Source organism: Curtobacterium sp. ODYSSEY 48 V2 (genome assembly GCF_023712625.1).
Lineage (GTDB): Bacteria > Actinomycetota > Actinomycetes > Actinomycetales > Microbacteriaceae > Curtobacterium.
In genome coordinates this window covers 454,592-511,386 of record NZ_JAMAXX010000002.1, presented here as the reverse complement: position 1 = coordinate 511,386, position 56,795 = coordinate 454,592, and the positions used below count along the sequence as shown (strand labels likewise).

At 72.6% G+C, this 56,795-nt stretch carries 37 protein-coding genes, 3 tRNA genes, 1 other RNA gene and 2 pseudogenes (1 of these 43 cut by a window edge); 12 read left to right on the top strand and 31 right to left on the bottom strand.

Going from position 1 to position 56,795, the window contains the following annotated elements; translation table 11 throughout:
* Positions 1–244: 244 nt before the first annotated feature.
* Positions 245–2,119 (top strand): ABC transporter ATP-binding protein, encoded by a 1,875-nt coding sequence (locus M3666_RS05095; protein WP_251154652.1) that lies wholly within the window; start codon positions 245–247, stop codon positions 2,117–2,119.
* Between the two features lie 88 nt (positions 2,120–2,207).
* Here M3666_RS05095 and M3666_RS05090 read toward each other — a convergent pair whose 3' ends face one another.
* The 4 genes from M3666_RS05090 to M3666_RS05075 all read right to left on the bottom strand — a co-directional run bounded on the left by M3666_RS05090 (position 2,208) and on the right by M3666_RS05075 (position 6,969).
* Positions 2,208–3,629, bottom strand: a complete 1,422-nt coding sequence (locus M3666_RS05090) for an NAD-dependent succinate-semialdehyde dehydrogenase (RefSeq protein WP_066658430.1) — start codon at positions 3,627–3,629, stop codon at positions 2,208–2,210.
* 101 nt (positions 3,630–3,730) lie between these two features.
* The gene (locus M3666_RS05085) at positions 3,731–4,351 is read right to left on the bottom strand and encodes an isochorismatase family protein (RefSeq protein WP_066655131.1); all 621 of its coding nucleotides are present in this window, start codon (positions 4,349–4,351) and stop codon (positions 3,731–3,733) included.
* A 40-nt stretch (positions 4,352–4,391) separates the two neighbouring features.
* Positions 4,392–5,888, bottom strand: a complete 1,497-nt coding sequence (gene dacB, locus M3666_RS05080; RefSeq protein ID WP_251154651.1) for a D-alanyl-D-alanine carboxypeptidase/D-alanyl-D-alanine-endopeptidase — start codon at positions 5,886–5,888, stop codon at positions 4,392–4,394.
* A 73-nt stretch (positions 5,889–5,961) separates the two neighbouring features.
* Positions 5,962–6,969 (bottom strand): Gfo/Idh/MocA family protein, encoded by a 1,008-nt coding sequence (locus M3666_RS05075; RefSeq protein WP_251154650.1) that lies wholly within the window; start codon positions 6,967–6,969, stop codon positions 5,962–5,964.
* 144 nt (positions 6,970–7,113) lie between these two features.
* Between M3666_RS05075 and M3666_RS05070 the strand changes: the two genes are divergently transcribed.
* Positions 7,114–8,772: an HAD family acid phosphatase gene (locus M3666_RS05070; protein ID WP_251154649.1), complete on the top strand. Its 1,659-nt coding sequence runs from the start codon at positions 7,114–7,116 to the stop codon at positions 8,770–8,772.
* 64 nt (positions 8,773–8,836) lie between these two features.
* On the opposite strand, the gene M3666_RS05065 is transcribed toward M3666_RS05070, so the two are convergent.
* From M3666_RS05065 to M3666_RS05025, 9 genes and pseudogenes are all read right to left on the bottom strand, one after another.
* Positions 8,837–8,909, bottom strand: a tRNA-Thr gene (locus M3666_RS05065).
* Between the two features lie 44 nt (positions 8,910–8,953).
* Positions 8,954–9,589, bottom strand: a complete 636-nt coding sequence (locus tag M3666_RS05060; protein ID WP_066655137.1) for a TetR/AcrR family transcriptional regulator — start codon at positions 9,587–9,589, stop codon at positions 8,954–8,956.
* A gap of 178 nt (positions 9,590–9,767) precedes the next feature.
* Complete coding sequence (locus M3666_RS05055) at positions 9,768–10,910, bottom strand: DNA polymerase III subunit delta' (protein ID WP_251154648.1); 1,143 nt, start codon at positions 10,908–10,910, stop codon at positions 9,768–9,770.
* Between the two features lie 25 nt (positions 10,911–10,935).
* On the bottom strand, positions 10,936–11,583 hold the full coding sequence (tmk, locus tag M3666_RS05050) for a dTMP kinase (RefSeq protein ID WP_251154647.1): 648 nt from the start codon (positions 11,581–11,583) through the stop codon (positions 10,936–10,938).
* Between the two features lie 2 nt (positions 11,584–11,585).
* Positions 11,586–14,357 (bottom strand): annotated as a pseudogene (gene topA / locus M3666_RS05045) (type I DNA topoisomerase); the annotation flags it as partial.
* A 503-nt stretch (positions 14,358–14,860) separates the two neighbouring features.
* A complete protein-coding gene (locus tag M3666_RS05040) occupies positions 14,861–15,202 on the bottom strand; it encodes a hypothetical protein (protein ID WP_066655141.1) in 342 nt (113 codons plus the stop codon).
* The gene (locus tag M3666_RS05035; protein WP_251154663.1) at positions 15,199–15,393 is read right to left on the bottom strand and encodes a DUF4244 domain-containing protein; all 195 of its coding nucleotides are present in this window, start codon (positions 15,391–15,393) and stop codon (positions 15,199–15,201) included. Before M3666_RS05035 ends, M3666_RS05040 begins: the two co-directional genes overlap by 4 nt.
* Positions 15,394–15,567: 174 nt before the next feature.
* Positions 15,568–16,359: a hypothetical protein gene (locus M3666_RS05030; RefSeq protein ID WP_251154646.1), complete on the bottom strand. Its 792-nt coding sequence runs from the start codon at positions 16,357–16,359 to the stop codon at positions 15,568–15,570.
* A 47-nt stretch (positions 16,360–16,406) separates the two neighbouring features.
* Positions 16,407–17,465, bottom strand: a complete 1,059-nt coding sequence (locus M3666_RS05025) for a CpaF family protein (protein ID WP_251154645.1) — start codon at positions 17,463–17,465, stop codon at positions 16,407–16,409.
* 543 nt (positions 17,466–18,008) lie between these two features.
* Here M3666_RS05025 and acs point away from each other — a divergent pair.
* The gene (gene acs, locus M3666_RS05020) at positions 18,009–19,961 is read left to right on the top strand and encodes an acetate--CoA ligase (protein WP_251154644.1); all 1,953 of its coding nucleotides are present in this window, start codon (positions 18,009–18,011) and stop codon (positions 19,959–19,961) included.
* A 74-nt stretch (positions 19,962–20,035) separates the two neighbouring features.
* On the opposite strand, the gene M3666_RS05015 is transcribed toward acs, so the two are convergent.
* Positions 20,036–20,497 (bottom strand): RidA family protein, encoded by a 462-nt coding sequence (locus tag M3666_RS05015; protein ID WP_251154643.1) that lies wholly within the window; start codon positions 20,495–20,497, stop codon positions 20,036–20,038.
* On the bottom strand, positions 20,494–20,652 hold the full coding sequence (locus M3666_RS05010) for a hypothetical protein (RefSeq protein ID WP_182046010.1): 159 nt from the start codon (positions 20,650–20,652) through the stop codon (positions 20,494–20,496). The genes M3666_RS05015 and M3666_RS05010 overlap by 4 nt, the downstream gene beginning before the upstream one ends.
* Positions 20,653–20,702: 50 nt before the next feature.
* Here M3666_RS05010 and M3666_RS05005 point away from each other — a divergent pair, with 50 nt between their 5' ends.
* The 5 genes from M3666_RS05005 to M3666_RS17015 all read left to right on the top strand — a co-directional run bounded on the left by M3666_RS05005 (position 20,703) and on the right by M3666_RS17015 (position 26,195).
* The gene (locus tag M3666_RS05005; protein WP_209685099.1) at positions 20,703–23,264 is read left to right on the top strand and encodes a transglycosylase domain-containing protein; all 2,562 of its coding nucleotides are present in this window, start codon (positions 20,703–20,705) and stop codon (positions 23,262–23,264) included.
* The gene (locus tag M3666_RS05000; protein ID WP_209685098.1) at positions 23,261–24,217 is read left to right on the top strand and encodes a metallophosphoesterase; all 957 of its coding nucleotides are present in this window, start codon (positions 23,261–23,263) and stop codon (positions 24,215–24,217) included. Before M3666_RS05005 ends, M3666_RS05000 begins: the two co-directional genes overlap by 4 nt.
* Before the next feature lie 103 nt (positions 24,218–24,320).
* Positions 24,321–24,394 (top strand) — tRNA-Pro (locus tag M3666_RS04995).
* Between the two features lie 155 nt (positions 24,395–24,549).
* Positions 24,550–25,578 carry a sensor histidine kinase gene (locus M3666_RS04990; RefSeq protein WP_251154642.1) on the top strand — a complete coding sequence of 343 codons (1,029 nt, stop codon included), beginning with the start codon at positions 24,550–24,552 and terminating at the stop codon, positions 25,576–25,578.
* Entirely contained in the window at positions 25,575–26,195 is a 621-nt protein-coding gene (locus M3666_RS17015) for a response regulator transcription factor (RefSeq protein WP_251154641.1), read from the top strand. The genes M3666_RS04990 and M3666_RS17015 overlap by 4 nt, the downstream gene beginning before the upstream one ends.
* A gap of 40 nt (positions 26,196–26,235) precedes the next feature.
* On the opposite strand, the gene M3666_RS04980 is transcribed toward M3666_RS17015, so the two are convergent.
* The 7 genes and pseudogenes from M3666_RS04980 to M3666_RS04950 form a co-directional block, all read right to left on the bottom strand.
* Entirely contained in the window at positions 26,236–27,273 is a 1,038-nt protein-coding gene (locus M3666_RS04980) for an LLM class flavin-dependent oxidoreductase (RefSeq protein ID WP_251154640.1), read from the bottom strand.
* A 121-nt stretch (positions 27,274–27,394) separates the two neighbouring features.
* The gene (locus M3666_RS04975) at positions 27,395–28,030 is read right to left on the bottom strand and encodes a thymidine kinase (RefSeq protein ID WP_066655166.1); all 636 of its coding nucleotides are present in this window, start codon (positions 28,028–28,030) and stop codon (positions 27,395–27,397) included.
* Positions 28,030–28,731, bottom strand: coding sequence for a response regulator transcription factor (locus M3666_RS04970; protein WP_235426346.1), 702 nt, complete (start codon positions 28,729–28,731; stop codon positions 28,030–28,032). Before M3666_RS04970 ends, M3666_RS04975 begins: the two co-directional genes overlap by 1 nt.
* Positions 28,718–29,896 carry a hypothetical protein gene (locus M3666_RS04965; protein WP_251154639.1) on the bottom strand — a complete coding sequence of 393 codons (1,179 nt, stop codon included), beginning with the start codon at positions 29,894–29,896 and terminating at the stop codon, positions 28,718–28,720. Before M3666_RS04965 ends, M3666_RS04970 begins: the two co-directional genes overlap by 14 nt.
* Positions 29,893–31,230: a sensor histidine kinase gene (locus M3666_RS04960; RefSeq protein WP_251154638.1), complete on the bottom strand. Its 1,338-nt coding sequence runs from the start codon at positions 31,228–31,230 to the stop codon at positions 29,893–29,895. The genes M3666_RS04965 and M3666_RS04960 overlap by 4 nt, the downstream gene beginning before the upstream one ends.
* A 349-nt stretch (positions 31,231–31,579) precedes the next feature.
* Positions 31,580–32,651 (bottom strand): annotated as a pseudogene (locus tag M3666_RS04955) (Rv2578c family radical SAM protein); the annotation flags it as partial.
* 54 nt (positions 32,652–32,705) lie between these two features.
* Positions 32,706–34,193: a malate:quinone oxidoreductase gene (locus M3666_RS04950; RefSeq protein ID WP_308301827.1), complete on the bottom strand. Its 1,488-nt coding sequence runs from the start codon at positions 34,191–34,193 to the stop codon at positions 32,706–32,708.
* Positions 34,194–34,348: 155 nt separating this feature from the next.
* On the opposite strand from M3666_RS04950, the gene M3666_RS04945 reads away from it, so the two are divergent.
* Complete coding sequence (locus M3666_RS04945; protein WP_251154636.1) at positions 34,349–35,473, top strand: hypothetical protein; 1,125 nt, start codon at positions 34,349–34,351, stop codon at positions 35,471–35,473.
* An 84-nt stretch (positions 35,474–35,557) separates the two neighbouring features.
* On the opposite strand, the gene M3666_RS04940 is transcribed toward M3666_RS04945, so the two are convergent.
* From M3666_RS04940 to ffs, 6 genes are all read right to left on the bottom strand, one after another.
* Positions 35,558–36,607, bottom strand: coding sequence for an aspartate-semialdehyde dehydrogenase (locus tag M3666_RS04940; protein ID WP_251154635.1), 1,050 nt, complete (start codon positions 36,605–36,607; stop codon positions 35,558–35,560).
* 37 nt (positions 36,608–36,644) lie between these two features.
* Positions 36,645–37,910, bottom strand: coding sequence for an aspartate kinase (locus M3666_RS04935; RefSeq protein WP_066655175.1), 1,266 nt, complete (start codon positions 37,908–37,910; stop codon positions 36,645–36,647).
* 121 nt (positions 37,911–38,031) lie between these two features.
* Positions 38,032–38,631 (bottom strand): recombination mediator RecR, encoded by a 600-nt coding sequence (gene recR / locus M3666_RS04930; RefSeq protein ID WP_066655176.1) that lies wholly within the window; start codon positions 38,629–38,631, stop codon positions 38,032–38,034.
* Positions 38,631–41,633: a DNA polymerase III subunit gamma and tau gene (locus tag M3666_RS04925; RefSeq protein ID WP_251154634.1), complete on the bottom strand. Its 3,003-nt coding sequence runs from the start codon at positions 41,631–41,633 to the stop codon at positions 38,631–38,633. Before M3666_RS04925 ends, recR begins: the two co-directional genes overlap by 1 nt.
* 145 nt (positions 41,634–41,778) lie before the next feature.
* Positions 41,779–49,782 (bottom strand): choice-of-anchor G family protein, encoded by an 8,004-nt coding sequence (locus tag M3666_RS04920; protein ID WP_251154633.1) that lies wholly within the window; start codon positions 49,780–49,782, stop codon positions 41,779–41,781.
* Between the two features lie 533 nt (positions 49,783–50,315).
* Positions 50,316–50,412, bottom strand: an RNA gene (ffs, locus tag M3666_RS04915) — signal recognition particle sRNA small type.
* A 36-nt stretch (positions 50,413–50,448) separates the two neighbouring features.
* Between ffs and M3666_RS04910 the strand changes: the two genes are divergently transcribed.
* On the top strand, positions 50,449–51,123 hold the full coding sequence (locus M3666_RS04910; RefSeq protein ID WP_251154632.1) for an SDR family oxidoreductase: 675 nt from the start codon (positions 50,449–50,451) through the stop codon (positions 51,121–51,123).
* 237 nt (positions 51,124–51,360) lie between these two features.
* On the opposite strand, the gene M3666_RS04905 is transcribed toward M3666_RS04910, so the two are convergent.
* Entirely contained in the window at positions 51,361–52,557 is a 1,197-nt protein-coding gene (locus M3666_RS04905; protein WP_251154631.1) for an acetate kinase, read from the bottom strand.
* A 75-nt stretch (positions 52,558–52,632) separates the two neighbouring features.
* Complete coding sequence (pta, locus tag M3666_RS04900; protein WP_251154630.1) at positions 52,633–54,741, bottom strand: phosphate acetyltransferase; 2,109 nt, start codon at positions 54,739–54,741, stop codon at positions 52,633–52,635.
* A gap of 122 nt (positions 54,742–54,863) precedes the next feature.
* On the opposite strand from pta, the gene M3666_RS04895 reads away from it, so the two are divergent.
* Together M3666_RS04895 and M3666_RS04890 are read left to right on the top strand one after the other, a co-directional pair.
* Positions 54,864–54,951, top strand: a tRNA-Ser gene (locus M3666_RS04895).
* 330 nt (positions 54,952–55,281) lie between these two features.
* Positions 55,282–55,926, top strand: a complete 645-nt coding sequence (locus M3666_RS04890) for a hypothetical protein (protein ID WP_251154629.1) — start codon at positions 55,282–55,284, stop codon at positions 55,924–55,926.
* Between the two features lie 40 nt (positions 55,927–55,966).
* On the opposite strand, the gene M3666_RS04885 is transcribed toward M3666_RS04890, so the two are convergent.
* Positions 55,967–56,795, bottom strand: the 3' end of a protein-coding gene (locus tag M3666_RS04885) for a helicase HerA-like domain-containing protein (protein WP_251154628.1). It continues 1,163 nt past the right edge of the window; only the last 829 of its 1,992 coding nucleotides appear in the window; its start codon lies beyond the right edge, outside the window — the gene reads right to left on this strand; it ends in the stop codon at positions 55,967–55,969.

The following is a 56,795-nucleotide window of genomic DNA, read 5'->3' as shown; positions in this document are numbered from 1 at the left end:
GTAGGGGTGGGGGGGGGCGGGCCGGCCCCCGCGCCTCCCGTCCGTCGCGTCCAGGGTCGCGCGCGCGATGTCGCCTGCGCGTGCTGCCGCTGTGGGACGACACCCCCGACGTCGTCCGACAGCGGGGATGTCGTTCAACGGCGAGACGACCAACACGACGCCGCGCACCACGCTCCCACGGGACGGTGCGAAGATGGACGACGGCCGCCAGCACACCCCGCACGGGCGGCAGGAACCAGGAACGATGAGCCTCTTCTCCGCACGCCGCAAGCCGTCCGAGGGCCCACGGGCGAGCTTCGGCCGCCTGCTGACCTACCTGTTCGAGAACAAGCCCGCGATGGCCCTGATCATCGTGCTGAGCGTCCTCGGAGCCGGCGCCTCGCTCGCGCAGCCGTTGCTCGTCAACCAGGTCGTCACCGCCGTGCAGCACGGCGAGACGCTCTCGATCCTGGTCTGGGCGCTCGTCGCCCTCGTGCTCGTCTCGGGCGTGCTGAACGGCGTGCAGCACTTCCTGCTCCAGCGCGCCGGCGAGGGCGTGGTGCTCTCCACCCGCCGCAAGCTCATCGCGCGGATCCTCAACCTGCCGATCTCGGAGTTCGACACCCGCCGCACCGGCGACCTCGTGTCCCGCGTCGGCAGCGACACGACGCTCCTGCGCGCCGTGCTCACGCAGGGACTCATCGAGTCGATCGGTGGCGCCCTGACGTTCGTCGGCGCGATCATCGCGATGGCGGTCATCGACCCCCTGCTCCTCGGCATCACCGTCGTCATCGTCCTCGTCGCGATCGTCGTCGTCGGCGGGCTCAGCCGACGCATCCGCGTCGCGTCGAAGCGTGCCCAGGAGAAGGTCGGCGACCTGACCGCGGCGGTCGAGCGGGGCATCGGTGCCGTCCGCACGATCCGAGCCGCCGGGGCCACCGGCCGCGAGGTCGCCGAGGTCGACGGCCACGCCACCGAGGCCTACCGCCGCGGCCTGGACATCGCGAAGATGTCGGCGTTCGTGGTGCCGGTCGCGAGCATCGTGATGCAGGTCGCGTTCATCGCCGTGCTCGGGGTCGGGGGTGCACAGGTCGCCGCGGGGCAGATCACCATCGCCACGCTGATCACCTTCATCCTGCTGCTCTTCATGATGGTCATGCCGCTCGGGCAGGCCCTCGGCGCGGCCGTCGCGGTCGCGCAGGCACTCGGCGCCCTCGGCCGCATCGAGGAGATCCTGCACCTGCCGACGGAGGACCAGGACGACGGTGCCGTCCGGGTCGCCGCGGCGACGGAGACCGACGACGCGATCGCGTTCGAGCACGTGACGTTCCGCTACGCGCGGGCTGCGGATGCGTCGGGCGCGGACGGAGCGTCGGGCGCGGGCGGCGCGTCGGGCGCGGGCGGCGCGACGGACCGGTCGGGAGGCTCGGGTGCGGTCGACGGCGCACCCTCCGCCGAGGACGTGGTGCTGGACGACGTGTCGTTCCGCGTGCCCCGCGGCGCGCGGGTGGCGCTGGTCGGCCCCTCCGGGGCCGGCAAGTCCACGACGCTCGCGCTCATCGAGCGCTTCTACGACCCGACCTCGGGCGTGATCCGGCTCGGCGGCGTCGACGTCCGCGGGCTCGACCGCGCCGAGCTCCGCGCGCAGATCGGGTACGTCGAGCAGGACGCCCCCGTGCTCGCCGGCACCATCCGGGCGAACCTGCTGCTCGGCTCCCCCGACGCGTCCGCGTCCGAGTGCGTCCGGGTGCTCGAGGCCGTCAACCTCGGCGACGTGCTGCACCGCGACCCCCGCGGGCTCGACGCCCAGGTCGGTGAGGACGGCGTCATGCTGTCCGGCGGTGAGCGGCAACGGCTCGCGATCGCCCGGGCGCTGCTCGCCGCTCCCCCGATCCTGCTGCTCGACGAGTCGACGTCCTCGCTCGACGGGGTGAACGAGCAGAAGATGCGGCTCGCGATCGACGCCGTCGCGGCCGACCGGACGCTGCTCGTCATCGCGCACCGGCTGTCGACCGTCGTCGACTCCGACGTCATCGTCGTGCTCGAGCACGGCCGTGTCGTCGGCACGGGCACGCACTCGGAGCTCGTGCAGTCCACCCCGCTCTACCGCGACCTCGCGAAGCACCAGCTGCTCGTCTGACGTCGATCCCGCGGAACGCAACGTCGGCGGTTCCTCGCAGGGCTGTACCGTTGCGGGGAACCGCCGACGTTGCGTCGTGCGGAGGGGGTCAGGCGGCGAAGGGATCCGGCGTGAGGACGTAGACCGACTCCAGGTACTCCTCGAGGCCCTCGTGCGAACCCTCGCGGCCGAGCCCCGAGGACTTGACCCCGCCGAACGGGAACGCCGCGTTCGACACGACGCCCGTGTTCAGCCCGAGCATGCCCGTCTCGAGACGCTCGGCGAGCCGCTGACCGCGCCGGAGGTCGGTCGTGAACGCGTACGCGACGAGCCCGTACTCGGTGTCGTTCGCGAGGCGGATGCCCTCCTCCTCGGTGGCGAAGCGCGTGATCGACACGACCGGCCCGAAGATCTCGGTGGTGAGGATGTCCGACCCCGGCGGGACCTCGTCGAGCACCGTCGGTGCGTAGAACGTGCCCGGACGATCGACCCGCTCCCCGCCGGTCACGAGCCGGGCACCCCGCTGCACGGCGTCGTCGACGAGCCCGGCGGCCTTGTCCACGGCGCGGTCGTCGATCAGCGGACCGATGGTGGTCCCGTCCTCGGTGCCCCGGCCGATCCGCAGTCCGTCGACCTTCGCGGTGAGCGCCGCGGTGAAGGCCTCGGCGATGCCCTCCTGCACGAAGAAGCGGTTCGCCGCCGTGCAGGCCTCGCCGACGTTGCGGAACTTCGCCTGCATCGCCGCCGTGACCGCCTCGTCGAGGTCGGCGTCGTCGAAGACGAGGAGCGGAGCGTTGCCGCCGAGCTCCATGCTCGTCTTGAGGACGTTGTCGGCGGCCTGCTTGAGGAGTGCCGACCCGACCGGCGTCGAACCGGTGAAGGTGAGCTTGCGGAGCCGGCGGTCGGCGATGATCGGCTCCGACAGCGCCTTCGCATCGCGCGAGGGCACCACGTTGAGCACGCCGTCGGGCAGCCCGGCGCGGCGGAACAACTCGACCAGGAAGAGCGTCGTGAGCGGCGTGAGGTCCGCCGGCTTCAGCACGACCGTGCAGCCGGCCGCGAGCGCCGGGCCGATCTTCCGCGTCGCCATCGCGAGGGGGAAGTTCCACGGCGTGATCGCGTAGACGGGACCGACGGGGCGTCGGAGCACGATGCCGCGTCCGGTGCCCTCCGGGTTGGTGCGGTAGTCACCCGAGATGCGGACGGCCTCCTCCGAGAACCACCGGAGGAACTCGCTGCCGTAGGCGACCTCGCCCCGGGACTCGGCGAGGGGCTTGCCCATCTCGAGCGTCATCAGGGCGGCGAGGTCGTCCTCGTGCTCGTGGGCCAGGTCGAACGCCCGGCGGAGGATGTCCGACCGTCGCCGCGGCGCGGTCGAGGCCCAGGCCTCCTGCGCGGCCACGGCGGCGTCGAGGGCGGCGATGCCGTCCTCGGGCGTCGCGTCGGCGACCTCGGCGAGGACCTCGCCCGTGCTGGGGTCGCGGACGGGGAAGGTCGCGCCGCCGCTCGCGGCGCGCCAGGAGCCGCCGATGAAGAGTCCGGTGGGGACGTCGGCGACGGTGACGTGGTCGTCCGAGACGGTGGTGGTCGGGCCGGCCGGGGTGGGTCCGCTGGTCGTGGTGGTGGGTGCGGTCACAGTACTGCTCCTCCGGGGTTCGCGAGCCCCTCGTCCATGTCGCTGTGGTCGACGTGCCCGCCGACCGCGCTGATCTCGTCCAGGGCCCGTGCGCTGCGGTCCGGGTCCACCCCGGCCACGAGGTCGTCGTAGACGGCGACGTCGTACCCGGCGGCCCGCGCGTCGAGCGCCGTGGCGCGCACGCAGTGGTCGGTGGCGATGCCGACGATGTCCACCGTCGTCACCCGACGGTCGGCGAGGAGGTCCGGCAGCGCGGTGCCGTCGTCCGTGCTCGCCTGGAACGCCGAGTAGTCCGGCCGGCCCCGCCCCTTGAACACGTCGACGTCGATGACGCTCGTGTCGAGGTCCGGGTGGTACGCCGCACCGGGCGTGCCACCGACGCAGTGCACCGGCCACGTGTCCACGAAGTCCGGCCCCTCGGGTCCGGCGAAGTGTCCGCCGTTGTCGTCGTCGCCGTGGTGCCAGTCGCGGGAGCCGACGATGAGGTCGTACTCGTCCGCGTGCCGACGGAGGAACGCGCTGATGCGCTCCGCGACGGCCGCGCCCCCGGTCACACCGAGCGCGCCGCCCTCCGTGAAGTCGTTCTGGACGTCGACGACGAGCAGTGCCCTGGCCATGCACCCATCCTGCACCCGGCACCCTGCGGCTGCGTGGACGTCAGGACGAGGTCAGGCTCCCACCGCACCGGTACGTCGCCGCGGTGACGGCGTCGAGCGCCGGCAGTGCCGCGGCACGCGGGGACCCGATCGCGTAGAACGCGAAGGTGAGGCGTCGGCCGTCCGCCGCGTCGATGTACCCGCCGAGCGTGTTCGCGCTGTCGATCCACCCGGTCTTCGCGTGCACCTTGCCGCGCGCCACCGCGTTCTCCCCCGTGAACCGGCTCGACAGGGTGCCGGACACGCCGGCGACGGGGAGCGCCCCGGACAGCACGCCGAGGCCCTTATCCCCCGCGGCGACCGCGACCATGAGGTGGGCGACGAAGGACGGCGACACCGCGTTCGCCGCGCTCTCCCCCGAGCCGTCCTTGATCGTGATGCCCGCGGGATCGACGCCGTAGCCGGCGAGTGCCTCCTGGTAGACGCCGGTCAGCGACGCCGCCGACCCGCCTGCACCGGACTCCTTCGACGAGACGCGCGCCAGCATCTCGGCCAGGGTGTTGTCGGAGTTCGGGATCATCTGCCCGATCAACGTCGACACCGGCTGCGAGGAGACCGAGGCGATCTGGTCCGTGCTCGTGGTCGCGCGCTGCACCACCTGCGCGTTCCCGGCTCCTGCGACGCCCGCGTTCGCCAGTGCCGTGCGGAAGGCTGCTCCGGCGCGACCGACCGGGTCGGTGGAGCGGGGCGAGGTCGCAGCGGCCGGGTTCGCCCGGTCGCCGTCGACCATGAGCGCGGTGACCCGGGGCTGGTACCCGATGGTGCGCTCGCTCTCCGGCCAGGTCGGGTCCCACGCGTCGGCGTCGTCCCAGTAGCTGTCGTCGGCGACGATCGTCGTCACCGGGGCGTCACCGAGGGCCGCCTTCACCTGCTGCGCGAGCTGCGCGAGGGTCGGCGCGCCCGGGTACACCGTGCCGTTGCCGGCCGAGAGCGTCGCATCGCCGTGACCGACGAGCGCGACGGTGCCGTCGGCCTCCTTCGTCACCGTGGTCAGGATGCGGTGGTCGCCGCCGAGGACCGCGAGGGCCGTGGCGCTCGTCAGCGTCTTCATCACGCTGCCGGTCTGTGCCGCCTCCTCCCCGTTCCGCGAGAACAGCGTCTCCCCGGACTCCGCGTCCATGACGAAGCCCTCGAAGGACCCGAGGCCGGCTGCCGAGGCCGCGGCGTCGATCGTGCAGGTCCGCAGGGCCGACGGGCCGGCGGCGTCGTCCGGCACCGAGCGGGACTCGTCCGTGGGCGTCGCACTCGGCGTCGCGGAGCTCCGGGGCGTGTCCGACGGCGCGGTCGTCGCGGCGGCCGACCGGGGCGCCGCGGACGGGCGGGACGACATCGTCGCGGCAGCCACGGCGACCGAGGCGCCCGAGCCCAGCAGGAGGACACCGACGAGACCACCGGCGATCCACGGGACCGGTCGGCGAGCCGCGGAGCGGCGCAGGGACCCGACGGCGCCGCGGAGGCGTGCCGGGACGGACTTCGACGTGGGCTGCTGGTCGGACATCGCGACCGATCCTACGGAACCGCGGGAGGAGCCTCCAGACCGGATCGGTCACCGGCGCACCCGCCGGCGGACGTCAGTCGGCCGACGGCGCGTCCGATCCGTCGTCGTCGGCCGCGTAGCGGACGCCCACCTGCCGGCGGGCCTCGTCCATGACGGCCGTGATCGCGATCGTCTCCTCGGGGTCCATCGGGCCGCCCTCGTGCGTCCCGGAGGTGACCATCGCCTCGAACGCACGCGCCTCGTGGGCGTAGCCGGCGAGCTCCTCGCGCGAGTCGAACTCCTCGAGGACCGTGCCGTCGCGGTCACGGAGCCGCCACGTGGTGGGCGTGTACCAGGTGTCGTCGAGGTCGATGCGCCCGTCCTCGCCGATGATCGACGCGGTGTTCGGGCTCCGCAGGTCCAGGCTGAAGTGGATCATCGACTGGGCACCGCCCTCGTGGGTGAGCACCAGGCCCATCTGGGTGTCGACGCCCTGGTCGCTCAGCGTGCCCGCGGCCGTGACCGCGGTCGGCACACCGAGCACGTCCACCGCGAACGAGATCGGGTACACGCCGAGGTCGAGGATCGCGCCGCCGCCGAGCGCCGGGTCGTTCAGCCGGTGGCGGGGATCGCTGGGCAGGGCCTGGTGGTGGGTGGCCTCGACCAGGCGCGGGCGTCCGATGCGCCCCTCGGCCACGAGCTCGCGGATCATCCGCATCTGCGGCAGGAAGCGGGTCCACATCGCCTCGGTCACGGCGACGTCGGCGCGGCGGGCGGCGTCGACCACCCGACGCGCCTCGGCCGCGGTGATGGTGAACGCCTTCTCGACCAGGACGTGCTTGCCGGCGGCGATCGCGAGCAGGGCGTCCTCGGCGTGACGCGAGTGCGGTGTGGCGACGTAGACGGCGTCGACGTCCGGGTCGGCGACCAGGTCCGCGTAGGAGCCGTGCGCGCGGGCGATGCCGTGCTCGGCGGCGAAGGCCTCGGCGGACTCGCGGGTGCGGCTCCCCACCGCGACGAAGTCGATCCCTGCGGCGGTGCAGTCCGCCACGAACGAGTGGGCGATGCCGCCCGTGCCGATGACTCCCCAGCGAACCGTCATGCCACCTGTCTACCAGCCGGTCGCCGGGCGTCGACGCGGCGCGCACCTGAACGGACCCACATGGACCACTCGGCTGATCGACAACTAGCGTGCTGCTGTCCCCCGATCGGGGGCGGTCCCCGACTCGAAGGTCACCAGGTCTCCATGCGCCGATCCCTCCGCACCGCCGTCGCCACGAGCGCGGCACTCCTCGTCGTGTCCACCGTCCTCACCGCGGCGCCGGCCGACGCGCACGGCTGGACGCCGCCCGCTCACGGCCCCGACTCCTCGCTCGCCCCGAGGACGCACTTCACGATGGCCGCGGACGGCTCCTCCGGCGCCACCGAGGGCGGCGAGGGCATCCCGAACATCGACTCCGTCAAGAAGACCATCGCCACCTACTACGGCGACCCCGGCACCGGACTCGCGAACCGAACCGACTCCCCCTACGTCCGCGAGGTGCGGTCGATCGTCGACCGCGAGACGCGCCAGCTCCGCCGCATCCACGACCGCGCCGTCCGGCACGGGCAGCGCCCGGCGATCGTCCTCGACGCCGACGACACCACGCTGTGGACCTACGACATGGAGGTCGCGGACATGCACTTCGTCTTCGACCCCGCGCGCCAGGACGAGTGGGTGCAGGACCAACGCTTCCCCGCGACCCCGTCCATGGTCGGCTTCGTGAACCGCGCGCAGGCGATGGGCTTCACCGTGTTCGGCCTGACCGGCCGCAACGACGACCAGAAGACGGCGACCGTGCAGAACCTGGCGAAGGTGGGCTACACGGCCTTCTCCGAGGACCACTTCTTCACGAAGTGGACCGGGACCGGCGCGTCCCAGCAGCCGTCCTGGATCACCTGCGCAGCCGCGAAGTGCACCACCGTCGAGTACAAGGCACTCACCCGGAAGCACATCGAGCAGGACCTCGGCTACGACATCGCACTGAACGTCGGTGACCAGTGGAGCGACCTGCAGGGCGGGTACGCCGACCGGACGCTGAAGCTGCCGAACCCCACGTACTCCCTGCCCTCGGCGGACCTGCCCGGCGTCCGCGAACCCCGCCTCGCCCCGAGGACCCACTTCACGATGGCCGCCGACGGCTCCTCCGGCGCCACGCAGGGCGGCGCGGGCATCCCGAACATCGACTCCGTCAAGAAGACCATCGCCACCTACTACGGCGACCCTGGCACCGGACTCGCGAACCGCACCGACTCCCCCTACGTCCGCGAGACTGCCCGGCTCGTGGCACGGCAGGCCCCCGCGATCGCCCGGCAGTGCGCCGTCGCCCGGCAGCAGCACCGCAACCCGGCGATCGTCCTGGACGCCGACGACACGACGCTGTGGACCTACGACATGGAGGTCGCCGCGATGCACTTCGTGTTCGATCCCGCACTGCAGGACGAGTGGGTGCAGGACCAGCGCTTCCCCGCGACGCCGGGCATGCCGACGCTCGTCGCCGCCGCGCAGCAGGCGGGCTGCACCGTCATCGGCGTGACCGGTCGGAACGAGGCGCAGCAGGACGCCACCATCGCGAACCTGCACGCCGTCGGTTACCCGCAGTTCGCCGCGACCACCGACGGGAACCGGACCTACTACACGAAGTGGACCGGCACCGGCAGCTCCCAGCAGCCGTCGTACGTCACCTGCGCCGCCGCGAAGTGCACGACGGTCGAGTACAAGGCGCAGACCCGAGCGCACATCGAGTCCCCCGCCGGCGGCGGGTACGACGTGGTCGCGAACCTCGGCGACCAGTACAGCGACCTGCTCGGCGGGTCGTCGGACCGGAGCATCAAGCTGCCGAACCCGACCTACTACCTGCCCTAGCCGGACCGCTCGGCAACGACGGAACCCCCGGTCGGACACTGTCCGACCGGGGGTTCCGGTGTCGAGCCGCCTGTCGGAATCGAACCGACGACCTATTCATTACGAGTGAATCGCTCTGCCGACTGAGCTAAGGCGGCGGACGCTCCGTTCCCGGAGCGGCACGAGCAATGACTATACAGGTTCAGACGAGCGAACGCGAAACGAGCGCGCCGAGCTCGTCGAACGACCGCTGGAGCTCCTCGGTCAGCTGCGTCTCGGTGGCCCCGTCGGACCACTCCCACCAGGCGTGTCGGAGCGCTGCCAGCGCCACCACCGAGGCGAGCCGGGCGCGGCGCCGCAGCGCGTCCGGGTCCGACGCCAGGTCCGGCTCCGTGTCCGCGAGCCGCCCCGCCACGGCCTCCTCGATCTCGGCCTGGAACTCCTTCATCGAGGCCATCCGCCGCGTGAACAGCTCCGGAGCGGCGCGGAGCACCTGCTGCCGTTCCGCGAGCAGCCCGCGTTCCTCCACCAGCTCGCCCGTCGCGTGCACGAGCAGGGTGCCGAGGTCGGACAGGAGCTCGCCGCTCGGTCCCCCGGCGCGGAAGGTGTCGAGCGCCGGTCCCGTCGGCAGCGTCGGGTCGTCCCCGAGGAGCGCCTGTTCCTTGCTCGGGAAGTAGTTGAAGAACGTCCGCGGGGACACGTCCGCTCGTCGGGCGATCTCGTCGACGGTGACGGCGGGCCAGCCGGAGTCGAGTGCGATCCGCAGGGCGGCCTGCTGGATCGCGAGACGGGTGGCGCGGCGCTTGCGCTCACGCAGTCCGGGTGCGGCTTCGGGCATGTCGCGATCTTCTCACGGTGGTCGGGGCGATCGGCTGCGGGATCGCGCAGGGTCCGGTGGGTGGAGGCTGACCGGCCGGGAGGCTCGGCGCACGCCCGCCCCGCGACCCCGGTCGCCAGGGGGCCGGTGTCACGGCGGTCCGGGTCGCGCGGGTCAGCGGGCCATCGGCTGACGCGGGTCAGCGGGTCGCGCGCGCCACGGTCACGAGCAGCGCCTCGAGCGCGAGCAGTGCCGCGACGTTCGCCGCGATCCGCGAGCGGGCGAGCGACACCGCGTCGAGCACCTCGAGCGCCGCGGACGGCGGCACCACCTCGAGCGCCCGGTCCAGCTGGTCGCGCATCGACAGGTTCACCGGCTCTGCCGGCGCACCGAGGCCGAGCAGGAGCAGGTCGCGGTACAGCGACGAGACGTCGACGAGGATCCGGTCGAGTCCGTCGCGCAGGCTGCGGGTCGCCCGGCGCTTCTGGTCCTCCTCCAGCGCCCGCAGCTGCGACCGCAGCGCCGGTGGCACCGTGCCGCCCGGCTCCACGCCGAGCGATCGCAGGGCAGCGTCACGCTCCTCGCCGTCCCGCTGCTGCGTGATCGCCTTGGCGTCCTCGTCGGCGACCGCCAGGAGCTCGGCGGCGGCCATCACGGCGTCGCCGACCGAGCGCACCCCGAGCACGGTCTCGAGCGTCCGGCGACGGCGTGCGCGGGCGTCCTCGCTCGTCGCCAGTCGCTGCGCCATCCCGATGTGGCTCTGCGCCTGCCGCGCGGCATCGGTCGCGAGGGCCCGGTCGACCCCGGTCCGGGCCACGATGAGCTCCGCGACGGACGCGACGTCGGGCACCCGGAGCCGCACCGAGCGCACGCGGGACCGGATCGTCGGCAGCAGGTCCGCCTCGCTCGGCGCGCACAGGATCCACACCGTCCGCTCCGGCGGCTCCTCGAGTGCCTTGAGCAGCAGGTTGGAGGTGCGCTCCGTCATGCGGTCGGCGTCCTCGATGATCACCACGCGGTACCGACCGACCGAGGGCGAGTAGTACGACGACGTCACCAGCTGACGGATCTCGTCGATCGTGATGATGACGCGTTGTGTGGTGAGCACCGACACGTCGGGGTGCGTGCGCGCGGTGATCTGTCGCAGGGCGTGGTCGTCGTCCGCTCCGGCACCGACCAGGGCGGCAGCGAAGGCGGTGGCGACGTTCGACCGGCCGGACCCGGGCGGCCCGGTGATCAACCACGAGTGGGTCATGCCGCCGGTCCCCTCGGGAGCCTCGGCCGCACTGCGCAGGGCCGCGACGGCGTCGTCCTGTCCGGTCAGGCCGTCCCACACGCTCACGAGGACATCCTGTCAGCAGCCACCGTCACACCGGACCGTCCTCGTCCGCGATCCCGACGACGGCACCGACCGCGGCCCGGACCGCGCGCTGGACCGTGTCGGCAGGCTGCCCGGCGTCCACGACGAGGAAGCGTTCCGGCTCCGCAGCAGCAGCGTCCAGGAAGGCCCGTCGGACGGTCTCGTGGAACGACGCCGCCTCGGACTCCAGCCGGTCGAAGACGTCGCCCCGAGCTGCCGCGACCCGGCTCCGCCCGACCGTGACGTCGAGGTCGAGCAGCACCGTCAGGTCCGGGAGCAGGCCGTCGGCCGCCCAGTCGGACACCGAGCGGATGCGCTCGGCACCCAGACCCCGTGCAACGCCCTGGTAGGCCACCGACGAGTCGATGTACCGGTCCTGCAGGACGACCTCCCCCCGGGCGAGCGCGGGGCGGACGACCGTCTCGACGTGGTGCGCCCGGTCCGCGGCGTAGAGGAGGGCCTCGGCGCGCGCCGAGACGTGCCCGCGCTCGTGCAGCACCATCTCGCGGATGCGCTGCCCGAGCTCCGTGCCGCCGGGCTCACGCGTGCGGACGACCGTCCGACCGTGCTCCTCGAGCCATCTGCTGAGGAACTCGGCCTGGGTGGTCTTGCCCGCGCCGTCGCCGCCCTCGAGGGTGATGAAGCGCCCGGTCACTTCTTCTTGGCCGCGGTCTTCCGCGCCGGCGCCTTCTTCTTCACCGGCCCCTTGGCACGCTTGTCCGCGAGCAGCTGCACGGCACGGGCGTGGTCGACGGTCTCGACGTCCTCGCCGCGCGGGATCGTCGCGTTCGTCTCACCGTCGGTGACGTACGGACCGAAGCGGCCGTCCTTCACCTTGATGGGCTTCCCGGACACGGGGTCCGCCTCGAACTCCTTGAGCGCGGCCGTGGCAGCGCGTCGGCCGCCGTACTTGGGCTGCGCGAAGAGCTCCACCGCACCGGGCAGGTCGATCTCGAAGATCGCGTCCTCGCTCGGCAGCGTGCGGGTGTCCGTGCCCTTCTTGATGTACGGGCCGTAGCGACCGTTCTGCGCCGTGATGTCGTCGCCGGACTCCGGGTCCTTGCCGACGACGCGGGGCAGGTCGAGGAGCTTGAGCGCGGTCTCGAGGTCCACGGTCTGCGGGTCCATCGACTTGAAGAGCGACGCGGTGCGTTCCTTCGGCGCCGCGGCCTTCTTCGTCGTCTTCTTCGCGGGGGCCTTCGCGCCCTTCGCGGTGGTGGTCGCCTGATCCGCGGCTGCGGGTGCTGCATCGGCGGCCGGCTCGGTGACCTCGCCCGTCGACGGGTCGACGGTCGGTTCGGGCTCGGGGGTGCGCTCGGTGACGTACGGCCCGAAGCGACCGTCCTTCGCCAGGACCTCCTTGCCCGTCTCGGGGTTGATGCCCACCACGCGGTCGCCCACGACGGGTGCCTCGACGAGCTCGCGGGCCTTGTCGGTCGTCAGCTCGTCGGGCGCCAGGTCCTCGGGCACGTTGACGCGGCGGGGCTTCTCGGGGTCGTCGCTCGGCACCTCGATGTAGGGGCCGTACCGCCCGATCCGCAGGGTCAGACCCGGCGCGAGCTCGACGGAGTTGATGTCGCGCGCGTCGATCTCGCCCAGGTTGTCGATGACGGTCCGGAGCCCGCGGTGGTCGTCGCCGCCGAAGTAGAAGCCCTTGAGCCAGTCGGTGCGGTCGGCGTCGCCGCTCGCGATGCGGTCGAGGTCCTCTTCCATGCCGGCGGTGAAGTCGTACTGCACGAGGTCGCCGAAGTGGTCCTCGAGGAGCCGGACCACGCTGAACGCGATCCAGTTCGGGACGAGGGCACTGCCGCGCTGCGTGACGTACCCGCGGTCCATGATCGTCGAGATGATGGCGGCGTAGGTCGACGGACGACCGATGCCGAGCTCCTCGAGCGTCTTCACGAGGCTCGCCTCGGTGTAGCGCGGCGGAGCCGACGTGTCGTGGCCCTTGGCCTCGACCTCGGTGACGCCGAGGTGGTCGCCCTCGGCCATCTGCGGGAGCTTGGCATCGCCGTTCTCGCCCCCGCCGTGGCGCTCCTCGTCGCGGCCTTCCTCGTAGGCGTTGAGGAAGCCGCGGAAGGTGATCACGGTGCCCGACGCGGTGAACTCGGCGTCCGTCCCGTTCGCCGTCGAGGCGACCCCTGCGACGCTGTCGGTCGACGTGATGCCGAGGACGACCGACGCGGTCGACCCCTTGGCGTCGGCCATCTGCGAGGCGACCGTCCGCTTCCAGATGAGGTCGTAGAGCTTCCAGTCGTTGCCCCGCAGCACGCCGTTCATCTCGGACGGGGTGCGGAACGTGTCGCCGGCGGGGCGGATGGCCTCGTGGGCCTCCTGCGCGTTCTTGCTCTTGCCGGCGTAGCTGCGTGGCTTGTCGGGGATCGTCTCCGGCCCGTACAGCGCCGAGGCCTGCTTGCGCGCGGCGGTGATCGCCTGCTGCGACAGCGACGAGGAGTCCGTACGCATGTAGGTGATGTGGCCGTTCTCGTACAGCGACTGCGCGACGCTCATCGTCTGCCGAGCGGAGAAGCGGAGCTTGCGAGCCGCCTCCTGCTGCAGGGTCGACGTCGTGAACGGTGCGGCGGGCCGACGGGTGTACGGCTTCGACTCGACGCTGCGGACGACGGCGTCGCCGGCCCGCTCGAGCACGGTGGTGAGCGCCGCGGCCGAGGCCTCGTCCAGGCGGACGGCCTCGCCCTTGAGCGAGCCGCGGTCGTCGAAGTCGCGACCCGAGGCGACACGGGTGCCCTGCAGTCGGGCGAGGCGCGCCGCGAAGGCGGTGTCGCCGACCTTCTCGAACCGAGCCGTCAGGTCCCAGTAGTTCGCCGACACGAACGCCAGGCGCTCGCGCTCCCGGTCGACGACGAGTCGCGTCGCCGCCGACTGCACACGACCGGCGGACAGCCCGGGGCCGACCTTGCGCCACAGCACCGGCGAGACCTCGTACCCGTAGAGACGGTCGAGGATGCGGCGGGTCTCCTGCGCGTCGACCAGGGCGGTGTCGAGCTCACGGGTGGCCTCCTTCGCACGCTGGATGGCCTCCTTGGTGATCTCGTGGAACACCATGCGCTTGACCGGCACCTTCGGCTTGAGCACCTGCAGGAGGTGCCACGCGATCGCCTCGCCCTCGCGGTCCTCATCTGTTGCGAGGAAGAGCTCGTCGGCGTCCTTCAGGGCGCGCTTCAACTCGGTGACGGTCTTCTTCTTCGCGTCGGAGACGACGTAGTAGGGCTCGAAGCCGTTGTCGACGTCGACCGAGAACTTCCCGAGGGAGCCCTTCTTGAGCTCAGCCGGCAGGTTCTTGGGCTCGACGAGGTCGCGGATGTGTCCGACGGACGCCTGGACCTCGTATCCGTCGCCGAGGTATTGCGCGATCGTCTTCGCCTTCGCAGGGCTCTCGACGATCACGAGCTTCTTCGTGCCTGGCACGTGACTCCTTGATCGATGGTGCGCGCCGGCCCAGGACCGCAACGGTGTCCGGGTCGACCGGGACAACGGTGACCGGGGGCCGACGTGCACACCATACACACACTGGTCGGGCAGCCCGCGTGGCGGCCCGGCGACGGCCACTGCGCTCACGGCGAACGGTCCGGAGCCCGCCACCGTCCGGACCCGGGCGGCGGAGCCCGCGGTGGCGCAGGCGTCGAGTGCGGCACCGTTGGCGCGTGCCACGCGTCCGGCGACGGCGCAGGGGGCGCCGGGAAGACGGTGCACGAGCACCGCAGCGGCGGCGAGCACTGCGGCGTCGGCGGCGGTGCGCGTCCGTTCGAGCAGCACGCGCGTCCGAGCACCGGCGAGCGCCGCGGAGCCGACGAGCAGCGCGAGCGCCAGCACGGCGACGAGGGCGACGGTCACCGAACCGCGGTCCGGTGCCCTGCGGACCGCGACGGTCCCGGTCGGCCGCACGCGCCGGTCGGGTCCCGACGGCCGCGTCATCCGCCCCCTCCTGCCGCGCAGCCGGTCGCGCGGAGCGGCAGGACCGCGAAGGGACCGGCCGGGGTCCCCTGCACGTCCACGCACACCAGACCGTCCTCGTGGCGGACCCGTGAGGTGGAACCGGGCACGGTGGCGAGTGCCGCGGCGGCCGTCCGCTCGTCGTCGCGCCCGAGCGCCCGTGCCGCCGTGCCGGCGACCGACCCGAGCCGCCCGGCACGGTCGACCAGGACCACGCCGGCGACCAGGGAGACCAGGACGAGGGCGACGACCGGGAGCCCGACGGCGAACTCCACGGTCACACTGCCGCGGTCGGACGCGGACGGACGGAGCCCGGTCACGGGACCAGTGCCCCGCGGACGAGGTCGGTCAGGATCTGCTGGACCTCGCCCGAGCGCATCACGGCGACGAGCACACCGGCGAACGCCACCGCGGCGAGGATGACGACGGCGTACTCGGCGGTGGCCGACCCGTGGTCGTCCCCGGGGCGGCACCGACGACGTCCGGCACCGGGACGAGCGGGGACGTGCACGCTCGCGGCCCACCCCCGGGCCACGCCCGACGCGTGTCCCGGTGACGGCGCCGGTACCCGTGTCGGCTGCGGAGGTGTCGAGTCGGTCATGGGGTTCCCCTCTCTCTGTGGTGGTCCCACGTTCGCCCACCGGGGGGCACCGTCCGACGCTCGGCGGGTCGGTCTGTGGACGGTTCAGCGGAGACCACCGACGGTGGAGGAGAGGACCCCGACCACGACCGGCACGACGCCCACCAGGACGAACGCCGGCAGGACGCACACGCCGAGCGGCAGCACGAGCCGGACGGCCAGTCGCTCCGCCGCAGCGAGGCCCGCCGCAGCGGCGTCGTCCCGGGCGTCCTCGGCAGCGGCGCGCAGCAGCTCCGCGGCGGGCACCCCGGCGCGACGACTCAGGACCAGCACCTCGTGCAGTCGCGCCGCCTCGACCCCGTCACCGGCGGTTGCTCCGAGGGCTCCACGCACGGCTGCTTCCGCCGACTGCCACGACCCACCACCGGTCAGCGCCACCGCCCACGCGTCGAGCAGGATGCCCGGCACGTGCCCGTCCGGCGTCACGGCGTCGACCAGCCGTCGGGTCCAGCGCTGCCCGACGAGCACGAGTCCGGCCGCCGCTGCGCAGCAGATCCAGCCGACCGGCCGGGTGAGGAGCACGACGAACGCGTCCGCACCCCACACCGAACCGAGTCCGAGCCCGAGGAGCGGCAGCGCCAGCACGACCCGAACACTCGTGCGCGGTCCGGAGAGGGCGACCCGGACGGCACGGTCGGCCGCGGCTGTCCGACGCATCGCCGCGGCCAGGGCACGCAGGGCACCGGCAGAGGGCGCCCCGGTCCGCTCCGCCACCTGCAGGACGAGACGGACGTCCTGCCAGGCGGGAGCGTCGGGCTCGGGCACGCCACCCACGAGGGCCCAGGCCCGCGGTGGTGGCACACCCGCACCGACGAGCACCGCGACCCGGTCCAGCACGCGCGCGGCTCCAGCAGCGTCCGGACCGACCCGACGGCGGCGGGGACTCACGGGCCGGCGCGCCCGACCGGGCGGACCTCGAGCCGCCCGTCGCGGTCGATCCCGCACGTCCCGACCGCCGTGATCCCCCGCCACGACGACCGCCGCTCGACGTGCACGACGAGGTCGACCGCGCTGACGACCTGTCGCGCGAGCGCCTGCGGGCCGAGCCCGGCCAGCGCCCCGAGGGCCTCGAGCCGCGCTCCGACGTCGGCGAGACCGTTCGCGTGCAGGGTGCCGGCCCCGCCGTCGTGCCCGGTGTTCAGGGCCCCGAGGAGCTCACGGACCTCGGCACCCCGGCACTCCCCCACCACCAACCGGTCCGGGCGCATCCGGAGTGCCTCGCGCACGAGCCGGTCGAGCCCGAGCGCACCGGTGCCCTCGGCGGTCGCCTGTCTCGCCTCGAGCGTGACGACGTGCGGGTGCTCGACCCGGAGCTCCGCGGTGTCCTCGACCGTGACGATCCGCTCGTCGTGCGGCACCGCGCCGAGCATCGCCGCGAGCACGGTCGTCTTCCCGCTGCCGGTGGCGCCCGTGACCAGGACGTTGCGCCTCCGGGCGACCGCGTCCTCGAGCACGGCCCGGGGGACGACCCGGAAGGCACCGAGGCGTTCCAGGCCGGCGAGCGTCGGGCGCTCCGGCCGCGGCAGCCGGACGGACAGCGCGGTGCCGCCGACGGACACCGGCGCGAGGACGACGTGCACGCGCACCCCGTCGCCGTGCCGCACGTCGGCGCACGGCGTGGTCTCGTCGACGTGGCGGCCGCCGAGGGCGACGAGCTCGGCGGCGAGCGCGCGCGCACGCCGCTCCGGGAGCTCCGGGCGGACGCGTTCGAGGCCGCGACCCCGGTCGATCCAGGTGCCCTGCCCGCCGACGACGAGCACGTCGGTCGTCTCCGCGTCCGCGACCAGGGCCGCGAGCTCCTCGAACACCGACGGATCGAGGGCCCTGCGCCGCCGAGCACGCGCGGCGCCCGGCAGGAACGGCACGCCGCCCGGCTCAGCAGGGACGCCGGGACCGGTGGCGTCGTGATCGGCCCCGGGGGCGTCGGCTCGGTGGCGGTGCATGCGGTCGACGCTAGGTCGGTCGGCGGCGGCCACGTCAGGAATCGGTATGTCGTGTGGACGGCTCCCGCTCGACACCCTCGAGGTGCCGTGTTGTACCCCGTTACGCAAAGCCGTACCCCGTTCGGTGTCCGCAGGCGACCGTGCGGAACCGACGGCACCGGGCCGGGCGGCCGGTCGCCCGGGCACCCTCCGAGCGGACGCCGTCGCGAGCGGCCCTGCAACGAGGACGTGGACAAGTCTGTCCACTCTTCGGCACCAGGACGCCGATCGAGCCGTGCCACCCGGACACGCTGCGCAACAGGCGTCGGGGAAAAAGAAGAGGCGGCACCTGTTGGGGGGAACCGGTGCCGCCTTGACATCGGTGGATTGGGGGGAATCCGGCCCGGTGCCACCGGAAACGAGTCCGGCAGGAACCACTGTACCCCATGACGACCCGTGCTCGGCAACCCCTCGGCCGGAATGTCCGCGGGGCCCCGCAGCACGGTCCCGCACCGGGGGTAGTCTCCGACTGCACCCCAGCCGCAACGATGCGAGAGGACACCGATGTCCACACCGACCCAGGCCGACGAACGCCACGAGGACGGCCCGACCTTCGCTCCGCCGGCGGACTTCGTCGCGGACGCCGTCGCGCGGGAGGACCTGCACGAGGCGGCCGCCGCCGACCGCGAGGCGTTCTGGGCGGACCAGGCCCGGACCCTGCTCGACTGGCGCACACCGTTCACCCGGACACTCGACTGGTCGGGCGCGCCGTTCGCGAAGTGGTTCGACGACGGCACCCTCAACGTGGCCGAGAACTGTCTCGACCGGCACGTCCGCGCAGGCAACGGCGACCGGGTCGCGATCCACTTCGAGGGTGCACCCGGCGACACGCGTCGGATCACCTACGCGGAACTCACCGCCGAGGTGCAACGCGCCGCGAACATGCTCACCGACCTCGGCGTCGCGCAGGGCGACCGCGTGGTCGTCTACCTGCCGCTGATCCCGGAGGCGGTCGTCACGATGCTCGCCGTCGCCCGGATCGGCGCCGTCCACTCGGTCGTCTTCGGCGGCTTCAGCGCCGAGAGCCTGCGCGCCCGCATCGAGGACGCCGGCGCGAAGCTCGTCGTCACCGCCGACGGGGGCTGGCGGCGCGGCGCGGTCTCCCCGCTGAAGCCCGCGGTGGACGAGGCACTGGCCGGCGAGGGCACCGACTCCGTCGAGCACGTGCTCGTGGTCAGGCGCGGCGGCAACGACATCGCCTGGAACGACCGCGACCTGTGGTGGCACGACGAGCTCGCGAAGGCAGCCCCCGAGCACGAGGCGCGGGCGTTCCCCGCCGAGACGCCCCTGTTCGTGCTCTACACCTCGGGCACCACCGGGAAGCCGAAGGGGATCGTGCACACCTCCGGCGGCTACCTGACACAGGCCGCCTACACGCACCGGAACGTCTTCGACATGCACCCGGAGAAGGACGTCTACTGGTGCACCGCCGACATCGGCTGGATCACCGGGCACTCCTACGTCGTCTACGGCCCGCTCGCGAACGGCGTCACGCAGGTGCTCTACGAGGGCACCCCGGACGAGCCGCAGCCCGGCCGCTGGTGGGACATCGTCGACAGCTACGGCGTCACCGTCCTCTACACCGCGCCGACCGCCGTCCGCGCCGCGATGAAGGCCGGCCGGCAGATCCCCGAGGCGCGGAGCCTCGAGTCCCTCCGCCTGCTCGGCAGCGTCGGGGAGCCGATCAACCCCGAGGCGTGGCAGTGGTACCGGCAGGTCATCGGCCACGACCGGACGCCGATCGTCGACACCTGGTGGCAGACCGAGACCGGCGCGATCATGATCTCGGCGCTGCCCGGCGTGACGAAGCTGAAGCCCGGAGCCGCACAGACCCCGCTGCCGGGCATCGTCGCCGAGATCGTCGACGAGGAGGGCCACCGCGCCGACCCCGGCGAGAGCGGCTACCTGACGATCACGGAGCCGTGGCCGTCGATGGCCCGTGGCATCTGGAACGACCCCGACCGCTTCGTCGAGACCTACTGGAGCCGCTTCCCCGGCCGCTACTTCGCCGGCGACGGCGCGCGGCTGGACGGCCAGGGCGACATCTGGGTGCAGGGTCGCGTCGACGACGTCATGAACGTCTCCGGCCACCGGCTCTCCACCGCCGAGATCGAGTCGGCGCTGGTGGGGCACGAGGGCGTCGCCGAGGCCGCCGTCGTCGGTGCCGCGGACGAGACGACCGGCCAGGCCGTCGTCGCGTTCGTCATCCTGACCGCCGAGGCGGCCGAGGGTGCCGACCGCGACGCGGTCGCGAAGGAACTCCGCGACTGGGTCGGCAAGCGCATCGGTGCGATCGCGAAGCCCCGGCAGGTCGTCGTGGTCCCGGAGCTGCCGAAGACCCGCTCGGGCAAGATCATGCGTCGCCTGCTGCGCGACGCGGCCGAGGGCCGTCGCATCGGCGACACGACGACACTCGCCGACCCGACGATCATGGCGACCATCGCAGAGCTCATGTAGCCGGAACGACGCGAGCCGCGCCTCCCGACCGGTCTGGAGGCGCGGCTCGCGTCAGCTGCGTCGCTGACGGTCCGTCAGTCGGTGAGCTCCACCACCAGCTCGACCTCGACCGGTGCGTCCAGCGGGAGCACGGCCACGCCCACCGCGCTGCGCGCGTGGACGCCGGCGTCCCCGAACACCTCGCCGACGAGCGTCGACGCGCCGTTGGCGACCGCCGGCTGCCCGGTGAAGGACGGGTCCGACGCGACGAACACCGTCACCTTGACGACCCGGGCGACCCGGTCCAGCGAGCCCGCGACCGACTGCACCGCGGCGAGGGCGTTGAGCGCGGCCACGCGCGCCTGGGCGGTGGCGGCGTCCGCGTCGACCGCGGCACCGACCTTGCCCGTGACCGACAGCGCCCCGTCGACGAAGGGCAGCTGCCCGGCCGTGTACACGTACTGCCCGGTGAGGACGGCCGGCACGTAGGCGGCGACGGGCGCAGCCACCTCCGGGATCGTCAGGCCGAGCTCCGCGAGGCGGTCGGCGGTGCTCACGCGTCGGCCTTCGGGCGCTTCAGGTAGGCGACGAGCCCACCCTCGGGGCCGCTGACGACCTGGACCAGCTCCCACCCCTCGGAACCGAAGTTGTTGAGGATCGCGGCCGTGTTGTGGATGAACAACGGAGCGGTGAAGTACTCCCACTGAGTCATGCGGTTCCTTGCCAGCCTTTCAGTCGTGGGCGTCGTTTAGGCTGCATCCTATGTCTGCCCAGAAGTCTGCCTCGCGGACCAAGCCCGTCTCCGCGATCGGCGCCTTCGTCGGTTTCGTCGGTTTCAGTGCGCTCGCTGGTCTGCTGGTCACGATCGGGGTCACCCCGGCGATCGCCGTCGCCGGCGTCACGACGACCTCGACCATCGGCGTGTTCGAGTCCCTGCCGGAGTACATCGAGATCGGTGACCTCCCGCAGCGCAACGAGATCTACGCCTACGCGAACGGGCAACCGGTCAAGCTCGCGACGGTCTACGACCAGAACCGCGAGGAGCTCAAGTACGACCAGATCAGCGACCAGCTGAAGAACGCCGCGATCGACGGCGAGGACAAGCGCTTCTGGGACCACGGTGGCGTCGACATGACCTCGCTCGTCCGCGCCGGCGTCGGCAGCATCGCCGGCGGCCTCGGCGAGTCCGGCGGTGGCTCGACCCTGACGATGCAGCTCGTCCGCAACATCAAGATGCAGCAGGCCCTCGAGCTCCCGTCCGAGGAAGAGCGCCAGAAGGCGTACAACGACGCCGTCGAGCAGACCATCCCCCGCAAGCTCGAGGAGATGAAGCTCGCCATCGGCCTGGCGAAGAAGTACTCGCACAAGGAGATCCTGACCGGGTACCTCAACATCGCCTACTTCGGCGACCAGACGTACGGCGTGCAGGCCGCCGCACAGCACTACTTCAACAAGTCGGCGACCGACCTCACGCCGGCCGAGGCGGCCTCGATCCTCGCGATCGTGCAGTCCCCGAACACGCGCAACCTGGCGAACGAGAAGAACTACGAGGCGAACAAGGCTCGCCGCGACGTCATCCTCAAGTCGATGTACGCGCAGAAGCACCTGACCAAGGACGAGTTCGACCAGGCGATCGCCTCGAACCCCGCGGACTACGTGCACCTGACCGAGCCGAACCAGGGCTGCCAGTCGGCGGCCGGCAACGGCGCGCAGTTCTTCTGCGACTACGCGGTCAAGGTCGTCAAGCAGATGTCGCAGCTGGGCGGGACCCAGAAGGAGCGCGACCAGGCGTGGCGCAACGGCGGGTACAAGATCCAGACGTCGCTCGACATCAACCTGAACGGGCAGCAGAAGGACCTGCTGAACACCTACGACCCGAACACCGAGTCGCGGCTGCAGCTCGGCAGCGCGCTCAACTCGGTCGAGGCATCGACGGGTCGCATCCTCACGATGGCGCAGAACAAGGACTACGACCAGTCCCTGCAGTCCCCGCCGACGGCGACGTCGATCAACTACAGCGTCGACAAGGAGTACGGCGGTTCGATCGGCTTCCAGGTCGGCTCGACCTACAAGGTGTTCACGCTGCTCGACTGGCTCAAGGCCGGGCACGGCCTGAACGAGAGCGTCAACGGCACCCCGCACAACACGTCCCAGTGGACGCAGTGCGGCTCGACGATCACGTCCCCGTGGGCTCCGAAGAACGACTCGGCGGGTGAGCGGGGCCAGTTCACCGTAGCCCGTGCGACCGCCCTGTCCGTGAACGCCGCGTTCGCGTCGATGGCCGCGAAGCTCGACCTGTGCGACATCCGGCAGACGGCCCAGGACCTCGGTGTGCACTCCGCCGACGAGAAGACGGAGCTGAACGCGTACCCGTCGTCCATCCTCGGGACCAACAACATCGCCCCGCTGACGATGGCTTCGGCCTACGCGACCATCGCCAACGGCGGGACCTACTGCGCCCCGATCGCGATCGACCAGGTCACCGACGCCTCCGGCAAGGAGCTCGGCGGCCAGCCGAAGCAGTGCAAGCAGGTGCTCGACCCGAGCGTCGCCGCGACCGCTGCGTTCGCGATGCGTGGCACGATCCAGTACGGCACAGCCCAGGGCGCCCAGACCCCGGACGGCACGCAGCTGTTCGCGAAGACGGGTACCACCGACGACGCCGACCAGATCTGGCTCGTCGGCGCGAGCTCGAAGGTCGCGACCGCCTACTGGCAGGGCAACACCGACGGCGCGAAGAACAACCTGCGTCACTACTACAGCCCGGGTGGCTACGGCTCGTACGCGTCGCAGCGTGCGCACGTGTGGCAGCAGGCGATGATGCCGATCAACCAGCTGCACCCGGCCGACCCGTTCCCGACGCCGTCGCAGACGGCGCTGCGTGGGAACAGCGTCAACGTGCCGGACGTCCGTGGCAAGACCGCGGACGCGGCCCGCGCGACGCTCGCCGGGGCCGGCTTCACCTACGTGGACGGCGGCGCGCAGCCGGGCGGTGGCACGCCGGGCACGGTCTCGTCGACCTCTCCGGGTCCGGGGTCGCTCCTGTCGACCGGATCCAGCGTGACCGTGTACACGACCGACGGCAGCCAGACGACGGTGCCCCAGGTCACCGGCAAGAGCGTCGGGGATGCCCGCAACGTCCTGCAGGAGTCCGGCTTCACGAAGGTCGCCCTGTCCGGCGAGTACGCGAAGGGCGACGACGGCAACAAGTGCACCGTCGCGGCGGTCGACCCGGGCGAGGGCACCGCGGTCGGGAAGGACGCGCCCGTCACCCTGCAGCTGTTCGGCAACAAGGACGGCAAGGCACCGAAGGACTGCAAGTGAGTCGCGGTCGCGCCGCGCTGGGAGTGATCGCAGCGGGCGCGGCCGTCGGAGCGGCGACGGCGGCGTGGGGTTCCCTCGTCGAACGTCGCCGCTTCGGCATCCGCTGGGAGACCGTCCCGGTGCTGCCGCCGGGGTCCCGGGACGTCACCGTCCTGCACCTCTCCGACATCCACATGGCGCCCTGGCAGGCCGACAAGCAGCAGTGGCTCCGCGACCTGAGCCTGGTCGAGCCGGACTTCGTCGTGAACACGGGCGACAACCTCGGGCACCCCACGGCCAACACCGCCGTCGAGTACGCACTCGAACCGTTCCGCGGTGTCCCGGGCGCCTTCGCGCACGGCTCGAACGACTTCTACGGCCCCTCGCCGCGGAACCCGTTCAAGTACTTCACCGGCCCGAGCAGCCACCCCACCGGTCGCCGTCCGGTCGAGCTCGACATCGATCGGCAGACCGCGTTCTTCGAGTCGCTCGGGTGGCTCGACGTCAACGACCAGGCCCACGCGATCGAGCTCCGCGGGTCGCGCTTCGAACTGTTCGGCACCTCGGACGCCCACCGCGACTGGGACCGCCTCGACCTGCTGCCGACCAACGTCGACGAGATGCGCAGCGCCGTGCCGTGGACCGAGGACGAGGACGGCCCCTCCCCCGTCGCGATCGGCATCACCCACGCCCCGTACCGGCGCGTCCTCGACGCCTTCGTCGACCAGGGTGCGGACATCGTCTTCGCCGGGCACACGCACGGTGGTCAGGTGCAGGTGCCCGGGGTCGGCGCACTCGTCACGAACTCCGACCTGCCCCGGCAGTACGTCAGCGGTCTGCACCGGTGGCAGCACCGTGGACACTGGTCGTGGCTCGAGGTCTCGGCGGGCATCGGCACGTCGATCTACGCTCCGGTGCGGTTCTCCTGCCGCCCCGAGGCCGTGGTCGTGACCCTCACCGCGAAGACCTCCTGACCCGAGCGGCCGCGACGCGCCCGGGTGTACCGCGAATGGTCGTGAGCACCCTCGAACGTCCGGTAGACTTTCCTGGTCGCTCCGGTTCGGAGCAACCACACCGCGGGGTGTGGCGCAGCTTGGTAGCGCGCCTCGTTCGGGACGAGGAGGTCGCAGGTTCAAATCCTGTCACCCCGACACTGTGTTGAGACAGTAGAACAGCAGGGCCCTGATCCACTCGGATCGGGGCCCTGCTGCTTTCCCGGGACGCTCCTCCCCGCCTGTGTCCGGCGACACAACGCCCGGCCGTCGAGCACGTCGACGAGACCGGGGCCGCTACGCTCGCAACCGTCATGACGATCCCCGCTCCGCTCGCCACCGTCCTCGCGGAGATCGGCGCGCACTTTCCCGAGCTCGCCGACGACCCGGTCCTCGCACAGAGCCTCCTGGACAACGTGACGTCCATGATCAGCGAAGCCCACGAGCGTTACGCGACCGGCGACGGGGCCGCGAGCGTCGTGAGCGACCGGTACCTCGACCCCGAGCACCTCGCGACCGGCGTCCTGCACGCCGAGCGTGCACAGCACCCCGCCGGCGCCATGCTGGCGGCCGAGATGCTGTTCGACGCCTACCTGCCGGTCTTCGTCGACGAGGTCGGAGCGCGCACCACGGACGAGGTCCTCCGCGCCACCCGGGCACTGCACGCGGGCGTCTGGAGTCGGTTCCCCGCAGGGGCGATCGCGTACACGGAGGCACTCCGGCAACGGGTGACCTCGACGAACCTCGACTCGCGGGAGCAGATCGCCCGCGACCTGCACGACCGTGTCGCACACGGGGTGCTCGCGGGACTGCAGCGCCTCGACCTGGTGCTGCTCACCGACCCCGCGGAGGCAGAGCGGACCGCGCAGCTCGAGTCCGCGGCGCGGCTGCTCCGAGGAGCACTGACCGACGTGCAGGACCTCGCGCTCTCCCTGCACGCCAGGGTCGGCCAGGACCGGCTGGACGACGCCCTGCGGCGGCACGTGGACGACCTGTTCCCGGGGGACGACCGCCTGGTGATCACGACGACGGGCGTCGCCGGCACCCTGCCGAACTGGAAGGCCGAGGAGGCGCTGACGATCCTCCTCGAAGCGCTGACCAACCGGCGGAAGCACGCGCCCGGGTCCGCGGCGTCCGTCGAGTTCGCGTGGTCGCCGGGGACGGTGGTCGTGACGGTGCGGGACGACGGCCCCGGGTTCGCTCCCGACGCCGTCGCCGAGGGCCGCCTCGGGCAGCGCACCATGCGTGAGCGGGCCGGTGTGCTCGGCGCCCGACTGGACGTCGAGAGCGCCCCGGGCTCGGGCACCGTCGTCCGGCTGACCGTCCCGAGGGGAGCCATGTGACCGCCGTCACCCACGTCGCGATCGTCGACGACCACCGACTCTTCCGCGAGGGGCTCGCCACGATCCTGGCAGCGGTCCCGACGATCCGGGTCGTCGCCCACGGGGAGCGCCCGTCCGACGTGCTGGACTCCCCCGAGGCGGCCGCGATCGACGTGCTCCTGCTCGACGTCGATCTCGACGGGCCACCGGCGCGGACCACCATCGCCACCGTCCGCCGCCGACACCCGCACATCAGCGTCGTCGTCCTGACGATGCACCGTGACGCCGTCCTCCGCCGCGCGCTGCTCGACGCCGGAGCCGTGGACTTCGTGACGAAGGACACCCCGAGCCGGGAGCTCGTCGACCGGATCGTCCGAGCGACCCGCAGGGGTGCGGGTCCCGTGACGTTCCCGGTCGACCTGGTCACCGACGCCCGCGCCGGCTCACCGCTCAGCGACCGCGAGCTCGAGGTGCTCCGTCTCGTCGCCGATGCGCGGTCCAACGCCGAGATCGCCACCGAACTCGGGCTCGCCGTCGGCACGGTGAAGCGGCACGTCTACAACGTCTACCGGAAGCTCGACGTCGGGACGCGCGTCGCCGCGATCACCGCCGCGACGCGCCTCGGGCTGCTGGCCTGACGGCTCCCACGGCCGGACGCCCGCAGTGGGCGCCCGTCCGCTAGACCGTCGCCCCCGCCGGCACCAGGCGGCCCTCGGCCTGCAGGGACGCCACCACGTCGAGCGCCTGGTGCCGGTAGCGCGCCTGGGCGGCACCGGGCGCGACGATCACCCCGTCGGCACCGGTGGACGCGACGAGCTCGTTGATCTTCGTGGCGACGTGCTCGCGGTCACCGTAGGCCTGCCGCTCCGTCCGCGCGGCGATGAACCGGCGCTCGAGGTCCGAGAACTCGTACGCGCGGGCCTCGTCCATCGACACCGGTTCGGGCTTGGCGCCCTGTCGCATCCGGATGAACGAGATCATCCCCGGAGCGCTCTGCTCCTCGACGATCGCAGGGTCCTCGTCGGTGACGACCTGCACACCGATGAGGGCGTTCGGGGTCTGCCGGAAGCGCGACGGGCGGAACGAGTCGCGGTACAGCGCGAGCGCCGCCTCGGTGTTGTCCGACGCGAAGTGGTGCGCGAAGGCGAACGACACCCCGAGCGCGCCGGCGACCTGGGCGCTGTAGCCCGAGGAGCCGAGCAGCCAGAACTCCGGCACGTCGCCGAAGCCCGGGACCGCGCGGATGCGCGACAGCGGGTTCGACGCGTCCATGCCGGTGAAGAACCCGATCAGGTCGGCGAGCTGCTGGGGGAAGTCGTCGACGTCGAGCCGGTCGGTGCGGCGCAGCGCCATCGCCGTCGCGCCGTCGGTCCCCGGGGCGCGCCCGATGCCGAGGTCGACGCGGTCGCCGTACAGTGCGCGCAACGTACCGAACTGCTCGGCGATCACGAGCGGCGCGTGGTTCGGGAGCATCACACCGCCGGAACCGATCCGGATGCGTGACGTCGCGGCACCGACGGCGCTGAGCAGCACGGCGGGCGCGGAGGAGGTGATGCCCGGCATGCCGTGGTGCTCGGCGACCCAGACACGCTCGTAGCCGAGCTGCTCGGCGTGCACGGCCATGTCGATCGACCCCTGCAGGGCCTCGGTGTTCGACTGGCCGTACTCGCGGGTGGCCAGGTCGAGGACGGACAGGTGCACGGTGGCGTCGCTCATGGGGACGACAACCGTCGCCGGCGTGCGCGCATTCCGCGCCACGGGCCGGCCTGGAGGCGCGGGGCGGCGCCGCACCGTGCCTCCCGTCCGGCGGTGGCCCACCTGGCGGACGTGGGTCGGATCAGTGGGCGAGCTCGCCGTCGAGCCGCCCGCCCGACTCGCTGAGGTAACAGTTCGCGCAGAGCGACTCGTAGGTGACGTCGACCCCGTCGATCGCGACCTGGGACCCGTCGAAGACGAAGCGGCCGTCGACCTTGCGCGCGTTGAACACGGCCTTGCGACCGCACCGGCAGATGGTCTTGAGCTCCTCGAGCGAGTGCGCGACCTCGAGCAGTCGCGCGCTGCCGGGGAACGCCTCGGTGCGGAAGTCCGTGCGGATGCCGTAGGCGAGCACGGGGACCTCGTCGAGCACGGCGACGCGGAGCAGGTCGTCGACCTGGCGCGGGGTGAGGAACTGCGCCTCGTCGACGAGCACGCAGCTCACCGGACGCACCATGCCGTCGAGGCGATCCGACTCGGGGTCGGTGGCACCGGCGTCGGCGACCGCGTGCCGGACGTCGTCGTGGGGCGCGAAGACGACGTCCACGGAGCGTGTGACGCCGAGTCGGGAGACGATCTCACGGTCGCCCTTGGTGTCCACCGACGGCTTCGCCAGCAGCACGCGTTGCCCGCGTTCCTCGTAGTTGTACGCGGCCTGCAGCAGCCCGGTGCTCTTGCCGCTGTTCATCGCGCCGTACCGGAAGTAGAGCTTCGCCACTACGCGAGGAACCCGTCCTCGGCGGCACGACGGATGAGGTCCGACTTCTTCGACGCGGGACGGCCGACCTTGCTGTACTTCTCGCGGACGCGGCGGAGGTAGGTCTTGGCGGTCTCGTACTGCACGTTCATCTGCGCGGCGACCTCGTTCGTCGAGTAGCCGGACACGTACAGGCGCAGTGCCTCTTCCTCGCCCGCACTGAGCTTCGGGCGCTGGTGCGCGCTCGCGCCGGTCGGCAGCGGGCGCCAGTCGCGCTGCGCCGGGGTCTCCCGCGAGACACCCATGACCTCGCGCGCGACGTCCATGACCTCGCGCATCGGCAGCGACTTCGACAGGAACGCGGCCGCACCGGCAGCCAGGGCACGGTCGCGGGACTCGCGGCTGTCGACGCTCGAGAGCACGATGACCTTCGCCCCGGCAGCACGACAGGTGCGCACGCGGGCCTCGATCGACACCGGCTCCTTGAGCTGGAAGTCGAGGAAGACGAGGTCCGTCGGGAAGTTCTCGCTGTGCACCATCTCGAGCCACGTGTGGGCGGTGAGGGCGAGGTCGAAGTCGAAGGCGTTCACGGCGATCCAGCTCGACAGGCTGTCGAGCAGCACCTCGTGGTCGTCGAGGATCGCCAGCCGCACGCGTCGGGTTCCGGGCTGCGGGAGCGGTGGCACGCCCTCCGTGGTCCGGTTCGGGTCAGTGCTGGTCATAGGAGAACCTTAGTGCGAGGGACGATGGTCGGACGGCGACGTCGAGGTCGGGGAAGGTCACGCGGAGCACCGCGAAGTAGGGGTCGAACGTGCGGTGGATGCCGACGTCCGAGTCGTCGACCGCGAGCTCCGTGCGGACCTCGACGCGGTCGGGTGGGGCACCGGGCTCGCGCGAACGGCGGACCGTGGCACGGAACCGCGCGGGGTCCACCGTCGCTGCGCCGAGCGCCGCACGGAGGAACGTCCGGACGACGGTCCGCTGGTCGGTGTCGAGCGTCGCGATGAGGCCGTCCGGGTCGTCCACCGACTCGGCGGACCCGCCCTCGACGGCGACCGCGTACTCGAGCCACGTCCGGTCGGCGTCCGCGACCATGGCCTGCCGGATGCCGTCCGCGATGGAACGGGCGCGTGCGCGGTCGGCGTCGGTGATCACCTCACGCGTCCGGAGTTCGGCGAAGAACGGGGCGACGTCGCGCGCGAGGATGACGGAGCGGTCCTGCTGCACGCGCGCGGCGATGCCGTCCCGCTCGGCGCGCGCCACCGAGTACGAGCCCGCACGGATCTGCACGCGCTCCGCCAGGCCGCCGAAGGTCCACGCGAACACGACGGACGCCGCGGTGAGGACCAGCGTCGGCGCGGCGGCGAGGAAGGCGGCGACGGACACCGGTACCTGGTGCGGGAACACGGCGGCGGCGGTGCCCCAGGCAGCTGCGTCGACCGCTGCCAGGACGAGCCCGCCGACCGCCAGGTCCCGCCACGGCCGGTAGGGCGCGACCGTCACGATCCCGGTGGCGGTGAGCAGGCACATGAAGTCGTTGAGCGCGTTGCGGTCCGGCCCCCACTGCGCCGCGACGCTCGCGGCCGACGCTGCGCCGAGCAGCACGACGTGGAGCACGTACGCCCAGCGCGGGAACGGCGCCCGGAAGGGCGACGACGACGCGATCACGACCGCGCCCGACGCGCCCAGGAGCAGCACCGTGAGGGCGCTGAGCGTCGGGCTGCCGACCACGTCGCGGTCGAACACCGACACGAGCAGCGCCCACAGCACGCCGGCCGCACCGAGCAGGACGGCGAGGGGGCGGGAACCCATCGCGCCGAGCGGGTCCCACTGCTGTGCGGTCCGAGCGCCCCGGACTGCGGCCCGCACCGCGTCGACGCGACTCACCGGGCGGCTCCGCGGTCGGACTCACCCGTGACGGCGTACGACGCCGCGCCGCCGGTCCGTGCGCCGCCGGTGTGCGCGCCACCCGTGTGTGCGCCACCTGTGTGTGCGCCACCCGTGTGTGCGCCGCCGGTGTGTGCTCCGTCGACGCGAGCCGCGTCCCCGCTCGTGTAGGGCACGGTCATCATGACGCTCGTCCCGGATCCCGGCGACGACCACACCTGGACGTCACCGCCGACGCGGCCGATGCGTTCCCGCACCGAGCCGCGCAGCCCCATCCGGTCGCTGCCGGTCTCCTGCTCGTCGAACCCGCGGCCGTCGTCGACCACCATCACCGTGCACGACGAGCCGTCGTCGAAGACGCTGACCTCGGCCTCGTCGGTCCCCGCGTGCTTGCGGACGTTCGCCAGGCACTGCCCGACGGCTCGGAGCAGCGCCGTCGCCGCCGACGGGTCGAGCCGCGCCAGGGCAGCCGGATCACCGGTGACCGCGACCGCGAGCCCCGCCGCCCGGTGCTCGTCCACCATCGCGTCGAACGCGGCACCGGCAAGGGCCGGGTCCGGCTCGGACGTCGGGTCGGACGACGCGAGCCACTGCTTCCCGGTCAGCATCGCGACGTCGGCTTCGACCGTGCGCGCGAGCTGCGCGTCCATGGGGCCGTCGGGAGCGAGCGCGATGGCACCGAGGTGGTTGAGCACCGTGTCGTGCAGGATCGCCGCGGCCTCGGCCTCGACCCCGGCCCGGTAGGCGGACACGTGCTCCTCGCGCGCGGACCGGAGCAGCTCGGGCTGGACGCGCTCGGACCGCGCGGTGTTCCGGCTGGTGAAGAGCACGAGGGCGACGACGAAGCCCAGGGTGACCCAGGCGAGGATGAGTGGTCGGGGCGGCCCGTCCGCCTGCAGCACCGCGATCCCGGTCGCGAGCCGACCGACCAGGAACCCGCCGAACGACCAGACGACGACGCGACTCGCGACCGCACCGGCCCCGCCCACGAGCACGAGCGGGATCACCGCGAGCGACACCAGGTAGCTCGTCACCCAGCCGGCGGGCACCTCGCGCTGCACGATCGTGGTGAACCACCACGTGCAGACCCCGCCGGTGACGAGGAAGGCCACGGCCGAGCGCCAGGTGCCGAACTGCACGTGCACGCCGATCATCGCGAGCATGGGGAGGAGCGCGAGCACGGCCCCGGCGACCCGCACGTCGGGCTCGGCCAGTCGGTACAGCAGCAGGGTCACGGCGGCGGCGACGACCGATCCGATCGCCGCTGCGTGGAAGGCGCGCACGGTCGACCACGCGTTCACTCGCGGAGCGAGGTGCGTGGGGATGCCGAGCACGGGTCGATGGTCCTTCCGAGAGTCGTCCGGTCGCCGTGTGACGCGACCGTCCGGGGGCCGGTCGTGTACCCCGAAACGAGCGCGATCCGGCGACCCGCTCGATGCTACCGCCGATCACCGACACAGGGTGTCCCCCGAACGCGGAAGGTGGACGCTCCTCAGAACAGGGTCGGTCCGGACGGGCCTCCGATCACGGTCGTCCCGACACCGCGTCGGTCGAAGCCAGGGTCGGCACGCTTGAGCGGCGACGAGGTCGGGCGGGACTGCTCGTCGAGCGACACCGGGACGCGGTACCCGTTCGTGATGCCCCCGTTCGTGATGACCGACCCGACCAGGGCGCGCGGTCCGGTGTCGCCCGACCCCGGACGCGGTGCACGCGGAGCGGTCGCCGCCGCGGCCCGCTCGCCGGGTACGAGGTGCGCCTGCCGGTCGCTGAACCCCATGGAACCGGTCGCCGGGTCCACCCGGCCGAGTCCGAGACCGTGCGCGGCCAGGATCGGACGCACCCGGTCCGCGAGCCACCGGCGGTAGTCCGCGGGCGCGTAGGTGTTGTCGAGGTACATCGAGCGGTAGCGCGCGACGAGGTCGGGACGGGTCCGCTGCAGCCAGGCCGCCCACCACGGCTTCACGCCAGGACGCAGGTGCAGTGCGGAGTACATGACGCTCGAGGCGCCGGCCTCGGCCGCGCGACCGATCGCTTCGTCGAGGTGCGCGCGCGTGTCCGTGATGAACGGGAGCACCGGCATGAGGAACACCGAGCACTCGAGCCCCGCGTCGCGGATCGCCCGGACGGTCGCCAACCGGGCGGCGGTCGTCGGGGTCCCGGGCTCGACCTGCTGCTGCAGCTCGTCGTCGTACACGGCGATCGACATCGCCAGGTCGACCGGGACGCTCCGTGCCGCGTCGACCAACGTGGGCAGGTCACGCCGCAGCAGCGTCCCCTTCGTCAGGATGCTGAACGGGGTGCCCGAATCAGCCAGCGCGCGGATGACCCCGGGCATCAACCGGTAGCGCCCCTCGGCACGCTGGTACGGGTCGGTGTTGGTGCCGAGCGCAACGGGGTGCCGGTCCCACGACGGCTTCCGGAGCTCACGGCGCAGGACGTCCGCGACGTTGGTCTTCACGACGATCTGCTGGTCGAAGTCGGCGCCCCCGTCGAACTCCAGGTACGTGTGCGTGGGCCGCGCGAAGCAGTAGACGCACGCGTGACTGCAGCCGCGGTACGGGTTGATCGTCCACCCGTAGGTGCCGCTGCCGTCGGCAGCCGGCACACGGTTCAGGGCACTCTTCGCCAGGACCTCGTGGAAGGTGACCCCGGCGAACTCCGGTGTGGTGACGCTGCGCACCAACCCGCTGTTCGACTCGAGCCCCGGCAGGGCGTCACCGCGCTCCGCTCCGATCGACTGCCCGCTCCACCGCATGCCCTCATTCGAACACACGTTCGAACCAGGGGCAAGTCGCCCGAGCGGCGGGGCTCAGTGGTGCAGACCGAGGACCTTCGCGGTGTGCTCGAGGGTCTCGTCGGCGAGCTGCGGGTCGGCGCCGAGGTCCTTGCCGTAGGTGGGCACCATCGTCCGCACCATCGGGGCCCAGGCGTCCCACCGGTCCGGGAAGCACCGCTGCAGCATCGTCAGCATGATCGGCACCGCGGTGGACGCACCGGGGCTCGCGCCGAGCAGGCCGGCGATCGAGCCGTCGGCCGAGGTGATGACCTCGGTGCCGAACTGCAGCACCCCGCCCTTGTCCGGGTCCGGCTTGATGACCTGCACGCGCTGCCCGGCGGTGATGCGGTGCCAGTTCTCCGGTTCGGCGGTCGGCATGAAGTCGCGGAGGGCGTCGAACTTCGTCTGCTTCGACGCCAGGAGCTGCCCGACCAGGTAACGGACCAGGTCGAAGTTCGAGAACGCCACGCTCAGCATCGGTCGCAGGTTGTGCGGTCGGATCGACCGGAACAGGTCGAGCAACGAGCCCTGCTTGAGGAACTTCGGGCTGAACCCGGCGTAGGGGCCGAACATCAGCGACGCCCTGCCCTCGACGATCCGGGTGTCGAGGTGCGGCACCGACATCGGCGGAGCGCCGACGCTCGCCTTGCCGTACACCTTCGCCGCGTGCTTCTGCACGACCTCGGGGTCGTCGGTGCGCAGGAACTCGCCGGACACGGGGAACCCGCCGTACCCGCGGATCTCCGGGATGCCCGACTTCTGCAGCAGGCGCAGGGCCCCGCCGCCGGCGCCGACGAAGACGAACTTCGCCGCGATGCGCTGCGTCGACCGACCGATCTCGTTGCGGACGTCGAGCGCCCACCCCTCGGAGACCTTCGACCGCGTGATCTTCTGCACCTGGTGCGACGGCTCGAACTCGACACCGGCGATCTCGAGCTCGTCGAAGAGCTGCTGCGTCAACGAACCGAAGTCGACGTCCGAGCCGGCGGCCGAGTACGTCGCAGCGACCGGCTGGTCCTTCTTGCGCCCCGGGATGAGCGCGGGCGCCCACCGGCGGATCTGCGCCGGGTCGTCCGAGTACTCGATGCCCGCGAAGAGCGGGTGACCCTTGAGCGCCTCGTACCGCTTGCGCATGTACTCGACGTTGTCCTCGCCCCACACGAAGGAGATGTGCGGGGTCGGGTTGATGAAGTTGGACGGCTGCGGGAGCGCGCCGGTCTCGACCAGGTGCGCCCAGAACTGCCGCGAGACCTGGAACTGCTCGTTGACGGTCACGGCCTTGGCGATGTCGACGTGTCCGTCCGGCATCTCCGGCGTGTAGTTCAGCTCGCACAGCGCGGAGTGACCGGTCCCGGCGTTGTTCCACGGGTTCGAGGACTCCTGCGCGACCGAGCCGAGCCGCTCGTACACGCGGACCTTCCACGTGGGTTCGAGGCGGTGGATGATGGCGCCGAGCGTGGCGCTCATGATCCCTCCCCCGATCAGGACGACGTCGATCGGGTCCACCTGCTTCACTGCCACACGACGATCCTACCCACTGCCGCTGGGTCGCCCGGGGGCATCGTCCGGATGCGGGGCGCTGGTCGTACCCATCGCACCTGCTAGTGAAGTACGACATTCCGGATGTGGCACCATTTCACGGTCCCGATCGACCGTCCCCTCCCGGAGGCCCCACCGTGAACCACCGCCGGCGCGCCCGTCTCGCCCTCCCGCTCCTGCCCGCGGCCGCGATCGCCCCGCTCCTGCTCGGCCCTGCCGCCCTGGCCGACACGCTCCCCTCGCCGCAGCCCGAGCCACGGGCTGCGCCCGCTGCGACGCTGGAGGGCACCTTCCACGTCGTCGGCACCACCGGCTTCGTCGCCGTCGCCGACCACGACGGCCAGCCCGTGCTCGACACCCGCCCGGTCGCCGCCGACACCGCGCACTACCCCGCGCCCGGCACCACCGGTCCGCTCGTCGTCGGGTCGATGTGCCTGTCCGCCCTCAACGGCCCCGGGCTGCCCTTCGCCGTGCTGGCCGACGCCGCCGTCCCCTCCGGCTGCCTCCAGGTCCGCACCACGAGCCCCGCGCCCCACGTCGTCCGGTTCACCGCCGACGACCCGTCCTCACCGGCGAACGGCCTCGAGCTCGGCCTGCAGGCGAACGGCGCGCTCCTGGCGCTCGGCACCGCGGGGTCCGACATCGAACTCGTCACCGAGGGCCCCGTCGTCGCACCGACGCTCGACCACACCGACCTGGCACCCGGTTCCGCCCTCTCGGGCACCGCCACGCCCGGCGCGCACGTCGTCGTCGTCCGTGACGGGACGGTGGTCTGTGAGACCGATGCCGCCGATCGAGGTGCGGACGACGCCGGACACTGGTCCTGCTCGCCGATCGATGCGCTCACCGAGGGCACGTACACCCTCGAACTGTTCGCCTCGACCCCCGCCGGGCAGCTCGCGCCGCCCGTCCCCGTCGAGGTCGTCGTGTCCGCAGGGACCGGCGCCGGCGACGGTCCGGACCCCGACCCCGGTGACGGCGAGGGCACCGATCCGGGTGACGCACCGTCTCCGGGAGACGGTGCCGGAGGCACGGGCGGCACCGGGACCCCCGGTGAGGCCGACCAGACCGGCGAGCCCGGCGCGGACGGACCGTCGCCAGGACCGGCGACGACCGCCCGGACCGTCGACGCCGCGCCGCAGGGGCGCCTCGCCTGGACCGGCACCGAGGTGACCGGCCCCCTCGCCGTCGCGCTCGCGCTCCTCACCGCCGGGACCGGCGTGCTGCTGCACCGACGACGTCGCACTCGGTCCCGTTCCTGACGGTCGGGACGACGGACGGGAGGCCCGTGGCGGTGTCGCCACGGGCCTCCCGTCCGTCACGTGTCGCGTCGGCGACGGTGCTCGCTAGGCGGCGACCGCGCGCCGTTCGAGGATCGTCTCGGCGATCTGCACCGCGTTGAGCGCAGCGCCCTTCCGCAGGTTGTCGTTGCTGACGAAGAGGACCAGGCCGTGGCCGTCGGGCGCGGACTGGTCCGCGCGGATGCGGCCGACGAAGGACGGGTCCTGACCGGCTGCCTGCAGCGGAGTCGGGACGTCCGCGAGCTCGACGCCCGGGGCCGTGGCGAGGAGCTCCGTCGCCCGCTCGGGCGAGAGCGGCTGCGCGAACTCGGCGTGCACGGAGATCGAGTGCCCGGTGAACACGGGGACGCGCACGCAGGTCCCGGCGACGAGCAGGTCGGGCAGCTCGAGGATCTTGCGGCTCTCGTTGCGGAGCTTCTGCTCCTCGTCGGTCTCCCCCATGCCGTCCTCGACGATGCTGCCCGCGAGCGGGACGACGTCGAAGGCGATCGGTCGGACGTACTTGACCGGCTCCGGGAAGGTCACCGCCGAACCGTCGTGGGTGAGCGCCGCGGTGTCCTGCTCGAGCGCCGCGCGCGCCTGGCCGAGGAGCTCCTCGACTCCGGCGAGGCCCGACCCGGACACGGCCTGGTAGGTGGTCGCGACGAGACGGCGCAGCCCGGCTTCGGTGTCCAGCACCTTGAGGACCGGCATGATCGCCATCGTCGTGCAGTTCGGGTTGGCGACGATGCCCTTCGGGGCGTCGTCGATCGCGTGCGGGTTGACCTCGCTCACGACCAGCGGCACCTCGGGGTCCATCCGCCAGGCGCTCGAGTTGTCGACGACCACCGCACCCGCCGCCGCGAACTTCGGCGCGAGGGCGCGTGACGCCGTGGCACCGGCCGAGAACAGCGCGATGTCGATGCCCGACGGATCGGCGGTCTCGGAGTCCTCGACGACGATCTCCTCGCCGCGGAACGACAGCGTCGAACCGGCGGACCGGGCACTCGCGAAGAACCGGACGTGGTCGGCCGGGAACGCGCGCTCCTCGAGGAGGCGACGCATCACGGCGCCGACCTGGCCGGTGGCGCCGACGACGGCGACGGTGGTGCTCATGTGGTGCTCCTGCTCGTGGGTCGTGTCGGCGCGGGGCTCAGCGCCCGGTGCCGGCGTAGACGACGGCTTCCTGGTCGGCGTCCAGCCCGAAGGCCTGGTGCACGACGCGCATGGCCTCGTTCAGGGTGTCGGCGCGCGTGACGACCGAGATGCGGATCTCCGAGGTGGAGATCATCTCGATGTTGATGGACGCCTCGTGCAGGGCGCGGAAGAGCGCCGCCGAGACACCGGCGTTGGTCCGCATGCCGGCACCGACCAGTGCGAGCTTGCCGATCTGGTCGTCGTACTGGATGCCCGAGTAGCCGATGTCGGCCTTGGCGACCTCGAGCGCGGTCAGGACGCCCTGGCCCTGGTCCTTCGGCAGCGTGAACGAGATGTCCGTGCGGCCCGTGACCGCCTCGGACACGTTCTGCACGATCATGTCGATGTTGGCGCCGGCGCGGGCCACGATCGTGAAGATCTCGGCGGCCTTGCCGGGGGTGTCGGGCACGCCGACGACGGTGATCTTCCCCTCGGAGAGGTCTCCGGCGATGCCGGTGATGATCGGTTCTTCCACGGTTTCCCCCTCTGCAGGGTTGTAGACGATGGTGCCCTCGGCGTTGCTGAACGAGGAGCGGACGTGCAGGGTGACGCCGTGCCGACGGGCGTACTCGACGGCACGGATGTACAGGACCTTGGCGCCGGAGGCGGCGAGCTCGAGCATCTCCTCGCTCGTGATCCGGTCGACCTTCTTGGCCTTCGGCACCACGCGGGGGTCCGCGGTGAAGATGCCGTCGACGTCGGTGTAGATCTCGCAGACGTCGGCGTCGAGCGCGGCGGCGAGCGCGACGGCGGTGGTGTCCGACCCACCGCGACCGAGCGTGGTGATCTCGCCCGTCGTGCGGTTGAACCCCTGGAACCCGGCCACGATCGCGACGTGCCCGGCGTCGAGCGCCTCGCGCACCCGCTTCGGGGTGACGTCGACGATGCGGGCCTTGCCGTGCTGGGCGTCCGTGAGCATGCCGGCCTGGCTGCCCGTGTACGACGATGCCTCGACCCCGAGGCTCTTGATCGCCATCGCGAGCAGCGCCATCGAGATGCGCTCCCCCGCGGTGAGCAGCATGTCGAGCTCACGACCGGCGGGGATCGGCGTCACGGAGTGCGCGAGGTCGACGAGCTCGTCGGTGGTGTCGCCCATCGCCGAGACGGCCACGACGACGTCGTTGCCCGCCTTCTTCGTCTGGACGATCCGCTTCGCCACGCGCTTGATGCTCTCGGCGTCCGCGACGGACGATCCACCGAACTTCTGCACGATCAGGGCCACTGGCTGGTACTCCCGGGGACGACGGTTCCGCGACGGTCGCGCGGTCTGTCAATCGTAGAGGGTGTTCCGCGGATGTTGCGTGTGAGGCGGGCTCGACGCAACGATCCTGCGCGCACGTCCGTCAGTGACCGACCACGCGTCGGCCCTCGAAGGCGCGGCCGAGGGTCACCTCGTCGGCGTACTCGAGGTCACCACCCACCGGCAGCCCGGACGCGAGTCGCGTGGTGCGGATGCCCATCGGGACGAGCAGTCGGCTGAGGTAGGTCGCCGTCGCCTCGCCCTCGAGGTTCGGGTCGGTGGCGATGATGACCTCGTCCACGGTGCCGTCGGCCAGCCGCGTCATCAGCTGCTGGATCCGCAGGTCGTCCGGACCGACACCGTCGATCGGGCTGATCGCTCCGCCGAGCACGTGGTAGAGCCCACGGAACTCGCGGGTGCGCTCGATGGCGGCGACGTCCTTCGCCTCCTCCACGACGCAGATCACCGACGGCGACCGACGGGGGTCACGGCAGATGCTGCACCGCACGTTCTCGGTGACGTTGCCGCAGACCTCGCAGAAGCGCACCTTCTCCTTGACCTCGGCCAGGAGCTCGGACAGTCGCGCCGGGTCGAACGACTCGGTCTGCAGGATGTGGAACGCGATGCGCTGTGCCGACTTCGGGCCGATGCCCGGCAGCCGACCGAACTCGTCGATCAGGTCCTGGACGATCCCGTCGTACATCAGGCGCCTTCCTCGTGCAGGGCGGTCTCCTCGATGAACTGCGCGCCGAGGATCTCACGGACGACCGCCTCGCCGTACCGACCAGCGACCGGCGTCCGACGGACCTGGGGTGCAGCGGTCCGTGCCGGAGCTGGCTGCGCAGCCGCCTCCTGGGTCGGTGCTGTCTGCGCAGGTGCTGCCTGCTCGGGCGCGGCCGGTGCGGGTGCGGCCTGTGCCGGGCCGGTCGGCGCCGGTGCTGGTGCCCGCGTCGGTCGCTGGCTCGGTGCGCCCGAGGACGCGTGCGCTCCCGGATCGGGGAAGGGAGCACCGTCGTCGTAGGGCTCGTCGTCGAGCGGGTAGTCGTCGACCGGGACGTCCGGCCCACCGGAGGGTGCGGCGGCCGCGGTACCCGGCGCGGCGGGCGCTGCCGATGCGGGCGCTACGGCTGCGGCCGGTGCGGGCGCTGCGGCTGCGGCCGGTGCCGGCGCTCCCGGTGCGTCGGGTGTCGGGTCGCTCGGTGCAGCAGCACGGGCTGGGCGTGTTCCGGCACCGCCGAGCGCGGAGGCCGGACGGAGCTGTGCAGCGAGGGCCGCGTCGGCGGCGGGGTCGGAGACCGGTGCGACGGGCACGACCGGTTCCCCGGTGTCGGTCGTCCCGAACGGTGCCGACCAGCCCGGCTCGAGGTGCTCGGGCACGGCGCCGGCGGTCGGGTCGGTCGCCGGGATCGTGGCGACGGCCCAGTCGGTCACCGGAGCGCTGGGCGTGGCCGGCTGCTGCCGTGTGGTCGGCTGCTGAGATACGCCCTGCTGTTGGTTCGCCTGCTGCGGGCTCGCCTGCTGCGGGCTTGCCTGCTGCTGCTGCTGGCTCGCCTGCTGCTGCTGGCTCGGCTGCTGCTGCTGGCTCGGCTGCTGCGGCGCAGTCGGCTGCTGCTGCTGCGTCGGCTCTTCGGCAGTCGTTGGCTGCGGCGGTGCGGACTGCTGGCGCGCGGCCTGCTGCTGGCTGGTGTCCTCCGACGTCACGTGCGGTCGCGTCGGCTGCTGCTGCGACGCCTGCCGACCCGGCTCCGACGCGGGAGCACCGGCCGAGCGCTGCTGTCCCGGCCCACGGGCGACGAACTTCACCCGCAGGCCGAGGACGTCGATGATCGCCGAGCGGAGCAGTTCGCTGACGCTCGTCGCGGGGTCGGACATCTCCTTGAACGACGCCACGTCCTGCTGGCTGGGGAAGGTGAGCGTCAGCACGTCCTCGCGCAGGGCCGTCACCTGGGCCGTGACCACCACGGACCAGGCCGAACGCCGGGCGCGCTGGACGTGCTCGACGACCTGGGGCCAGGCGTCGCGGAGCTGCTGGAAGCCGACGGCGGCGACCGGTCGGACGACCGCCTCGTCGCCGACGGCCGTCCCCTGCCCGGTGGACGACGCGTTCGCGGTGCCCGACGGATCGTGCTGGTGCTGCTCGGTCGGGTGTGCCGTCGTCGTCGCACTCGACGCGCTCTGCTCCGCCGGTCGGCCCGCAGACCGATCGGTCGGGCCGTCGGCCGGACCCTGGCTCGGGGGCGTCGCCACGGCCGCCCAGGAGGCAGCGGCATCGCGCACGGCCGCACCGGGGTCCCGCGGCTCCGCGCCACGCGCGGTCGTCGGAGCCTGGTCGGCCGGCTCCTGGTCTGGTCGGGTCGGGGCCGCTGCTCGGGTCGGGGCCGCGGTCGACGCAGCGGGCTGCGCAGCCGGGGTCGCCGGCGAGGAGCCGGCCTGCGCCGGAGCGCTGCCCGCTCCCGTGCGCGGAACCGGAGCGCCCGCGGAGGACTGCTGTGCACCCTGCGGGCGTTCGACCACGGCCGCAGCCTGGTGCCCGCCGGCGTCGCCGACACCGACGCGACGCTCGAGCCGCTCGACGCGGGCGAGTGCACCGCGCTGGGTGTCGTCGACCTCGGGCACGAGCATGCGCGCCGTCATCAGCTCGAGGTGCAGTCGGGGCGACGTCGCACCGGTCATCTCGGTGAGCGCGCGGTTGGCGATGTCGGCGGACCGCGACAGGGCCGTCGCACCGAAGACACCGGCCTGCCGGGTCATGGTGTCGAGTTCCTCGGGAGAGATCCCGCGCAGCACGGCTGCGGCGCTCTCGTTCGTCGCCGCGACGACGATCAGGTCACGGAGTCGCTCGAGCAGGTCCTCGACGAAGCGACGCGGGTCCTGCCCGGTCTGCACCACGCGGTCGACCGCGGCGAAGGCCGAGGCGGGGTCGGCCACCGCCAGCGCGTCCACGACGTCGTCGAGCAACGCAGCGTCGGTGTAGCCGAGCAGGGCGACCGCGCGTTCGTAGGCGATCGCGCCGTCCTCGCTGCCGGCCATGAGCTGGTCGAGCAGCGACAGCGTGTCTCGCACCGACCCCCCACCGGCACGGACGACGAGCGGGAGGACACCCGGTGCGACGGAGACCGACTCCTGCTCGCACAGCTGCTCGACGTACTCGAGCATCGTGGCCGGCGGAACGAGCCGGAACGGGTAGTGGTGGGTCCGGGAGCGGATGGTGCCGATGACCTTCTCCGGCTCGGTGGTCGCGAAGATGAACTTCACGTGCTCCGGCGGTTCCTCGACCAGCTTGAGCAGGGCGTTGAAGCCCTGCGGCGTCACCATGTGCGCTTCGTCGAGGATGAAGATCTTGTAGCGGTCGCGCGCCGGTGCGAACACGGCGCGGTCGCGCAGGTCGCGCGCGTCGTCGACGCCGTTGTGGCTCGCTGCGTCGATCTCGATGACGTCGAGCGATCCCCCGCCACCCCGGGCGAGCTCCACGCAGCTCGGGCAGACGCCGCACGGCGTGTCCGTCGGGCCCTGTTCGCAGTTCAGGCACCGGGCGAGGATGCGCGCCGAGGTCGTCTTGCCGCACCCGCGCGGCCCGCTGAACAGGTAGGCGTGGTTCACACGGTTCGTCCGCAGGGCGGTCCGCAGCGGGTCGGTGACCTGCGACTGACCGATCAGCTCGGCGAAGTTCTCGGGCCGGTAACGGCGATACAGGGCGGTGACCACGGACCAAGGGTAGCCGGGACGGCCGACAGCGCGACGCCCTCGGCGACCACCTGTGGAGGGGGCGACGAGGGGCGGGACGACACCGCGCCTCCCGGCCGTCGTGACGACGGACGAGAGGCGCGGTGCGGTCGGTGTGGGCGGACGGTCAGGCGCGCCCGCGGCGGATACGGCGTGCCAGTCGGGAGAGACCGAGCAGCAGGAATCCGAGGACCACCAGGCCGCCGGCGGCACCCGCGAGCGGGGCGACGTCCGCACCGGTGAAGGCGAGGTCGCGACCGGAACCGTTGCCGGATCCGGATCCGGATCCCGTGCCGGTGCCGGTGCCGTTGCCGTTGCCGTTGCCGTTGCCGTTGCCGGATCCGTTGCCGTTGCCGGATCCGTTGCCGAGGGAACCGTTGCCGGCAGCGAGACCCGATCCGTTGCCGGCAGCGAGACCCGATCCGTTGCCGGTACCGATCACTCCGGTACCGGTGCCGGCTCCGTTCCCGGAGCCACCCGGCAGGCCCGGCTGGCCCGGCTGGCCCGGTTCACCGGGCTGACCCGGCTCTCCAGGCTCCCCGGGCTGACCAGGCTGACCCGGCTCTCCAGGCTCCCCGGGCTGACCAGGCTGACCCGGCTCCCCGGGCTCACCGGGCTCCCCGGGCTCCCCGGGCTGACCAGGCTGACCAGGCTCACCGGGCTCACCGGGCTCACCGGGCTCACCGGGCTCACCGGGCTGACCAGGCTGACCAGGCTGACCAGGCTGACCAGGCTGACCAGGCTGACCAGGCTGACCAGGCTCTCCAGGCTCTCCGGGCTCACCAGGTTCACCGGGCTCACCAGGTTCACCGGGCTGCCCAGGCTCACCCGGCTCACCGGGCTGACCCGGCTCCCCAGGCTCTCCAGGCTCACCAGGCTCACCAGGCTGACCCGGCTCTCCAGGCTCACCGGGCTGCCCCGGCTCTCCAGGCTCACCGGGCTGCCCCGGCTCCCCAGGCTCCCCCGGCTGCCCGGGCTCACCGGGCTCACCGGGCTCACCGGGCTGCCCCGGCTCACCCGGCTGCCCCGGCTCACCCGGCTGGGCGGCGACCACCACCACGGGCACGGTCTGGGCGGCGGACGTGGCACCCTCGACGGTCTGGGTCACCGTGAAGGTGTGCGAGCCGACCCCGAGCTCCACGGACACCGACCAGGAGCCGTCGGCAGCCGCAGTCGTCACGACGGGGTCTCCCGCGTCGCTGCGGACCGTGACGGTCGCACCCGGGTCCGCCGTCCCGGTGACCTGCCAGGTGGCGGTGCCGTCGGCACCGGCCGTCTGCCGGGCCCCGGGCAGGGGCGAGGTGACCGTCAGGGGGTCCGCGACCCGGACGACGATCGGCACGACCTGCGAGTCGGAGGTGCCCCCGTCCACGGTCTGCGTCGCCTGCAGCGTCCAGTCACCGGCCGGGACCTCCTCGAAGGTGACGCTCCAGCGACCGTCGCCGCCGGCCGTCGTCGTCCGGACCTGCCCGGTCGAGAGCCGGACCTCGACCGCGGCGTCGGCTGCGGCAGTCCCGGAGACGGGCACGGTGGTCGTGCTGTCGAGCCCGGGGGCCTCGAAGAGGCGACCCGGGGTCGGGTCCGTGATGACGACGTCGTCCTCCTGCGCGGCGACCACGCTGATGCCGCTGGTCACCGGGGCCGAGGTGGCCCCGCCGACCGTCTGCGTCGCCGACACGGTGTGGTCGCCGACCGGGACGTCCGGCACGGTCACCGTCCAGGAGCCGTCCGCACCGGCCGTCGTCGACACCGTGGTGCCGTCGATGTCGACCGTCACGGTGGCGCCCGGCTCGGCGGTCCCGCTGACCGGCACGGAGACCGTGTCCTGGTCCGTCGGGAACACCTGGCCGTCCACGGGGGCGGTCACCTGCAGCGGGGCCACGGCGGCGACGGTGAAGGCGACGTCGGGTGCTGCAGTGGTCCGGCCGTCCACGGTCTGCGTGGCGGAGGCGGTGTGGCCGCCGAGCGCGACGTCCGGCACGGTGACCGTCCAGTCGCCCTCGTCGTCGGCCGTGGTCGCGACGGCGGTGCCGTCGTCGATCGTGACCGACACCGTTGCGCCGGGCGCTGCCGTGCCCACGACCCGGACCGGCGTGGTGTCACCGACGATCCGGACGGTGCTGCCGGCCGCCGGCGTCGTGATGACGACGGCGTCCTCGTCGGCGACGTCCACGGTCACGTCCACCACGACGGGGTCGGAGGTGGTGCCACCGACCTCCTGGCCGACGGTCACCGTGTGGTCGCCGGGACCGACGCCCGGTACGACCGTGTCCCAGGTGCCGTCGTCACGGACGGGCACCTCGATCGGGTCGCCGTCGTCGACCACCACGGTGACCGTGCCACCGGGCTCGCCGGTGCCCGCCACGGGCAGGTCGACCGTCGGGTCGGACGCCGGCACCGTGACGACCTGGTCGTCGGTCGGCGTGCTGACCGTCAGGGGCGCACCGGCCTCGACCGTGAACGTGTTGACGACCGGACCCGAGGTGGACCCGTCGACCGTCTGCGTCGCCCGGACGGTGTGCTCACCCGTCGCGACGCCGTCGAACCGGACGCTCCAGGTGCCGGCGTCGGTCGCCGTCACGGTCTGCTCGTCGCCGTCGTCCAGGGTCACGCGGACCTCGGCACCGGGCTCGGCCGCCCCGTTCGCGACGATCGTCGCGAGGGAGTCGTCCTGTGCGACCGTGACGGTGGACCCGTCGGCCGGGGTGGCGATCGTCAGCGGTGCCGCGACCACGACCTCGATGGCGACCGTGACCGGCTGCGACGTGGTGCCGCCGACCTGCTGGGTGACGCTGACGGTCGTGGTGCCCGCGGGGACACCGGGGACGTCGACCGCCCAGTCGCCGTCCTCGTCGGCCTCGGTCGTGGCATCACGCCCGCCGCCGAGGTCGACCACCACGGTGGCGCCGGGCTCCGCGGTGCCGCGCACCGTGACCGTCGTCGTGGCGTCCTCGTCGGCGACCCGCACCTCGTCCCCGTCCGCGGGGGCGGTGATGACGACCGGCGCTGCCGCGACGACCTCGAAGGGACGCTCGACCGGCGTGGTCGAGGTCGAGCCGGCGACGGTCTGCGTCGCCGACACGACGTGCTCACCGACCGCGACGTCGTCGACGTCGACGCTCCACGTGCCGTCGTCGCCCACCGGCACGTCGACCGGGTCTCGGTCGTCGACGGTCACCGTCACGGTGGCGCCGGGCTCGGCGTCACCGGCGACCGTGACGGTCGTCGTGGCGGCGACGTCCGCGACGGTGACGGTGCCCTCCGGCTGCCGGACGACGAGCTCCGCCGCGGCGACGACCGAGACCGGTCGCGTGACGGGGGCGCTCGTGGTGCCGTTCACCGACTGCGTGACCGCCGCCGTCCAGGACCCCACCGGGACGTCCTCGACGGTGGTCGCCCAGGTGCCGTCGTCGCCGACGACCGTCTCGGCGGTGCCGCCGTCACCGAGGTCGACGGTGACCGTCGCCCCCGGCGCGCCGGTGCCGGCGAAGTCCACGTCGGTGGTGGCGTCGTCGTCCGCGACCGTGACGGCCGTGGCGCCGGCCGGCGTGGTGACGGTCAGCGGCGCCCCGGCGCGCACCGACACTCCGGCGCTGACGGGTGCCGAGGTGATCCCGCCGACGACCTGCGTCGCCCGGACGGTGTGGTCACCGGTCGGCACGTCGGTGAACGTGTGGGTCCACCGTCCGTCGTCGTCCGCCTCGACGGTCGCCTGTTCCCCGGTGGAGAGCGTGACGGTCACCGGAGCGCCCGGCTCGGCCGTACCGGCCGCCACGACGTCGGCCGTACCGGTCGCGTCGGCGACCGTGATGACGTCACCGTCGTCGGGGCTGGTGAGTGCGAGCGGTCGGCCTGCGCGCACCGTGAGCGTCTGCTCCGCACTGGAGGCGGTGGTGCCGCCGACCGTCTGCGTCGCCGTGACCGTCTGCTCGCCCACGCCGACGCCGCCGACGGTGACCGTCCAGTCGCCGCCGTCGTCCGCGGTCGTGGAGGCCTCGGCGTCGCCGACGCGGATCGTCACCGGTGCGTTCGGCTCTGCCGTGCCGGACACCGTCACGTCACGCGTGGTGTCATCGTCCGGGACGAGCAGGACCGCGCCGTCCTCGGGCGACGTGATGAGCACGTCGTCCGCGGCGACGAGCGTGACGTCGCGGGTCACGGGGTCGGACGTCGCCGGGCTGGAGACCCGGCCGGGCAGCGTCTGCGTGACCGACACCGGGTGCGTCCCGACGCCGACGTCCTCGAAGGTGACGGACCAGCTCCCGTCGGCGGCGACCGTGGTCGTCGCTCCGGGCTCCTCGCCGTCGATCGTCGCGACGATCGCCGCGCCGGGGTGCCCGGTGCCGGTGACCGTCACGTCACGGGTCACGTCGTCACCGGCGACCGTGATCGCCGCCGTGCCGGGAGCCGTGACGGCGAGGGGCGCCGCAGCGTCGACCAGGAAGCCCACGGGCAGGGCGTCCGTGTTCGCGCCGTTCAGCGACTGTGCCGCGTCGATCGTGTAGTCACCGGGGGCGAGCCCCGCTGCGTCGACCGACCAGGTCCCGTCGCCGTCGCCTGCGGTGGTCGAGAGCTCGAGGTCACCGACCGTCACCGTCACGGCTGCGCCGGGTTCGGCGACACCGCTGATCGTCACCGTGGCGGTGGCGTCCCCGTCGACCACGACGAAGCGCGAGCCGGCGGCCGGGCTGTCGATGGTGATGGCGGTGCCCGGGACGACGGTGAAGTCCCGCGTCTCGGTGGTACCGGTCGTGCCGTTCACGGTCTGCACGGCCTCGACGGTGTGCTGGCCGGTCCCGAGCTGCACCGGGTCGAGGACCCAGTTGCCCGCGGGGCCGGTCACGACGGCGACGGGTGCTGCCCCGTCGATGCTGACGGAGACGGTCGCACCCGGCTCCGCGGTCCCGCGGACCACGACCGACGCGTCGCCGGTGCTCGTGGCGGGGATCTCCTGCCCCTCGGTGGGAGCGGTGATCTCGAGGTCGTCGCCGACCTCGATCGAGATGTCCCGCTCGATCGCCGGCGAGGTCTGTCCACCGACGGTCTGGGTGACCGTCACGGTGTGACCGCCGGTCCCGACGTCCGGCAGGGCCACCGACCAGGTGCCGTCGTCGTCCACCGTGGTCGTGACGGGTGCTCGCTCGTCGAGCACGACGTCGATCTCGGCACCGGGCTGCGCCGTCCCGGTCACGTCGACGTCGACCGTGTCGTCGTCGTTCGCGACCACGGTCGTCGCGCCCTGCACCGGTGCGGTCACCTGCAGCGCTGCCGCGGGGACGACCGAGACGATCCGCTGCTGGGCCGGCGACGTCGTGCCGTTCACGGTCTGCGTCGCGGTCAGGGTGTACCGACCGACGGGCACGTCCTCGACCGTCGTCCTCCAGTCACCGTCTCCGTCGGCCGTCGTCGTGGCCGTGAGGCCGCCGCCGAGCGACACCGACACCCGGGCCCGGGGCTCGGCGGTCCCGGTGACGTCGAGGTCGGCGGTCGAGTCGGCGTCGAGGACGGGCACGGTGGCGCCGTCCGCAGGGGTCGCGATCGTCAGCGGGGCACCGACGGCGATCTCGAAGGCCGAGGTGACGGGCGCCGAGGTGGTGCCGGCGACCGTCTGCGTCGCGGTGATCGTGCGCTCACCGACCGGGACCCCCGGGAAGGTGGCGGTCCAGTCGCCGTCGTCGTCCGCCTCGGTGATCGCCGTGAAGGAGCCGCCGAGGTCGACCGCGACGGACGCGTTCGGCGCAGCGGTGCCGGTCACCGTGACCGGGGTGGTCGACGTGGCGTCGGCGACCGTCAGGACGGCTCCGTCGGTCGGCTCCTCGATGGTGATGCCGGGAACGGCGGTGACCGAGAAGTCACGGGTCACCGGAGCGCTCGTCGTGCCGTCGACGGTCTGGGTCGCCGTGGCCGTGTAGTCGCCCGCGGGGACGTCCTCGACCGTGGCGGTCCAGGTGCCGTTCGTGTTCGCCGTGGTGGTGGCGGTCAGACCGTCGCCGAGCGTCACGTCGACGCGGGCACCGCCCTCGGCAGCACCGGTGAGCACGACGGCGCGGGTGTCCCCGACGAGCGGCAGGACCGCATCGGGGGCCGGAGTGTCGATGGTCAGCGTCCGAGCGGCGACGACCTCGAAGTCCCGCGTCACCGCGGCCGAGGTGGTGTCGCCGACGGTCTGCGTCACGCTGGCCGTCTGCAGCCCGACCGGGACCGCGTCGACAGGGACGCTCCAGACGCCGTTGCCGTCCGCCGTGCCGCTCGCCGTGACGTCGTCGCCGATCGTCACGTCGATCCGCGCGTTCGCGGTGGACGTGCCGGTGAGGGTCACCGGGGTCGTGGTCCCGGTCGTGGTGAACTGCTGCCCGGCAGTGGGCGTGTCGATGACCAGCGGACGCTGCGCGACGACCGAGAAGGCCTGCGTCGCGGTGCCAGCGGCGGCGCCGCCGACCGTCTGCGTCGCGGTGACGGTCCGGTCCCCGACCGGGACGTCCGCGAGTGTGGCGGTCCAGGTGCCGTCGGGGGCGACCGTCGCGGGGGCGGTCAGGCCACCGCCCGCGGCGAGCGCGATGCCGGCACCGGGTTCACCGGTCCCGCGCACCGTCACCGAGCGGGTGGAGGTGTCGGTCGGGACGCTGAACTGCTGCCCTGCCGTGGGTGCGGTGATCGTCGGGGCCAGGAACGCCGTGGCGCGCACCGTGGAGGTGGCGAGGTCGACCGTCGCGGCGTTCAGTCCCGGCAGCACCGTGAGGCGCAGGGCGGTCACGCTCTGCGCCCCTGGGTCGTACCCGCGAGGGTCGCGGAAGCGGGGGTCGTCCTGCGCGTTCACCGTCAGGTCGACCACCTGACGGAGCAGGAGCACGACGGGCGAGAGCGCCGTCGCGACGGCGGTCGTGGTGGTGGTGAGCGTGGTGCTGAGCTGGGTGAGGGCGGCGGAGTTCGCCAGCGGCCGCACCGCGGTCTGGAGGGCCGGGACGACGGTGCCGCTGACGAGCGTCCCGAGCACGGGGGCGACGTTGATCCCGAGGATCGTTCCCGTCGACACGGAGACCTGCGGCGTGGCCGCGCCCGACACGGCGAGCGCACCGATGGTCGAGTCGACGGTCACGTTGATCGGCAGGTTGACCGCCCCGGCCGCGCGGAGCGTGGCACTGACCTGGACGCGCACCCGTGCGGCGTCGACCGCGTTCGTGACGGCGGTGCTCAGGGTGGCAGGGAGCCGTGTCCCGAGGATGTTCGTGATGCTGCTGTTGATCGCGGCGACCGCCGCATCGGTGAGCACGGGGGTGTTCGCCGGCTGGTCGTTGAGCCGCGTCAACGTGTCGAGGTCGACGGTGATCGAACCGGTCGACGGGGTGATGGTCACCGCACCGTCCGTGATCGGCTGCGCGAGGACCCCGTCGATGGTCGGCCCGAGATCGAGGTTCGCGGTCGTCTGGACGCTCGTGTTCCGAACGGACACCAGCGGCGAGAGCAGCGATCCCAACGCCCCCGTGACCGCGTCGGTCGTCACCGCTCCGCTCAGCGCGGTGTTCACCGAGGCGGACAGCGGCGCGACGTTCGCCCGCAGGGTCGTCGCGAGTCGGGACACCGCGGGGCTGGTGAGCTGCAGGTTCGCGCCGGCGATGCGGTAGTCGCTCGCGGTGCTCACCGTCGCACCACGTGTGGCGCTGATCGTCGAGGCGAGCGCGCCCACCTGCAGCTGCGCGTTCGACAGCACGGTCGAGTCCGCGCGGACCCGGGTCAGCAGCGGGTTCAGGTTCAGCGTCGACGCACCGGCCCCGGTGCCGCTCCCGACGCCGATCGCCCCGTCGTTGCCGACGAGGCCGGAGGAACCGCGGGCGCCCGTCTGCGAGGTCGTCGCGAACTGCCCGTCGACACCGAGCGTCAGGATGCCGTTCGCGCCGAGCAGGTCGACGTTGTTCGACAGTCGGACGCCCAAGCTGTTCAGCGCGGTGAGGTCGAGCGGCTGGTTCGTCGTCCCGCCGACCGTGCTCGCGCTGCTCGCGGAGTAGGCACCGCGGAGCTGGGCGAGCGCGTCGACGTCGACGATGCCGGAACCGCTGAGCAGGAAGCCCTCGGCCTCGGCGACGTCCGTCTGCGCCGCTGCAGCCGGTTGGATCGCCACGGTGGCGGCGAGCAATGCCGTCACCGTGGCGACGACACCGCCGCGCAGGAGGAGGCTCCGGTCACCGGGAGCTCGTCGTCGAGCCCGGTTCCCGTCGCCGGTGATCCATCGTGTCCAGTTGACCGCTCCTGCGGGCACAGGGGTACCCCGGAGCGACACGTGCCTGCGCATGCGTGTCCCGTTTCCTGGCAGGCTCGCCTGCCACCTGATCCTCGGACTCCCCCGCTGGTGAGACGGGAGAGGGTCGGAACCCTGGTTGGGGGTTCCTGAGGGTGATCTTTACACATGAACAGGAACCGCGCACGAGGTTGCACGAGATTTCGTCGGCGAGTCCGCTCGGCGTACCGGAACCATCGCGGATCTGCCGGAGAACGGCGAAGACTTCCCGTGCACCGGACGACACAGCCCCGGAACGAAGAAGACTCCGCACGCACAGGACGACACAGCCCCGGTCGCTCCGGCTGCGTCCTCGCCCCGGAACGAAGAAGACTCCTCACGCACAGGACGACACAGCCCCGGTCGCTCCGGCTGCGTCCTCGCCCCGGAACGAAGAAGACTCCTCACGCACCCGCCAGAGCCCGGTTACCCTTGCTGCGTTTCCGCCCTGGGGGAGTTGGCCTGGATGGCGTCACGTGAGGAGCCTCCGGAAGTCTACCGGATGCTCCGGGCAGTATCGGACACATGAAGATCGCCATCGCCGGAGGACACGGCCAGATCGCACTGCTCCTCGCCCGCCTGATCACCGACGCGGGCCACGACGCCGTCGCGATCATCCGCAACCCTGCCCACGTGACCGACGTCGAGCAGCAGGGCGCGACGGCCCTGGTCGTCGACCTGGAGCAGGTGAACGACGACGAGCTGGCGCTGCGCCTCCGTGGCGTCGACGCCGTGGTCTTCGCCGCGGGTGCCGGGCCGAACAGCGGCGCCGACCGCAAGGAGTCCGTCGACCGCGACGCGGCGATCACCCTGGCGGACGCGGCGGAGCGGATCGGGATCCAGCGGTACGTGATGGTGTCGGCGATGGGTGCCGACGCCTACGACCGCGAGCGTGCCGTGGTCCCTGCCCGGACGGAGGCGGACGTCTTCCAGGTGTACCTCCGGGCGAAGTCGGAGGCCGATGCGAACATCCGGATGCGGAACCTGGCCTGGACGATCATCCGGCCGGGAGCACTGCTCGACACCCCGCCGCAGGGCACGGTGCACGTCGGCCGGACGGTCCCCCGCGGGTCGATCCCCCGTGCGGACGTCGCCGCCCTCGTCCTGCACGCACTGCTCGACGACACCGCCGTCGGGGTGCAGTTCGAGGTGACGAGCGGCAACACCCCGATCCCGGCCGCCCTGCACGCCCTGAGCTGACGCGGGCGGGACGCTGGCGTCAGCGCGAGACGCCGGCGTCAGCGCGAGACGCCGTCCACCGAGCGAGACGCCGTCGGAAGTGGCGGCGTCTCGACGAGCTGGCGGCGTCTCGACGAGCTGGCGGCGTCTCGGCGACGGCGCAGCACCAGGCGCCACGCTGCGCCGCGCCGTGCCACCAGCCCGACGGCCCGACGGCCCACCAGCCCGACGGCCCGACGGCCCACCAGCCCGACAGCCCTACAGCGCGACCGCCGCCGACTGCCGGGCGATCTCGAGCTCCTCGTTCGTCGGCACGACGAGCACCGCGACCCGCGACGCGTCGGTCGAGATCAGCCGGGCCTCCTTCGAGTGCAGCTCGTTCCGGTCGGCGTCGACCTCGATGCCCAGGTGCTCGAGCCCGGCGAGCACGCGCCGCCGCAGCAGCGCGTTGTTCTCCCCTACCCCGGCGGTGAACACGACGGCGTCCAGCCCGCCGAGCTGCGCCGTGTAGGCCCCGACGTAGCGGCGGATGCGGTGCCGGTACACGGCGAGCGCCGCCTCGGCCTCGTCGTCGCCACCGAGCGCCGCGTCCTGCACGTCGCGCATGTCGCCGTTGCCCGTGAGGCCGAGCAGACCGGACTGCTTGTTGAGCATCGTGTCGAGGTCGTCGAAGGACATGCCGGCCTCGCGGTGCAGGTGGATGAGCACCGCCGGGTCGAGGTCGCCGGAGCGCGTGCCCATCACGAGGCCCTCGAGCGGCGTGAGCCCCATCGACGTCTCGATCGACCGCCCGCCGTCGATCGCCGCCACCGACGCCCCGTTGCCGAGGTGCAGCACGATCGTCTTCAGCTCGGCCAGCGGGCGGCCGAGGAACTCCGCGGTCTGCTCGGACACGTACTTGTGGCTCGTCCCGTGCATGCCGTACCGGCGGATCCGGTACCGCTCGGCGAGGTCGGCCGGGATCGCGTACGTGTAGGCGTGCGGCGGCATGGTCTGGTGGAACGCGGTGTCGAAGACGGCGACGTGCGGCACGTCCGAGAACACCTGCTTCGCCGCGCGGATGCCCTCGAGGTTCGCGGGGTTGTGCAGCGGCGCGAGGCTGTTCAGGTCCTCGATCTGCTGCTCGACCTCGTCGGTGACGACGGTGGCCGCGTCGAAGGTGGTCCCCCCGTGCACGACGCGGTGTCCGACGACCGCCGGCGGGTGCTCGTCGAACGACGGCCCGACCTTGGCGAAGGCGTCGATCATCGCCTGGAAGCCGGCCGCGTGGTCGGGCACGGACGCCGCGTCGTTCGACGACGACTCCCCCGTCAGCGCGTTGGTGTGCTTCCACGCCCCCGATGACTCCCCGATGCGCTCGACGAGCCCGGAGGCGAGCGTGCGCTCGCCCTCGAGTTCGATGAGCTGGTACTTGAACGAACTCGATCCGGAGTTGACGACGAGGGCTGCGGTCACGGTGGGGTGCCTTTCTCGGGACGGTCTGGAGGCGCGGTGCGGGCGGGTGGGCTGGTCGCGGTCGGCGATGGTCGGTCAGGCCGCGTCGGTCGCGGTGCCGGCCTGGATGGCCGTGATGGCGACCGTGTTCACGATGTCGCTGACGAGCGCACCGCGGGACAGGTCGTTGATCGGCTTGCGCAGGCCCTGGAGGACGGGTCCGATCGCGACCGCACCCGCCGAGCGCTGCACGGCCTTGTACGTGTTGTTGCCGGTGTTGAGGTCGGGGAAGATGAACACCGTCGCCCGGCCCGCCACGGGCGAGTCCGGCATCTTCGTGCGGGCGACCGTCGGATCGGCGGCGGCGTCGTACTGGATGGGTCCCTCGACGAGCAGGTCCGGGCGGCGCTCCCGGACGAAGGCCGTCCCGGCACGCACCTTGTCGACGTCCGCACCGGTGCCGCTGTCGCCGGTCGAGTAGCTCAGCATCGCGACGCGCGGGTCGATGCCGAACTGCGTGGCCGTCTCCGCCGACGAGATCGCGATGTCGGCGAGCTGCTCGCTGCTCGGGTCGGGGATGACCGCGCAGTCACCGTAGACGAGCACGCGGTCGGCGAGCGCCATGAGGAACACGCTCGAGACGATCGAGGTGTCCGGCCGGGTCTTGATGATCTCGAAGGACGGTCGGATGGTGTGCGCGGTGGTGTGCTTCGCCCCGGACACCATGCCGTCGGCGAGTCCGAGCTGCACCATGAGCGTGCCGAAGTAGGACACGTCGGTGACGGTGTCGCGCGCGAGCTCCATCGACATGCCCTTGTGCGCTCGGAGCCGCGTGTACTCCTCGGCGAAGCGCTCGCGCAGCTCGGGGTCGAACGGGCTGACGAGCTGTGCACCGTCGAGGTCGAGGCCGAGCTCGATGGCGCGTGCCCGGATCGACGTCGGCTCGCCGAGGATCGTGAGCTCGCACACCTGTCGCGCGAGCAGCGTCGACGCCGCGTGCAGGATGCGGTCGTCGTCGCCCTCGGGCAGCACGATCCGCTTGCCGTACCCACGCGCGCGGTCGAGCAGCCCGTGCTCGAACATGAGCGGCGTGACGACCCCGGACGGGGTGAGCTGCAGGCGGTCGCGCAGTGCGTCGGCGTCGACGTGCTGCTCGAAGAGCGCCAGTGCCAGGTCGGCCTTGCGGGGTGAGTCCGCGGCGAGGCGCCCCCGGGTGTGGGTGATGCGGAGCGCGGTGTCGTACGTGCCGAGGTCGTTCCGGGCGATCGGCAGCGAGCTCGACAGGCCCTCGAGCAGCCGGGTGATCTGCGGCGAGGTCTCGAACCCGCCGTTGAGGATCACGCCCGCCAGGCTCGGGAAGGTCTCGGACTGGTTCGCGAGCACGGTCGCGAGGAGCACGTCACTGCGGTCCCCCGGCACGACGACGATCCCGCCCTCGATGAGCCGCGGCAGCACGTTCTCCATGCTCATGCCGGCGACCACCGTGCCGAGGGCCTCCCGGTCGAGCAGCGCCTCGTCACCGCGGACGAGCGTGGCGCCCGTCGCCTCGAGCAGGGCGCGCACCGTCGGCGCCACGAGCACCCGGTCCTCCGGGATGGCCCACACGGGGGTGTCCGGGTGGTCGTCGCGCACGGCGTGCTCCACGCTCCGGACGATCGCGGCCAGGGCGTCCGGGTCCGCACGGTTCACGACGACGCCGAGCAGTTGAGCGTGCGCCGCCCGGAGTTCGCTCGTGGTGACGTCCGCGACCTGCGCCATCGCCTCGGGCGTGCGGACGCCACGCTCCGAGGAGTCCCGACCGCCGAGCACGAGCAGCACGGGCGCGCCGAGGTTCGCCGCGACCTTGGCGTTGAACGACAGCTCGGTCGGACTGCCGACGTCGGTGTAGTCGGACCCGAGCACCACGACGGCGTCGCACTGCCGCTCGACCTGGGCGAACCGGTTCAGGATCGTGCCGAGGGCGGCGTCCGGGTCGGCGTGCACGTCGTCGTACGTCACGCCGACGGCCTCGTCGTAGGAGAGCCCCACCGCGCTGTGCTGCAGCAGGAGCTCGAGCACGTAGTCCGGCTCGGCCACCGACCGTGCGACCGGTCGGAACACGCCGACGCGTCCGACGGAGCGTGCGAGGGTCTCGAGGACACCGAGCGCGACGGTGCTCTTGCCCGTGTGTCCTTCTGCTGACGTGATGTAGATGCGGGTCGACACCCCTCCAGGCTAGTCGCGGGCACACCGTGCGCTCTGGGAGCCGACGGGGCCGTGGACGGACGTGGTCGTGACCACCCCCGCGAACCTGTACCATGGGGTGTCGTCACCGCGAGGTGGCACGAGGAGAATTCGCCTAGTGGCCTATGGCGCACGCTTGGAAAGCGTGTTGGGTGCAAGCCCTCGGGGGTTCGAATCCCCCATTCTCCGCCAGCAGTACCGAAGGGCGCGTCCAGCAGGACGCGCCCTTCGTCGTTCCCGGGTGGCGCACGTCCCCGTCGGCACGGCTCCCGACCGGCGCGGCCCCGGCTGCGGCCTGTGGAGTCCCCCACTCGCGGGACACGATCGCACCCCGCTCGGCCCGTCCTGGCCGGGAAACGCCCAACGGGGGTGGAACGGGCTGTCCTCCGCCCCCGCTTCGCCCTATCCTGTGCAGACGGACGACCCCGGGACGGGTCGGACACGGTGCAGCGGGCGGCAGGGGCGTCGCCCGCGGGGTGGCGACTCGGCCTGCCCGTGCGCCCGAGGGGTGAGGAGACCCAGGTGGGGGAAGCGACGGTGTCAGCTGCCGGGCGTCTGCGGACGCCGGTCCACGACGTGGTCCTCCGCCCGCGGCGCTCCCTCGTCCGGTCGACCGTCCTCAGCGTGGTCTGCTCCGCCGTCCCCCTCGCCGTCGCGCTCGTCTGGGCCTCGCTGCCGGAACGCTGGTGGGCCCTCGTCGCCGGGCTCGTCGTCGCCGTCGCCGTGCTGGTCGGGGTCCTCTTCGTCCGACTCGGTCAGGCCTTCTTCGGCATCGACGCGGACGTCGTCGCCCTGAACGCGGTCCTCACCCCGAACCGTCGCATCGCCCGCGAGCGGATCGACCGGCTGGTCGTCACCCCGACGTACGGCGCGTCGCCCGACCGCACCACGCGGGAGCTCCTCGCGTTCGACGCCGACGGCACGCACCTCTTCCGGCTGCGCGGCGACGTCTGGGGCGACGACGCCCTCGACCGCGTGGTCGAGGTGCTGGGCGTGCCGGTCGAGCACGAGCGCCGACCGGTCCACGTCCGCGAGGCCACGCGCCGCTGGCCCACGAGCCGCACCTGGTACGAGCGCCGCGGGGGCGTGCTCGCGGTGGGCGCGGCGACCGCGTGCATCGTCGCCGGCCTGCTCGCCGTCGAGACCGTCGGCCTCCTGACCCGCTGAGACCGGCCGGGGCGACGCGCGGCACCGCGCCGGCAGCAGCTCAGCGGCGGCGGCGGAGCGTCGAGAAGATGCCCCGGACGACCTCCTTCGCGATGGTCTGCCCGAGGCCGTTCCCGAGCAGTCCGCCGAGCGGGTCGTCCGCAGTGCGCCCGGCCGAGCGCGACGTCCGTGTCGACGTCGATCGCGACCGGCGACCCGCCGCTGCCCGCTCCGCGCGTTCGAACTCGCGCTGCGTCCGCTCGTACTCCGCCTGTGCGGCCTTCCGCTCGCGCTCGTCCCGCGCAGCCTGCGCGGCCGCCTCCTTCGCCGCCGCCGTGGCGGCGCGCGCAGCCTCCTGCTCGGCGTCCGCCTGCGCCTGCGCTGCGGCGGCGTCCGCGGCGGCGGACTCCATGCGGGCGGCCAGGAGCTCACGCGCCGACTCGGGGTCGACGGTGGTGCCGTACCGGGCGAGGAGCGGGGACGAGGCGACCAGCGCCTCCAGGACGTCCGACGGCAGCGCGTCCATCGATCCCTGCGGCGCGCGCAGACGGGTCCACGCCACCGGCGTGGGTGCGCCGTCCTCGTTCATCACCGTCACGACCGCCTCGCCGGTCGCCAGCGAGGTCAGGACCTCCCCCAGGTCGTAGTCACTCGTCGGGTACGTCGACACGGTCGCCCGCAGTGCCTTCGCGTCGTCCGGCGTGTGGGCACGGAGCTGGTGCTGCACCCGCGAGCCGAGCTGTGCGAGCACGTCGTCGGGCAGGTCCTTCGGCGTCTGCGTGACGAACACGATGCCGACACCCTTCGAACGGATGAGCCGCACGGTGCGGACGACCTGCTCGCGGAAGTCCTTCGACGACCCCGAGAAGAGCAGGTGTGCCTCGTCGAAG

Bases quoted from the DNA above. Each gene is read 5' to 3' on its own strand.
- M3666_RS05095 (WP_251154652.1), top strand. From the start codon at position 245: ATGAGCCTCTTCTCCGCACGCCGCAAGCCGTCCGAGGGCCCACGGGCG.
- M3666_RS05085 (WP_066655131.1), bottom strand. From the start codon at position 4,351: ATGGCCAGGGCACTGCTCGTCGTCGACGTCCAGAACGACTTCACGGAG.
- dacB (WP_251154651.1), bottom strand. From the start codon at position 5,888: ATGTCCGACCAGCAGCCCACGTCGAAGTCCGTCCCGGCACGCCTCCGC.
- M3666_RS05075 (WP_251154650.1), bottom strand. From the start codon at position 6,969: ATGACGGTTCGCTGGGGAGTCATCGGCACGGGCGGCATCGCCCACTCG.
- M3666_RS05070 (WP_251154649.1), top strand. From the start codon at position 7,114: ATGCGCCGATCCCTCCGCACCGCCGTCGCCACGAGCGCGGCACTCCTC.
- M3666_RS05060 (WP_066655137.1), bottom strand. From the start codon at position 9,589: ATGCCCGAAGCCGCACCCGGACTGCGTGAGCGCAAGCGCCGCGCCACC.
- M3666_RS05025 (WP_251154645.1), bottom strand. From the start codon at position 17,465: ATGCACCGCCACCGAGCCGACGCCCCCGGGGCCGATCACGACGCCACC.
- acs (WP_251154644.1), top strand. From the start codon at position 18,009: ATGTCCACACCGACCCAGGCCGACGAACGCCACGAGGACGGCCCGACC.
- M3666_RS05010 (WP_182046010.1), bottom strand. From the start codon at position 20,652: ATGACTCAGTGGGAGTACTTCACCGCTCCGTTGTTCATCCACAACACG.
- M3666_RS05005 (WP_209685099.1), top strand. From the start codon at position 20,703: ATGTCTGCCCAGAAGTCTGCCTCGCGGACCAAGCCCGTCTCCGCGATC.
- M3666_RS04990 (WP_251154642.1), top strand. From the start codon at position 24,550: ATGACGATCCCCGCTCCGCTCGCCACCGTCCTCGCGGAGATCGGCGCG.
- M3666_RS04980 (WP_251154640.1), bottom strand. From the start codon at position 27,273: ATGAGCGACGCCACCGTGCACCTGTCCGTCCTCGACCTGGCCACCCGC.
- M3666_RS04970 (WP_235426346.1), bottom strand. From the start codon at position 28,731: ATGACCAGCACTGACCCGAACCGGACCACGGAGGGCGTGCCACCGCTC.
- M3666_RS04940 (WP_251154635.1), bottom strand. From the start codon at position 36,607: ATGAGCACCACCGTCGCCGTCGTCGGCGCCACCGGCCAGGTCGGCGCC.
- recR (WP_066655176.1), bottom strand. From the start codon at position 38,631: ATGTACGACGGGATCGTCCAGGACCTGATCGACGAGTTCGGTCGGCTG.
- M3666_RS04910 (WP_251154632.1), top strand. From the start codon at position 50,449: ATGAAGATCGCCATCGCCGGAGGACACGGCCAGATCGCACTGCTCCTC.